This is a genomic window from Micromonospora sp. WMMD737, assembly GCF_049179055.1.
Lineage (GTDB): Bacteria > Actinomycetota > Actinomycetes > Mycobacteriales > Micromonosporaceae > Micromonospora > Micromonospora reichwaldensis.
The window spans coordinates 2,993,062-3,044,710 of the sequence record NZ_JBMHMH010000001.1 but is presented as its reverse complement, the minus strand read 5'-3'; the positions used below and the strand labels follow the sequence as shown (position 1 = coordinate 3,044,710).

At 71.0% G+C, this 51,649-nt stretch carries 70 protein-coding genes, 8 tRNA genes and 1 pseudogene (2 of these 79 running past the window's edge); 48 read left to right on the top strand and 31 right to left on the bottom strand.

Going from position 1 to position 51,649, the window contains the following annotated elements:
* From ACN27A_RS12760 to tgmA, 13 genes are all read right to left on the bottom strand, one after another.
* Positions 1–14, bottom strand: a tRNA-Leu gene (locus ACN27A_RS12760); it reaches 62 nt to the left of the window's first position.
* Between the two features lie 55 nt (positions 15–69).
* Positions 70–156: transfer RNA gene (locus tag ACN27A_RS12755), tRNA-Gln, on the bottom strand.
* Positions 142–1,035, bottom strand: a complete 894-nt coding sequence (locus ACN27A_RS12750; RefSeq protein WP_421452882.1) for an HNH endonuclease — start codon at positions 1,033–1,035, stop codon at positions 142–144. Before ACN27A_RS12750 ends, ACN27A_RS12755 begins: the two co-directional genes overlap by 15 nt.
* A gap of 207 nt (positions 1,036–1,242) precedes the next feature.
* A tRNA-Gly gene (locus tag ACN27A_RS12745) sits at positions 1,243–1,315 on the bottom strand.
* A gap of 10 nt (positions 1,316–1,325) precedes the next feature.
* Positions 1,326–1,400: transfer RNA gene (locus ACN27A_RS12740), tRNA-Glu, on the bottom strand.
* 4 nt (positions 1,401–1,404) lie between these two features.
* Positions 1,405–1,475 (bottom strand) — tRNA-Arg (locus ACN27A_RS12735).
* A 115-nt stretch (positions 1,476–1,590) separates the two neighbouring features.
* Positions 1,591–1,663, bottom strand: a tRNA-Phe gene (locus ACN27A_RS12730).
* 235 nt (positions 1,664–1,898) lie between these two features.
* Positions 1,899–1,971, bottom strand: a tRNA-Ala gene (locus tag ACN27A_RS12725).
* A gap of 123 nt (positions 1,972–2,094) precedes the next feature.
* Positions 2,095–2,166 (bottom strand) — tRNA-Trp (locus ACN27A_RS12720).
* A gap of 347 nt (positions 2,167–2,513) precedes the next feature.
* Positions 2,514–4,106: a TROVE domain-containing protein gene (locus tag ACN27A_RS12715; RefSeq protein ID WP_421452880.1), complete on the bottom strand. Its 1,593-nt coding sequence runs from the start codon at positions 4,104–4,106 to the stop codon at positions 2,514–2,516.
* Positions 4,107–4,456: 350 nt separating this feature from the next.
* Positions 4,457–5,602, bottom strand: coding sequence for an ATP-grasp peptide maturase system methyltransferase (gene tgmC / locus ACN27A_RS12710; RefSeq protein ID WP_421452877.1), 1,146 nt, complete (start codon positions 5,600–5,602; stop codon positions 4,457–4,459).
* Complete coding sequence (tgmB, locus tag ACN27A_RS12705; protein WP_421452874.1) at positions 5,599–6,555, bottom strand: ATP-grasp ribosomal peptide maturase; 957 nt, start codon at positions 6,553–6,555, stop codon at positions 5,599–5,601. Before tgmB ends, tgmC begins: the two co-directional genes overlap by 4 nt.
* A gap of 13 nt (positions 6,556–6,568) precedes the next feature.
* Positions 6,569–6,865 carry a putative ATP-grasp-modified RiPP gene (tgmA, locus tag ACN27A_RS12700; RefSeq protein WP_421452871.1) on the bottom strand — a complete coding sequence of 99 codons (297 nt, stop codon included), beginning with the start codon at positions 6,863–6,865 and terminating at the stop codon, positions 6,569–6,571.
* A 167-nt stretch (positions 6,866–7,032) separates the two neighbouring features.
* Here tgmA and ACN27A_RS12695 point away from each other — a divergent pair, with 167 nt between their 5' ends.
* Complete coding sequence (locus ACN27A_RS12695) at positions 7,033–7,611, top strand: hypothetical protein (protein WP_421452869.1); 579 nt, start codon at positions 7,033–7,035, stop codon at positions 7,609–7,611.
* A 59-nt stretch (positions 7,612–7,670) separates the two neighbouring features.
* Here ACN27A_RS12695 and ACN27A_RS12690 read toward each other — a convergent pair whose 3' ends face one another.
* The 7 genes from ACN27A_RS12690 to ACN27A_RS12660 all read right to left on the bottom strand — a co-directional run bounded on the left by ACN27A_RS12690 (position 7,671) and on the right by ACN27A_RS12660 (position 11,257).
* Entirely contained in the window at positions 7,671–8,048 is a 378-nt protein-coding gene (locus ACN27A_RS12690) for a hypothetical protein (protein WP_421452868.1), read from the bottom strand.
* On the bottom strand, positions 8,035–8,610 hold the full coding sequence (locus ACN27A_RS12685; protein ID WP_421452867.1) for a hypothetical protein: 576 nt from the start codon (positions 8,608–8,610) through the stop codon (positions 8,035–8,037). Before ACN27A_RS12685 ends, ACN27A_RS12690 begins: the two co-directional genes overlap by 14 nt.
* Positions 8,607–8,780 carry a hypothetical protein gene (locus ACN27A_RS12680; RefSeq protein WP_421452865.1) on the bottom strand — a complete coding sequence of 58 codons (174 nt, stop codon included), beginning with the start codon at positions 8,778–8,780 and terminating at the stop codon, positions 8,607–8,609. The genes ACN27A_RS12685 and ACN27A_RS12680 overlap by 4 nt, the downstream gene beginning before the upstream one ends.
* Positions 8,777–9,622 (bottom strand): HD domain-containing protein, encoded by an 846-nt coding sequence (locus tag ACN27A_RS12675; RefSeq protein WP_421452863.1) that lies wholly within the window; start codon positions 9,620–9,622, stop codon positions 8,777–8,779. The genes ACN27A_RS12680 and ACN27A_RS12675 overlap by 4 nt, the downstream gene beginning before the upstream one ends.
* A gap of 58 nt (positions 9,623–9,680) precedes the next feature.
* Entirely contained in the window at positions 9,681–9,890 is a 210-nt protein-coding gene (locus ACN27A_RS12670; protein WP_421452862.1) for a hypothetical protein, read from the bottom strand.
* Positions 9,887–10,828 carry a hypothetical protein gene (locus ACN27A_RS12665; protein ID WP_421452860.1) on the bottom strand — a complete coding sequence of 314 codons (942 nt, stop codon included), beginning with the start codon at positions 10,826–10,828 and terminating at the stop codon, positions 9,887–9,889. The genes ACN27A_RS12670 and ACN27A_RS12665 overlap by 4 nt, the downstream gene beginning before the upstream one ends.
* Before the next feature lie 189 nt (positions 10,829–11,017).
* Positions 11,018–11,257, bottom strand: a complete 240-nt coding sequence (locus ACN27A_RS12660; protein WP_421452859.1) for a hypothetical protein — start codon at positions 11,255–11,257, stop codon at positions 11,018–11,020.
* Between the two features lie 160 nt (positions 11,258–11,417).
* Between ACN27A_RS12660 and ACN27A_RS12655 the strand changes: the two genes are divergently transcribed.
* The 36 genes and pseudogenes from ACN27A_RS12655 (at position 11,418) to ACN27A_RS12480 (ending at position 31,198) form a co-directional block, all read left to right on the top strand.
* Positions 11,418–11,864: a hypothetical protein gene (locus ACN27A_RS12655; RefSeq protein WP_421452857.1), complete on the top strand. Its 447-nt coding sequence runs from the start codon at positions 11,418–11,420 to the stop codon at positions 11,862–11,864.
* Positions 11,865–11,959: 95 nt separating this feature from the next.
* Positions 11,960–12,151, top strand: coding sequence for a hypothetical protein (locus ACN27A_RS12650; RefSeq protein WP_421452854.1), 192 nt, complete (start codon positions 11,960–11,962; stop codon positions 12,149–12,151).
* A complete protein-coding gene (locus tag ACN27A_RS12645; RefSeq protein WP_421452851.1) occupies positions 12,151–12,621 on the top strand; it encodes a hypothetical protein in 471 nt (156 codons plus the stop codon). The genes ACN27A_RS12650 and ACN27A_RS12645 overlap by 1 nt, the downstream gene beginning before the upstream one ends.
* 16 nt (positions 12,622–12,637) lie before the next feature.
* The gene (locus tag ACN27A_RS12640; protein WP_421452848.1) at positions 12,638–12,853 is read left to right on the top strand and encodes a hypothetical protein; all 216 of its coding nucleotides are present in this window, start codon (positions 12,638–12,640) and stop codon (positions 12,851–12,853) included.
* A 20-nt stretch (positions 12,854–12,873) separates the two neighbouring features.
* Positions 12,874–13,280, top strand: a pseudogene (locus ACN27A_RS12635) (DUF3307 domain-containing protein).
* 66 nt (positions 13,281–13,346) lie between these two features.
* Entirely contained in the window at positions 13,347–13,697 is a 351-nt protein-coding gene (locus ACN27A_RS12630; protein ID WP_421452845.1) for a hypothetical protein, read from the top strand.
* 131 nt (positions 13,698–13,828) lie between these two features.
* Positions 13,829–13,969 (top strand): hypothetical protein, encoded by a 141-nt coding sequence (locus tag ACN27A_RS12625; RefSeq protein WP_421452843.1) that lies wholly within the window; start codon positions 13,829–13,831, stop codon positions 13,967–13,969.
* The gene (locus ACN27A_RS12620; RefSeq protein WP_421452841.1) at positions 13,966–14,475 is read left to right on the top strand and encodes a hypothetical protein; all 510 of its coding nucleotides are present in this window, start codon (positions 13,966–13,968) and stop codon (positions 14,473–14,475) included. Before ACN27A_RS12625 ends, ACN27A_RS12620 begins: the two co-directional genes overlap by 4 nt.
* Positions 14,475–14,699: a hypothetical protein gene (locus tag ACN27A_RS12615; protein ID WP_421452839.1), complete on the top strand. Its 225-nt coding sequence runs from the start codon at positions 14,475–14,477 to the stop codon at positions 14,697–14,699. The genes ACN27A_RS12620 and ACN27A_RS12615 overlap by 1 nt, the downstream gene beginning before the upstream one ends.
* Before the next feature lie 29 nt (positions 14,700–14,728).
* Positions 14,729–14,989 carry a hypothetical protein gene (locus ACN27A_RS12610; RefSeq protein WP_421452838.1) on the top strand — a complete coding sequence of 87 codons (261 nt, stop codon included), beginning with the start codon at positions 14,729–14,731 and terminating at the stop codon, positions 14,987–14,989.
* Between the two features lie 10 nt (positions 14,990–14,999).
* A complete protein-coding gene (locus ACN27A_RS12605; RefSeq protein ID WP_421452836.1) occupies positions 15,000–15,374 on the top strand; it encodes a hypothetical protein in 375 nt (124 codons plus the stop codon).
* Between the two features lie 45 nt (positions 15,375–15,419).
* Positions 15,420–15,734 carry a hypothetical protein gene (locus ACN27A_RS12600; RefSeq protein ID WP_421452834.1) on the top strand — a complete coding sequence of 105 codons (315 nt, stop codon included), beginning with the start codon at positions 15,420–15,422 and terminating at the stop codon, positions 15,732–15,734.
* 30 nt (positions 15,735–15,764) lie between these two features.
* Positions 15,765–16,184, top strand: coding sequence for a DUF6573 family protein (locus ACN27A_RS12595; RefSeq protein ID WP_421452832.1), 420 nt, complete (start codon positions 15,765–15,767; stop codon positions 16,182–16,184).
* Between the two features lie 157 nt (positions 16,185–16,341).
* Positions 16,342–17,061: a hypothetical protein gene (locus ACN27A_RS12590; protein WP_421452830.1), complete on the top strand. Its 720-nt coding sequence runs from the start codon at positions 16,342–16,344 to the stop codon at positions 17,059–17,061.
* Positions 17,061–17,351, top strand: coding sequence for a hypothetical protein (locus ACN27A_RS12585; protein WP_421452827.1), 291 nt, complete (start codon positions 17,061–17,063; stop codon positions 17,349–17,351). The genes ACN27A_RS12590 and ACN27A_RS12585 overlap by 1 nt, the downstream gene beginning before the upstream one ends.
* A 134-nt stretch (positions 17,352–17,485) precedes the next feature.
* Positions 17,486–18,130, top strand: coding sequence for a hypothetical protein (locus tag ACN27A_RS12580; RefSeq protein ID WP_421452824.1), 645 nt, complete (start codon positions 17,486–17,488; stop codon positions 18,128–18,130).
* Positions 18,127–18,705, top strand: coding sequence for a hypothetical protein (locus tag ACN27A_RS12575; RefSeq protein WP_421452821.1), 579 nt, complete (start codon positions 18,127–18,129; stop codon positions 18,703–18,705). Before ACN27A_RS12580 ends, ACN27A_RS12575 begins: the two co-directional genes overlap by 4 nt.
* A gap of 226 nt (positions 18,706–18,931) precedes the next feature.
* A complete protein-coding gene (locus ACN27A_RS12570) occupies positions 18,932–20,587 on the top strand; it encodes a UvrD-helicase domain-containing protein (RefSeq protein ID WP_421452820.1) in 1,656 nt (551 codons plus the stop codon).
* Between the two features lie 121 nt (positions 20,588–20,708).
* A complete protein-coding gene (locus ACN27A_RS12565) occupies positions 20,709–22,772 on the top strand; it encodes a hypothetical protein (RefSeq protein ID WP_421452817.1) in 2,064 nt (687 codons plus the stop codon).
* A gap of 77 nt (positions 22,773–22,849) precedes the next feature.
* Positions 22,850–23,245 (top strand): hypothetical protein, encoded by a 396-nt coding sequence (locus ACN27A_RS12560; protein WP_421452815.1) that lies wholly within the window; start codon positions 22,850–22,852, stop codon positions 23,243–23,245.
* 117 nt (positions 23,246–23,362) lie between these two features.
* Complete coding sequence (locus tag ACN27A_RS12555) at positions 23,363–23,731, top strand: hypothetical protein (protein WP_421452813.1); 369 nt, start codon at positions 23,363–23,365, stop codon at positions 23,729–23,731.
* 27 nt (positions 23,732–23,758) lie between these two features.
* Positions 23,759–24,004, top strand: a complete 246-nt coding sequence (locus ACN27A_RS12550) for a hypothetical protein (protein ID WP_421452811.1) — start codon at positions 23,759–23,761, stop codon at positions 24,002–24,004.
* A 91-nt stretch (positions 24,005–24,095) separates the two neighbouring features.
* The gene (locus ACN27A_RS12545) at positions 24,096–24,461 is read left to right on the top strand and encodes a hypothetical protein (protein WP_421452809.1); all 366 of its coding nucleotides are present in this window, start codon (positions 24,096–24,098) and stop codon (positions 24,459–24,461) included.
* Positions 24,462–24,603: 142 nt separating this feature from the next.
* On the top strand, positions 24,604–24,882 hold the full coding sequence (locus tag ACN27A_RS12540; protein ID WP_421452807.1) for a hypothetical protein: 279 nt from the start codon (positions 24,604–24,606) through the stop codon (positions 24,880–24,882).
* Positions 24,883–24,884: 2 nt separating this feature from the next.
* Positions 24,885–25,478, top strand: a complete 594-nt coding sequence (locus ACN27A_RS12535; RefSeq protein ID WP_421452806.1) for a DUF262 domain-containing protein — start codon at positions 24,885–24,887, stop codon at positions 25,476–25,478.
* A gap of 6 nt (positions 25,479–25,484) precedes the next feature.
* Positions 25,485–25,895 carry a hypothetical protein gene (locus ACN27A_RS12530; RefSeq protein WP_421452804.1) on the top strand — a complete coding sequence of 137 codons (411 nt, stop codon included), beginning with the start codon at positions 25,485–25,487 and terminating at the stop codon, positions 25,893–25,895.
* Positions 25,896–25,900: 5 nt separating this feature from the next.
* On the top strand, positions 25,901–26,413 hold the full coding sequence (locus ACN27A_RS12525; protein WP_421452803.1) for a hypothetical protein: 513 nt from the start codon (positions 25,901–25,903) through the stop codon (positions 26,411–26,413).
* A 3-nt stretch (positions 26,414–26,416) separates the two neighbouring features.
* Entirely contained in the window at positions 26,417–26,848 is a 432-nt protein-coding gene (locus ACN27A_RS12520; protein WP_421452801.1) for a hypothetical protein, read from the top strand.
* Positions 26,841–27,257, top strand: a complete 417-nt coding sequence (locus ACN27A_RS12515; protein ID WP_421452800.1) for a hypothetical protein — start codon at positions 26,841–26,843, stop codon at positions 27,255–27,257. The genes ACN27A_RS12520 and ACN27A_RS12515 overlap by 8 nt, the downstream gene beginning before the upstream one ends.
* Before the next feature lie 94 nt (positions 27,258–27,351).
* Entirely contained in the window at positions 27,352–27,822 is a 471-nt protein-coding gene (locus ACN27A_RS12510) for a hypothetical protein (RefSeq protein ID WP_421452799.1), read from the top strand.
* Between the two features lie 3 nt (positions 27,823–27,825).
* Positions 27,826–28,227, top strand: coding sequence for a hypothetical protein (locus tag ACN27A_RS12505; protein WP_421452798.1), 402 nt, complete (start codon positions 27,826–27,828; stop codon positions 28,225–28,227).
* A complete protein-coding gene (locus ACN27A_RS12500) occupies positions 28,224–28,793 on the top strand; it encodes a hypothetical protein (protein WP_421452797.1) in 570 nt (189 codons plus the stop codon). The genes ACN27A_RS12505 and ACN27A_RS12500 overlap by 4 nt, the downstream gene beginning before the upstream one ends.
* A gap of 3 nt (positions 28,794–28,796) precedes the next feature.
* Positions 28,797–29,102: a hypothetical protein gene (locus ACN27A_RS12495; RefSeq protein ID WP_421452796.1), complete on the top strand. Its 306-nt coding sequence runs from the start codon at positions 28,797–28,799 to the stop codon at positions 29,100–29,102.
* The gene (locus ACN27A_RS12490; RefSeq protein WP_421452794.1) at positions 29,099–29,686 is read left to right on the top strand and encodes a hypothetical protein; all 588 of its coding nucleotides are present in this window, start codon (positions 29,099–29,101) and stop codon (positions 29,684–29,686) included. Before ACN27A_RS12495 ends, ACN27A_RS12490 begins: the two co-directional genes overlap by 4 nt.
* Positions 29,687–29,876: 190 nt before the next feature.
* Positions 29,877–30,566, top strand: a complete 690-nt coding sequence (locus ACN27A_RS12485) for an NUDIX domain-containing protein (protein ID WP_421458448.1) — start codon at positions 29,877–29,879, stop codon at positions 30,564–30,566.
* Positions 30,563–31,198 (top strand): hypothetical protein, encoded by a 636-nt coding sequence (locus ACN27A_RS12480; RefSeq protein WP_421452792.1) that lies wholly within the window; start codon positions 30,563–30,565, stop codon positions 31,196–31,198. The genes ACN27A_RS12485 and ACN27A_RS12480 overlap by 4 nt, the downstream gene beginning before the upstream one ends.
* A gap of 54 nt (positions 31,199–31,252) precedes the next feature.
* Here the strand turns inward: ACN27A_RS12480 and ACN27A_RS12475 are convergent, their stop codons facing one another.
* From ACN27A_RS12475 to ACN27A_RS12465, 3 genes are all read right to left on the bottom strand, one after another.
* Positions 31,253–31,687 (bottom strand): hypothetical protein, encoded by a 435-nt coding sequence (locus ACN27A_RS12475; RefSeq protein WP_421452789.1) that lies wholly within the window; start codon positions 31,685–31,687, stop codon positions 31,253–31,255.
* Positions 31,688–31,805: 118 nt separating this feature from the next.
* A complete protein-coding gene (locus tag ACN27A_RS12470; protein WP_421452786.1) occupies positions 31,806–32,606 on the bottom strand; it encodes a helicase associated domain-containing protein in 801 nt (266 codons plus the stop codon).
* A 9-nt stretch (positions 32,607–32,615) separates the two neighbouring features.
* Positions 32,616–32,888, bottom strand: a complete 273-nt coding sequence (locus ACN27A_RS12465; protein ID WP_421452785.1) for a hypothetical protein — start codon at positions 32,886–32,888, stop codon at positions 32,616–32,618.
* Between the two features lie 235 nt (positions 32,889–33,123).
* On the opposite strand from ACN27A_RS12465, the gene ACN27A_RS12460 reads away from it, so the two are divergent.
* Genes ACN27A_RS12460 through ACN27A_RS12440 form a run of 5 tightly spaced genes read left to right on the top strand, consistent with a single transcriptional unit; the run spans position 33,124 to position 39,667 of the window.
* Complete coding sequence (locus ACN27A_RS12460) at positions 33,124–35,034, top strand: hypothetical protein (RefSeq protein ID WP_421452782.1); 1,911 nt, start codon at positions 33,124–33,126, stop codon at positions 35,032–35,034.
* 15 nt (positions 35,035–35,049) lie between these two features.
* On the top strand, positions 35,050–35,229 hold the full coding sequence (locus tag ACN27A_RS12455; RefSeq protein WP_421452780.1) for a hypothetical protein: 180 nt from the start codon (positions 35,050–35,052) through the stop codon (positions 35,227–35,229).
* On the top strand, positions 35,226–35,435 hold the full coding sequence (locus tag ACN27A_RS12450; RefSeq protein WP_421452777.1) for a hypothetical protein: 210 nt from the start codon (positions 35,226–35,228) through the stop codon (positions 35,433–35,435). The genes ACN27A_RS12455 and ACN27A_RS12450 overlap by 4 nt, the downstream gene beginning before the upstream one ends.
* A 27-nt stretch (positions 35,436–35,462) precedes the next feature.
* Positions 35,463–37,388, top strand: coding sequence for a hypothetical protein (locus tag ACN27A_RS12445; RefSeq protein WP_421452774.1), 1,926 nt, complete (start codon positions 35,463–35,465; stop codon positions 37,386–37,388).
* Positions 37,389–37,423: 35 nt separating this feature from the next.
* Positions 37,424–39,667, top strand: coding sequence for a hypothetical protein (locus ACN27A_RS12440; RefSeq protein WP_421452772.1), 2,244 nt, complete (start codon positions 37,424–37,426; stop codon positions 39,665–39,667).
* Here ACN27A_RS12440 and ACN27A_RS12435 read toward each other — a convergent pair.
* Positions 39,661–39,921 (bottom strand): hypothetical protein, encoded by a 261-nt coding sequence (locus ACN27A_RS12435; protein WP_421452769.1) that lies wholly within the window; start codon positions 39,919–39,921, stop codon positions 39,661–39,663. The genes ACN27A_RS12440 and ACN27A_RS12435 overlap by 7 nt on opposite strands.
* 63 nt (positions 39,922–39,984) lie before the next feature.
* Here ACN27A_RS12435 and ACN27A_RS12430 point away from each other — a divergent pair, with 63 nt between their 5' ends.
* The 5 genes from ACN27A_RS12430 (at position 39,985) to ACN27A_RS12410 (ending at position 43,120) form a co-directional block, all read left to right on the top strand.
* Entirely contained in the window at positions 39,985–40,725 is a 741-nt protein-coding gene (locus ACN27A_RS12430; RefSeq protein ID WP_421452767.1) for a metal-dependent hydrolase, read from the top strand.
* A 125-nt stretch (positions 40,726–40,850) separates the two neighbouring features.
* Positions 40,851–42,056 (top strand): helix-turn-helix domain-containing protein, encoded by a 1,206-nt coding sequence (locus ACN27A_RS12425; protein ID WP_421452764.1) that lies wholly within the window; start codon positions 40,851–40,853, stop codon positions 42,054–42,056.
* Between the two features lie 233 nt (positions 42,057–42,289).
* On the top strand, positions 42,290–42,472 hold the full coding sequence (locus ACN27A_RS12420; RefSeq protein WP_421452761.1) for a hypothetical protein: 183 nt from the start codon (positions 42,290–42,292) through the stop codon (positions 42,470–42,472).
* Complete coding sequence (locus tag ACN27A_RS12415) at positions 42,454–42,702, top strand: hypothetical protein (RefSeq protein WP_421452758.1); 249 nt, start codon at positions 42,454–42,456, stop codon at positions 42,700–42,702. Before ACN27A_RS12420 ends, ACN27A_RS12415 begins: the two co-directional genes overlap by 19 nt.
* A gap of 238 nt (positions 42,703–42,940) precedes the next feature.
* Positions 42,941–43,120: a hypothetical protein gene (locus ACN27A_RS12410; protein ID WP_421452756.1), complete on the top strand. Its 180-nt coding sequence runs from the start codon at positions 42,941–42,943 to the stop codon at positions 43,118–43,120.
* Positions 43,121–43,384: 264 nt separating this feature from the next.
* On the opposite strand, the gene ACN27A_RS12405 is transcribed toward ACN27A_RS12410, so the two are convergent.
* Positions 43,385–43,816: a hypothetical protein gene (locus tag ACN27A_RS12405; protein ID WP_421452753.1), complete on the bottom strand. Its 432-nt coding sequence runs from the start codon at positions 43,814–43,816 to the stop codon at positions 43,385–43,387.
* 90 nt (positions 43,817–43,906) lie between these two features.
* On the opposite strand from ACN27A_RS12405, the gene ACN27A_RS12400 reads away from it, so the two are divergent.
* Positions 43,907–44,284: a hypothetical protein gene (locus ACN27A_RS12400; protein WP_421452751.1), complete on the top strand. Its 378-nt coding sequence runs from the start codon at positions 43,907–43,909 to the stop codon at positions 44,282–44,284.
* On the opposite strand, the gene ACN27A_RS12395 is transcribed toward ACN27A_RS12400, so the two are convergent.
* The 6 genes in view from ACN27A_RS12395 to ACN27A_RS12370 are tightly spaced (at most 50 nt apart) and all read right to left on the bottom strand, a layout consistent with a single transcriptional unit that may run on beyond the window.
* Positions 44,281–44,685 (bottom strand): hypothetical protein, encoded by a 405-nt coding sequence (locus ACN27A_RS12395; RefSeq protein WP_421452748.1) that lies wholly within the window; start codon positions 44,683–44,685, stop codon positions 44,281–44,283. The genes ACN27A_RS12400 and ACN27A_RS12395 overlap by 4 nt on opposite strands.
* Before the next feature lie 41 nt (positions 44,686–44,726).
* Entirely contained in the window at positions 44,727–45,146 is a 420-nt protein-coding gene (locus ACN27A_RS12390) for a hypothetical protein (RefSeq protein ID WP_421452745.1), read from the bottom strand.
* A 50-nt stretch (positions 45,147–45,196) separates the two neighbouring features.
* Positions 45,197–46,147, bottom strand: a complete 951-nt coding sequence (locus tag ACN27A_RS12385; RefSeq protein ID WP_421452743.1) for a hypothetical protein — start codon at positions 46,145–46,147, stop codon at positions 45,197–45,199.
* Positions 46,144–46,617 carry a hypothetical protein gene (locus ACN27A_RS12380; protein ID WP_421452741.1) on the bottom strand — a complete coding sequence of 158 codons (474 nt, stop codon included), beginning with the start codon at positions 46,615–46,617 and terminating at the stop codon, positions 46,144–46,146. Before ACN27A_RS12380 ends, ACN27A_RS12385 begins: the two co-directional genes overlap by 4 nt.
* A 10-nt stretch (positions 46,618–46,627) precedes the next feature.
* The gene (locus ACN27A_RS12375) at positions 46,628–48,808 is read right to left on the bottom strand and encodes a hypothetical protein (RefSeq protein WP_421452738.1); all 2,181 of its coding nucleotides are present in this window, start codon (positions 48,806–48,808) and stop codon (positions 46,628–46,630) included.
* A gap of 13 nt (positions 48,809–48,821) precedes the next feature.
* On the bottom strand, positions 48,822–51,649 hold the 3' portion of the coding sequence (locus ACN27A_RS12370; RefSeq protein ID WP_421452736.1) for a phage tail protein. 568 nt of this gene lie beyond the right edge of the window; 2,828 of the gene's 3,396 nt are visible here — the last part of the coding sequence; its start codon lies off the right edge, out of view; its stop codon occupies positions 48,822–48,824.

Sequence of the window (51,649 nt, the reverse complement as noted above, 5' to 3'; positions counted from 1 at the left end):
TGGGCCACCGGGGCGTGGCTCCGGGTGCAGGAATCGAACCTGCGTCTGTACCGGGGGCCAGATGGTGAGCCGGGGAAGCAGGACTCGAACCTGCACGAGCGGGATCGCCGTCTCCCGGGCCAAAACCGGGCGTGTTGCCAGTTACACCATTCCCCGCGGCTTGAGGTTGCGGCCAGCGAACGTCTCCGTTTGGCTGTGGCAGTTCGGGCAGAGGAGACGTAGGTTCTCGCGGCGGTTGTCAGTCGGCACTCCGTTGATGTGGTCAAGCTGAAGGACCAGCGGTCGGCCGTTCCACATCGGCGGGCTGCCGCACCCCGAGCAGCGATCGTCCAGCATTCCCGCCGCCACTAGGTGAGCACGTAGACGCTGACCTGGAATGAAGCGCCCGTTCTCGACCAACTCGCCGAGCAGCGTCTCCCGGGCAATCTGACGACGCTTCTCAATGCCGGTACCCCGTGGGAGCGGAATACCGAACTGGGCGGCAGCGGCGCGAAGCTGGTAGGGCTTGGCCTGCGGGATCCCGAGCCGTTCTAGCACCTGCCGCGCGGAGGTGGCCCCATCTGCGGCCCTTCGGAGCGCGTCCTCATTCCAGATGACCGAGCGTCGCAGTCGGGGGAACGCCTCTTTTGTCTGCTTCGGTCCGGTTGGACGTACCTGTGGCAGCCGGAGGCCGTACTCCTCGGCCGCTGCTTCGAGCCGCCGGTAGTTGGAGCTGGCGAGCGCTACGCCGAGGCGTTGCAGGATCTCGCTGTAGGTCGTGGCTCCCTCGACCGCCTGCGCAACGCGCTCGCGTTCGGCGAAGGTTCCCCTGCGCGGCCGAGCCATCGGCACGAGGCCATTGATCGGGTCCTCGGTCGGCGCTTGCCGCCCCGCGTTGGGTAGCCGGTCGAAGCCGGCAGCTAGACAAGCGGCCTTAGCTCGGGCGATGTTCGCTCCGCGACGAGACAGACCTAGCCGGATGCAAAGGTCGCTGTAGGACGTCGCGACGGTCGCCGCCTTGGCTACGGCCTCGGCATCGCGGAAGATTGAGGACATAGTTCGATTGTAGTGCGTAAATATTGCAAACCCCGTCGAGCCTGCCAACAGCCCAACCCGGAAGGTGGTTGTGGTGGGCGGGGCAGGGACCAGGGGCGGTGACCTTCCGCGCTGACGCCGGGAGCGACCCGGCGCCGGCCGGCGGTCGGGCTGCGCAACCCGACCGCCGGTTTCGCGGCGTCCGCCGCCCCCTTCCCTGCCCCGTCGAGCGGTACCGGGGACTCGAACCCCGTGCCTCCACGGTGGAAGCGTGGCGCTCTACCAGGTGAGCTAGCACCGCGTGCCGTGCGTAGGCCATGTCGGGCTCGAACCGACGATCTCTCGACTGAGAACCGAGTGAGCTTTGCCGACAGCTCCAATGGCCCATGCCTGGCCGGACGGGACTCGAACCCGCAACCCCCGCCTCGACGGCGGTGCTCTCCCAATTGAGCTATCGACCGGGAGCATCCTCCAAGCTGGTCACCGGCGGAAGTCCGGCGTACCGAGCTGGCGCGTTGGGTCTCTCGGCCGGGGCTTCCGTCCCCGGCTTCGATCGCCTCTGCGCTCTCCCTTGCGTGCTCACCCGTGGATTCGAACCACGCGCCTTCCGGGCTTCAACCGGATGCTCCGCCGTCAGAGCTTGGTGAGCAGGGTGCGCCAGGTCATGGGCGTCCGCCGGGAGTCGAACCCGCTCACGAGACAGGACGGCCGTCCCGTTCCCGCTTCACCGGCCCCGAGTCAAACGGGGTCATGACCTGACGGCTTGCGCAGCCGTACGTCTGCGCCGTCTCTGGGATGTGCCGCCTGCCCCGCTTGCACGCGGGGGCGGTGACCAGCCGCCCGCCAGGTGGTCAGCCTGACGTATTCGCGGCACACCCTGTGCGTGGACCTGCCCGGGTTCGAACCGGGGACCTCCGCTCTGCCAGAGCGGCGCGCTACCAACTGCGCCACAAGCCCATTCCGACTTCCCCGGCCGGCGGCGGGCGTGTACTGCCGCCGGCCGGTTGTCGTTTGTATGCCATCCGCTGTGGAGTTCTCAATGATCTTCGCCGAGCCGGGCCCGAAGGTCCGGGGCGTGAGCAGGGGTGACAGGACTCGAACCTGCGCGTCACGACTTTGGAGATCGCTGCTCTGCCGCTGAGCTACACCCCTATGTCCAGTTGTCTCGCCGTACGAAAAAGCCGCCCGGTCCCTTGCGGGTGGGCGGCTTCCGTGTCCTGAGGACTCGCGGTCAGCCGCGCCACCTACCGAGCTTGAAGTTGTCGACGGAGCCTGCGGTGATGGCCGCGCACCATCCGCCGCGCAGCGACATGCGCTGCTGCGGTTCGGGGCTCGTGTGGCGCATCATGACCGGCTGCTCCTCAGTGGTGATCGGTTGGTGGAACCGTAGGCTCTCGGCGGGCCGACCGGCAACGGAGTTTCCGTCCCTCCGGGCGGCCTGCCGAGTAGCGCTGGCGTCACTGACGGTACGCCACCACGCGGAGTGGTGGCAATAACCTCTACCGAGTTTCCTGGGTCTGCTCCCACGGCCAGGCGCAGGAACGCTGAGCCTCCAGCAGCGGGATCATGCCGAAAGCCTGGTCGGTGAGGCCCCCGAAGGTGTGCCGGAACTGGCCGCCCGACGGGCCGTGCCCGTGCTGGTAGCCGGCGAGGTTCCAGGTGTAGAGCGGCGTGCGCGCCGGCACCTCGTCGGCCGGGTTGCCGCCGTACCAGCCGTGCCCGGCCTGTTCGTCGGTGATGATGACGACCCGGTCGTGCCCCTGGAGCCAGCGGCGCACCGCTTCGGTGGTCTCGGTGCCGCCATTCGGCTTCGGGATCGACTCCACCAGCCGCAGCAGCGACCCACCACGCGGCACCTGCACCTGCCCGCTGGTGTGGTTGAACCACACCAGGGTCGGGTCGGCCGCGCGCAGCGCCAGGGCGGCGCCGAACACGCCGGCCGCGTCCGCCCGGTTCAGCTCCGAGCGGCCCGACATGCAGTCCGCCATCGACCCCGACACGTCGACCAGGATCAGGGTGCGGCCCGGCAGCGCCGGCACGTTCGCCAGCGACGCGGTGAGCGCCTGGTCGAGAGCGTGGCCCCACCGCAGCGACGGCGCGGCCCGGTAGGCGGCCAGCCACCGGAACGGGAACATGCGCGACTTGGCGACCTCGGCCGGGTCGGCGAAGCGGGCCGCGACGGTGGCGGCGACCTTGTCGCTGACGCCGGCCTCGTCGAAGTTCCGCAGGTTCCGAGCGAGCGCCATGATGCCCATCGACGGGATCAGGGCCTCCCACAGGCGGGCCTTGTCGACGTGGCTGCCCGCGAGGGACAGGGCGTCCTCCCACGACATGCCCGCCGCACGTAGGTTGTCGGCATCGAGCAGCAGGTCGACGTGGCCGGCGGCGACCCGGTTGCGCAGCCCAGTGTTGCGGACGAGCACGCCCAGCTCCGCCGGCAGCACCGAGTCGCGGCCGTGCATCCGGTTGAGGGCGTGGGCGAACAGGTCGCCCTGCTCCGGTGAAGCGGCGATCGGGTGGACGAGGTCGAGGACTCGGCCGAACCGCAGGCCCTTGCTGGCGGTGTCGTACTTCAGCAGGGACCGCTGTGTGTAGAGCCGCACGACGGCGTCGCCGACGCCACGCTTGATCGGCTTCGGGATGCGCTCGCCGTAGCGGCCCATCCAGTACGCCAGCAGCTCGCCGGGCTCGTCAGCCCGCTGCATGGCGGCGGCGATGAGTTGCCGGTTGCGGACCGGCCCGTCGTCAGCGCCGGCTGCGAGCCGAGCCCGGACGGCCTCGACCGCGGCGACCAGCGACGCCGAGCGCATGTTCGCGTCGCCGCGTAGCCAGCCGATGAACCCGAGCATCCACGCCGGGTCGGCGACGGCGACCTGCTGGATCAGGGCCTCGTACCGGTCGTCGCGGGCGTCCGCCGACTCGTAAAAGGTCTTCTCGCTGACCATGTTCGCGACGGCGAGCAGGAACAGCTCCGACTTGGCGTCGCGGGCGAAACCTGGCCCGCCCTCGTGGGTGACGGCGGTCGGCGTGGTCGCGGTGGCGACCGGCGATGTTGCGGCGGGTCGTGTGGCGACACGGTTGAACTTGGACATGAAAAATGGCTCCTACCGTGGAATGGGGAGGAGCCAGAGAACATCCAGAGTGCGGGTGCCCGAGATCAAGGCGGCTACGGGGAACATTAGGCGCTCTGCCGATTGAGCTACCCCGGCATGAGCCGGGGGCGGGGCTTGAACCCGCACCTCCTCCTTTGACAGTGGAAGTATCCGGAGCCTAGGCACCGGGCACCCGCATCTGGAGTTGTGGCCTCCCGAGATCAAAGGCGTCCAGCGGTGTTTGTCTTATCCGAAAGAAGTAACCGTTGGACTGGGCACCGGGAGGTGCTGAGAAGGACCGTAGCAGCACGGTCGTCATCATGTCTACCGAGTTGGCGGCGTGTCGAGCGCTACGCCAGCGGCCACGAGTGCTGGCTGTCGTGGCGGTCCACCCACAGCGTGTGTCGGCCGTCGCGGTCTACCGTCAGGCCAAGCCGGTCGTGTCCCGGCTGACCGGCTCCCGCCCACCGGCGACACACCTCCGACAGGTCGTCCCACACCCTGCGCGGTCCACCTTGCACCACCGTCACGGTCGCGTCCCGGCACACCACCCGAGCCCACGAGCTGGTGCCGGCGTCAACGAGGCAGTGCACCGTCTCGCCGTCGGGTAGCAGCTCGCAGTGGTACACGCCAGGTTCCATGAGCCGCCAGAAGAACTCGCCCTGCGGGTCGGTGAACCGGGCGACGTCCTCGGCGCTGCCGATGCTGGTGTCGCCGGTGCCGCCCATGCACATCGCCACCATCTGGTCGGTGGTCGGTCCGAGAGGGCCGTCAGCAGGTCGGGCCTCGATGAACGCGGCGACCTGCGGCAGGAACCGGCCGTGCCCGTACCCGTCGGCGCAGATCCGCAGCGGCGCGACCCCGAACGACATGTTCGCCAGCACGATCCCGTCGCGGCGGGTCTGCCGGATCCACGCCGCCGGCACCCGACGCACCGAACAGGTGGCGATGATCCGGTCGTAGGGGGCGCGCTGCGGGTAGCCGGACAGCCCGTCGGCCGCGGCCACCCTCGGCCGGTAGCCGGCGGCGGCGAGGGCAATGGTGGCGTCGGTGACCAAACCCGGGTCGATGTCGACCGAGGTGACGAGGGCATCGCCGAGTAGCTGCGACAGCAGGGCCGCGTTGTAGCCGGTGCCGGTGCCGATCTCCAGCACCGACAGGCCCGGCCGCAGGTCCAGGGCCTCCAGCATCACGGCCATCACGCCGGGCTGTGTGGAGGAGCTGGTGGGCCGGCCGTCGGCGCTCATCTGGGTGACGATCGCGGTGTCGGAGTAGACGGCGTTCAGGTAGGCGTCGTGGTGCTCCGGGTTGTCGCCGTGCAGCACCTCGCCCGGGTTGCCGCGGTCGTCGACGGCGTACACGGCTGGCGCGAACAGGTGCCGCTCGACGGACGCGAACGCTGCGGCGACGGTCGGGCTGGTGAGGTGACCGGACGCATCGAGGGCGGCGACGAGCTGCTGCCGGAGAGTCCGGTAGTCGGTGACTGTGCGGGTCATGACTGCTCCAGGTGGTCGGCGATGGCGGCGGCGATAGGCAGTGCGGTTTCGGCTTCGATCCACGCCCACTGGCCGCCGGGGTTTACTTCCAAGAACACGTGGTCTCCGTCGGGGGTGACGATGAGGTCGACGGCGGCGAACACCAAACCCAGCGTCCGAGTCACGGCGAGCACCTGCGCAGCGACCGCCTCGGGTAGCTCCACCGGCCGGTACGTGAGGTTGTCGTAGTCGGTGCGCCAGTCGATGCGGGCGGCGTCGGAGTGGGCGTCGATGCGGGCAGCGAACAGCCGGCCGCCGACGACTGTGATGCGCAGCTCGTGGTCCTTCGGCACCTGGTGCTGGAAAAGGTGGGCGGTGCCGGCGACCGCGTCGGTGATCTGGTCAGCGGTAACCGGGGTGGTGGCGAGCGCGATCACCTGCTGGGTGTCGGTATCAACGTAGGGGCGGGCGTGGAACGGCTTGTAGACGGCCCCGGTCGGTGCATCGGCGACGAACTTGCGGGCGTGCTCGGGCCGGTTCGTGATGATCGTCGGCGGGATCGTCAGGCCGTGGTCGGCGGCGACGGTGAGCTGCCGGGGCTTGAAGTCGGCGGCGGCCATCGCGTGGGGGTGGTTCACCCACCGCGCCGGCAGGGCGGTGAGCAGGCCACCGAATCCGATGCGGGCTTCCTGTGCAGCCCAGCGTCGCTCGTAGGGGTCCAGGGTGGTCGGGAAGCGGAACGGGCCGGGCCGCCGGTAGTAGACGGCGGTGATGTCGTCGAGGCGGGTTTCTCGGTTCAGGTCGGTGAGGGTGCCCGGCCGTTGGCCGTGGCCGCCGAAGGGGGCGGCCACGGCCAGGGCGCTAGGGAAGTCGGCGGTGTCGACCCGGTGCACCCGCGCGCCGCGCTGGTTGAGTTCGGAGATGACCAGGTCGGCGGTCGCGTCGTGAGGTTCGGTGATCACCAGGATTGTCACCGTCGGCCCCCGGTCAGTCCTGGTAGGTGTCGGTGTTGGAGTCCTGCCACGACTGGTGGTCGTGGGTGGTCTTGACGTTCGTGGTGACCGTCTGGGTGGTCTGCTTGCCGGCCCAGATGTCGCCGGCCGCGCCGACGGCGGTCTGGGTGACCGGGTCGAGGCGAACGCCGGTGAGGTCGAGCACCGGCATCTGGCCGGCGGAGGGGGTGGCGAGGGTCAGACCGAACGGCCGGTCGTCGGTGGTGCGGCCCTGTTCGATGTCGGGCTGGTAGAGGGGGACGAGAGTGCGGGTGGGGGCGAGGGCGGTCACGATGCTCCGTTCCTACTCTGAAGGGTGGTATCCGGCTCGCGGTTTGCGTGCCGGTTCACCGACGGTAGGCGCTCGGTCACAGGGGCCCGCTACGTGGCGGGGGACCGCCCCGCAGCGGGGCACTCTGCCCGACACCTCATGAGGGTGTCGGTGACCCGACACTCTCCGTGGCCGTCGGTGTCTCCCGCGTGGGCTCGCCAGCCGGCACCATCGATCGGATGCGCACCCGACTCGTCACCGTGGCCCTTGCCGCCACCGTCGCCCTCGCTGCGGCCGGCTGCTCCGACACTGCTGGCAGCCCGACCGCTACACCGCCAGCCGGCGGAAGTCCGGCCGCCGCGCCCGCTCCGGCGCCCGCCGAACCGATGGACGCGAAAGCGGTCCTCGGCCGGCTCACGGCCGCGAAGGTCGGCGTCACCGATGGCATCGTGCAGACCGAGGACACCGACCCGAACAACCGGCTCGGGCGGCCCGGCGGATACACGTCGCGGGCCTCCGCGTATGTGCCGGGGGGCATGAAGTCGGAGAAGCACGCCATCGAGCAGGGCTTGGTAATCGAGGTGTTCCCGACCTTGAAGGAGGCGGACCGGCGGGCGAAGTACATCCAGGACACCTTGGCGGGGATGCCGATGTTGGGCACGGAGTACCACTACCGGGCCGATGAGGGCCGGGTGCTGGTGCGGGTGTACGGGAAGGTGAAGCCGTCGCAGGCGAAGAAGATCGAGGCTGCCGTGGCTGCTCTGTGACGGCCCGCTGGATGCCCCGGCCGCGTACGGGAGGCCGGGGCTCATGAGCTGCGGGTCTGTCACCGCCGCTTCGCCGCGTAGGCGGCGTGCATTCGTGACACCCGTGCCCGCCGTGCCGGCTCCCCGAGGAGGACGCCCAACGCCGCTGCTGTCGGGCCTGCGCCGGCAGCGAACCGCCGCATCACGTCATGGGCCTCATGGACTGACGCTGCGACCATCTCCACGCCCTGGACGGCGACCCGGTCAGCGGCCGAGCCGGTGAAGCCGTGCGGCACCCACACAATCCGCAGATGCCCCGCCTGGACGTGCCGGGACACCTCGACGTCTGCGCCGAGGCCGGCGGCGTGCGCCTTCAGTTCGGGCATCTCCGGCCAGTCGGGGGCGGCGACGATCACCGGCCGGTGCGTCGTCCACTTGATGTGGTCAGGAACGGTCATCGCGCGGGTCCTCCGGTCGGGTGGTGATGATGTCGATGACGGCGCGGGCGGCCTGGCCGTCGCGTTCGGCGTCTTCGAGCTGGGCGAGTAGCCCGGCGACCATCGTCGGGTACTCGGGGGCTGTGGTGTCGGTGCCCACGGCCAGGGACCGATCGTGTCGGCCGGCGGGCCAGCGGAAACGGACGTGGTAGCGGCCCTGTCCGGCGATGGTGAAGCCGGCGGTCCCCATCGCTGCAACCAGGGTGGCCGGGTCGGGCAGGTTGCCGTTCGCCGGCCGGCGGCAGCACGGGGTCATGTGGCGGACGCGGACGCCGGGCCGGTGGCAGCGGCAGTCGCAGCAAGCGTGTTTGCGGTAGCGGGGCGCACCGGCGGGAATCACCGTCCCCCACGGCATCTCTTCCCCGTCCGGGTCGACACTCCACAGGGCGGTCGGTTCGGCCGGGTCCCCGTAGATGACCACGTCCCCGTCAGGAACCGCTGTGGCGTCGAGACTGAGTTGGTGCCCGTCGATCTCGCGCGCATGGATGACCTGGTTACCGCAGGTCCGGCACGCGCTGCTCACTGGGTCACTCTGCCGCGCGCCTTGCGCAGGGCCAAACATGCCTCGGCGACTGCCTGGGCGGCCTCGTTCGCCTCGCCCATCGGGTCGGCAACGGCCTGCTCGTAGTCGGTAACCGCGTCCTCCAGTGCCTCGACCAGGGCGCGAACCTTGCCGGGTGTTGGCCGGCTCACGTCGTCGCCTGTTCGGGGGCGGTGAGCACGAGCCGGGCACGCAGGTACTTCCGCCGTAGCCGCTTCGCGTCGTCGGATGGCAGCAACGCCAACCGGGCCTCGTCGCTGTTGTCGGCGTTGTCGGCGAGCTTCACCAGCCGGCCCAGGGTGTCCTGCCGGGCGCGTTCGATCATTGCCCAGTACGACTCGCCGTCCTGTCGGGTGACCGCGTCCACGGCGGCGACGACCTCAGGCGGGTAGCCGGCGGCGAGTAGGTCCGCGCAGGTGACATCGCTGTCCTCGACGACGTCGTGGAGCCAGCCGGCCGTCGCCGCGTGGTCGCCGTTCTCGGCGAGCATCGCGGCGACCCGGGCGGGATGCTCGATGTACGGCCGTCCGGCCTTGTCGACGACGCCCCGGTGGGCGCCGGCCGCGAGCGCGGCGGCGTCGGCGACCGTGGGCGGGGTCGGCGGGCAGCCGTCGCCGGCTTGCGGGTGCGGGAGATCCTTCGCGTACGCCCACGTCTGCCCGTGCTCTGCGTCGTGCCAGCCGTGAACGGCGCCGTCGGACATGGCAGCGACGGTCGGCCAGTCGAACCCGTGGTCTTCGACGAGGTGCTGCCGGATGCTGCGGTGCGCGCGGCCGTACCGGCTGCCGTGGGTCCACGGCTCGTCGGCCGGGTCGGTCTCGGCTCGCACCAGCCGCCATCCGAGGGCGTCGAGATGGGACAGCAGGGAAGGGGCGAGGTTGTCGGCGGAGCGGATGTGCTCGCTGGCGTCGGCGACGCCGACGGCGTCGATCGCGGCGGCCAGGGCGGCTACCGCTGTAGTGGGCGTGCTGGTCACCTCGGCGGATTCGGTCACGGCGACTCCAATTTGATAGCTGTTATGACTACCAAGCTATCCGGCTTGCACGGGCGCGTCAACGAGCACCCGCCCGCGTCGCCTGTTCCGCGAGCTGTGCCATCAGGGCCGGCGAAGGCAGCAGCACCGACGTCAAGCACCGGTGGGCGGCGCAGTCGTACCAGGTGCCGCACCACCGCTGCTCCGCGCTCTGCCGGTCGGCGGGCCGTAGCGTCATCTGGCCGTGGGTGTTGCAGGTCGGCAGGGTCGCCAGGTCGGTTGTGGTCATGCTGCGGGCTCCCGTTCTCGGCTGGGTCCCTCAACCCAGCGCAGGTACGCGTCGTCGGGCTCGTTGCGGTACGGGCCGGCGGGGGCGAGGCGGGGCCGGCGGGCAGGGTCGGGGCGTTCGTGCGGTGCCGGCGGTGGGCCGAGCTTCCGCACCCGGCCGATCAGTCCTCGGCCCGGGTCGTCGAGGCCGGTGAGCGGCCGGTCGAGGACGGCGGCGACGTCGGAGGTGGTCCAGCCGCGCCGGAGGGCGGCGGCGATGGTGCGGGTCAGTTCGCGGGCGTCGGGCACGGTCAGGGTGTCGCGGTACGGGTCGACGAGGGCGACCGCCTGGGCGTTGGTCGGCTCGTCGGGTGCTGCTGCCTCCGCCGCCCCCACCTCCGGGGGGTTGGTGGTAGGGGTAGGGGTTGGGGAGGTAGTTGGTGGTAGGCCCCCGACTTTTCCGGGGGCTTTCTCGCCTATGCCCCCGGAAATCTCGGGGGCTTTCGGTGCCGAAGCCCCCGAGATTTCCGGGGCCTTTCGCTCGTCGGAAGCCCCCGACTTTTCCGGGGCCTTCTCATCGGAAGCCCCCGAGAAACCCGGGGGCTTTCCGGCCGACGCCTCCACCACGGCGGCGGCCGGCGACTCCACCCACGGCAGGCCCGTGGCCTTCTCGTACCGGGCGCGCAGCACCGCCACCGGCGGCACCCGGAATGTCGTCCGCTGCCCCCGATGCGCATAGACCGGCTTGCCGTTCCTGTCGGTGCCCAGGGCCACCCGCAGTTCCAGCCACTTCTTCGCGATCGACTTCAGCGTCTCCTCGACGCTGCGCTCCGGCCGGTCGACCAGCGCGGCGAGGACGTCGGCGCCGGGGTAGCCCTCGCGGGTGCTGTCCCAGCATTCGTCGGCGATCTCCAGGACCAGCAGCCGCTCCAGGGGCGTCAGCAGTCCCGGCGGGATCATTGCGCGCACTTCGCGGCGCAGCTCGTACCCCATGAGCTACTGCCCGCCCGTCGCGGTCGCGTCGGCGGTTCGCCTGGTTGGCGTGGTGGTGTTGCTACTCTCTTGCACAGCCCAGGGCCTCTCTGGGTGAGTCGGTCCGGGTAGCGGTGTTGGTAGCACCGTCCGGACCGCACCTGTTTCTGCTGCCGGTCACTCCGGCCGGTTGGTCGTCTGCCGCTGGACGTCCTTCAGGATCTTGTCGATCCAGGTGTCGGACCAGACGTGGCCCATCCAGCGCTGGATGACGGCCTTCTTCACGCCGTCGGCGTACGCGTCGCGCGCCGCCTGGACTAGTTCATCTCGGGGCTCGGCGATGATCCGCTCAGCCTCGTCGCGGGCTCGCTGATACGCCTCACCCCTCTCCCGTAGTCGGGCCTCGTGGTCGGTCATGCCCCGATCATCACACAGGCCCAACAAAGTTTCCAACACGTTGGGCAAGTCGGTTGACATGGGCAAACGCTGCGCATAACTTGGTAGATGTAAGCGCTAGCGGCTACCGGGCCGGTGCTACCAACACCCCCGGAAGCCCCAATCGGGAGAGGTCCCCGACATGGTCACCAAGCTCACCGAGGCCGGCACCGCCGACACCCAGATGTACGGCACTCTCAGGCTCGTTGCCAGCCTCACTGTCGACGGCGGCATCGCCCTCAACACCTTCACCCGCACCGGCACCGACCGCATCGACGCCCTCTCCGGCCTCCGGTTCTCCAACCGGCTCGACGCCGTCGAGGTCTACCGCGACATCCGCGACGGCGGCCTGGCCGGCATGAGCTTCGAGGACATCGCCGAGAAGGTCCGTGAGCGGCTGTGCGGCATCCGCGCCGGACTCCTCGGCCGCGCCGGGCAGGAGCCCCGCCTGGCCGAGGTCGACCGGGCCCTCGACACGGTCGAGCCCCTGGCCGACCGCGCCCTGTTCGGCGACCGCACCCTCGCCACCCTGCGCGACGAGTTCGCCGCCGGCCTCGCCGCCGACCGGGCCGCCCGCGCCGCCGCCTGAACCCCAGCACCACCCTGCCGGCCCCGCCAACCGGGGCGGGGCCGGCCGCGCCTGCACACACCCAGCCGTCCAGGAACCCACGTCAGGAGAACGTCATGGACCGCACCACCAGCCCCATCGCCCGTCGGGCCGCCCGGGTCGCCGACCGCGCCACCCGCCCGCCGCTGCTGGTCGAGATCCCCACGCCCGACGGCGAGCCGGCGCTGCGCAAGCAGAAGCGCCGCCGGCCGTCGCGCCACACCAGCGACCGCGCCGCGATCACAGCGTCCCTGCTGGGTGTCGGCTGATGGGCGGCGGAAAGACGGCCGCGGTCGCCCAGGTGATCGCCGAGGCGACCCGGCCCGCCGGGCACAGCGCCGGGGACCTGGAGGAACTGCTGATCGCCGTCCGCGCCGGCCGGGTCGTCGCCATCGGCTCCCGCTGGGTCATCGACGTGTCGTGGCTGGCCCGAGCCGCCATCGACGCCGGTCTCACCGCGAAGGTGGGCGTCGAGGACCAGGCCCGGCTGAAGCTCACCACGGCCGGCAGAGTCACCGTCAGCCGCCTCTGTGCGGATCGCGTGCTGGCCGAGGCGAAGCGGATCGCCCGCGCCCACCGGCGGGGCCGGGAACGCGCCGAGCAAGAGCACGCCGACCGGGTCGCCGCGCAGGGCCGGCAGTCCACGCGAAGCGCCGTCGGCGCCGCACTCTTCGGCCTCGGCATGTTCGCCGCCGGAGCCGCCACCACGTACCTCGCGCTGCGGCCCACCGGCCGCTGACCCGGAAGGAACCATCATGAGACGACGCGTGATGCGGTTGTGGGCACGCCTGACCGGTGACTCGATCGGTGCCCTCACCGACAACCAGCAGGCCCTCTACACCAGCGTGCTCGTGCACGACAGCGTTGTTGGTGTCGGTGTCGACGTGCTGCTGCCGAAGCTCGCCACCCAGCTCGACGCCACCCGCTCCGACCGGGTCGCCGTCGCCCGCGCGTTGGGCATCAAGCTGTGAGCGCCACCGTCGCTGCCAGCATGGGCGCTGCTGCGGCCGTGTTCGTCGCCCTGTTCGCTGCCCACCAGGTCGCCGACCACACTGGGTGCAGACCAAGTGGGAGGCCGACAACAAGGGTGAAGCCGGTTGGGTTGGACGGTTGGCGTGCGCGTCGCACGTCACCACCTACACCATCACCGCCCTGGTCACGTTGGCGGTGCTCGGCCTGGCGACCGGATGGCGACCTGATCCGGTGCCGCTGATCGCCGGTCTTGCGATCAGTGCGGTCAGCCACTACATCGCCGACCGGCGCACGCCGCTACGGTGGCTCGCCGACCAGATCGGCAAGGACGCGAACTGGTTGGAGCGCGGGGGTGGCCTGTACGCCCTCGACCAGTCCTGGCACTACGGGTGGCTGTTCATCTCCGCCCTTGTCATCACAGCATGAACGGCCTCGATTGGCACCCGCTGATCCGGATGCTGCGCGCTCTGGACCTCCCCCACCACTGATTACGTGGTGTTCGGGTCCGGGCCGCTGCTGGCCCACGGGTTACGCACCCAGCTCGGCGACCTGGACATTGTGGCGCGCGGCGCGGCCTGGCACCGGCTCGCCGCGATGTCCGAGCCCGTCCCCGCCCCGTCCGGACACGGGCAGATGGTGCGCCTGCAAATCGAAGCCACCGACCAGTGGCTACCCGGCTTCGACACCGCACACCTGATCGCCACCGCCGAGCACCACGGCGGTATCCCGTTCGCCTCGCTGGCCGAGGTCGCCCGTTCAAAGCGGCGCACCGGCCGGCCAAAGGATCACCGCGACCTGGCGCTTATTGACGCCGTCATCAACCAGGACCGCACGAACACATAGACGCAGCGCGGGGAGCGGCCCGGCCGTAGGAAGCAGGCCGCCCCCCGCTGTCCCCATCCACGAGGACCACCCCGCACATCGGCGACTGCAACGCCGCGCGGGGTGGGCGAACCATCCGAAGGAGGCCCACCATGGCCAAGTCCATCACACAGCTCGGCAAGGAGTGGAAGGCGGCGGACAACGTCGCGAAGACCGTCGGCGGACGGGAGGCGACCGCAGCCGCCGAGGCGGCGCGGCAGGCCCTCGCCAACGCGGCGAAGGGCAAGCGGTGACCGGCCTGCGCGGCTGGCTCGCCGCCCGCCGCCACCGGCACACCGACCGACGCCGGTACGGCTACCACCAGTCCCAGCAGCAGGCGATCGGTTCCCGGCTCGCCCGCACCAGCGACCCGCACGGCCGAGCCCGCCTGCTGCTCGCCCTCGGCACCTCCACCAGCCGACTCGCCGCCCTGCACAACCAGCTCCACGACGACAGGTGGATCGACGGCGAGGAACGCAGCGTCGGCATGTCGCTGATGCTGGAGTCCACCCTGTACCGGGCACTGTCCGACGTCGAGACCGCAGCCGCATACGGAACCGCCCGCCTCCCGACGATCGCCGCAATCGAGGCGGTCGCCGGCCCGGTGCTCGACAAAATGGCGGCCAGCCCGGTCCTGCGCGACCGGATGCGGCTGCTCGGCGACCTGGCCGACGCCGTCACCCCGGTCGTCGGCGACCGCGCGGCCGGGATGCTGGTCGCCCTGCCGTCGCCGGCCGGCACAGTGACGGCGGTGGCCTGATGCCCGGCCGACCCGGAGCCCTGCGCGTCACCGCGTACCTGGTGGGGCTGCTCGCCGTCCTCTGCATCCTGCTGGTCCTGGTCGAGCTGCTGGCAACCGGCGTGCTGCCGCGAATCACGGTGGGCACCTGGCGCATTCCGGCCGCCATCCCGGGGGCAGGTGTCGCCCTGGTCGTGTGTCACTGCCTGTACGCGGTAGCGAACCGGCGGGATGGTAGGGCGTGACGGCCGGCGAGGCGAACGACGACCGGGCCGTGGCTGACCATGTCGCGGCCAGTGTCGACGAGGACGACCCTCGGGTGGTCGCCGAGGTCGTCGCCTCTGTCGAGCTGGTCGACCGGGCCGTGGTCGAGCGGATCGTTGCCGCGATCGAAGTCTGCGACCCGCCGACGCTCACGGTCGCCGGCCGGGGCCGCGGCTGGTGGCCGGTGGCGTTCACCGACGACGAGGTGACGGTTCGCCGCCACGGCGAGGTGGAGACGGTCCCGTGGTCATCGGTCTCCCTCGACGGGTGAGGGCGTCTCGGTGACGATCCGTTCCCTGCCCGAGCCGTGCTGGATGCTCGCCGTCGACGACCAGGCCGACGACGGGGACTGGCACAGCTTGGGCGGGGACGGCTCGGACCTGCTTGTGGAGTGGGCAGGGCTGTGGACGGACGTCCCGGCGGCGGGGACGCCGGTGCCGTTGCCGGAGCTGGGTGCCGCGCCGTGCGTGCTGCTGGCCTGCTCCGGCTGCGGGGTGGCGCTGGGCGAGGGGGAGGGGGACCACTTCCCGTCGGAGGTGGAGGCGTTGTTGGCGGCGGCCGAGGACGGCTGGGCGGGGGAGTGGTGTCCGGCGTGCCGCGAACACGCCTGGGCTGATTTTCGAGATTTCCTGGCTGGGCCGGGCCCCACGCTGTAACTTGATAGTTGTAAGAGCTACTAAGAATCCAGCGTGGAGGTCCCAGTGGGAGCAAGCGAGTTTCAGCAGTACGTCGACGGGGTCGACCCGAGCGAAGCGTTCCGCGACGCCCGCGAGGATGCCCGCTACGAGTACGGCAACCGGGGATACACCGGCAGCCTCGCCGAGAAGGACGACTACGTCGTCATCGCCGACAAGCCCACATCGCGCGAACTCGCCGAGGCGCTGGCCTCGCGCCTCATGCGGGACGACGACCCCCGCATCAGCGACAAGTGGGGGCCGGCCGGAGCTATCGCCATCGCCGCCAACGGATCCGCCAGCACCACCGGATGGCTGTTCTTCGGCCTCGCGAGCTGCTGACCCACCTCACGCCGACGCCGAGGAGGCATCATGTCCACGACCGATTTCTGGGCCGACGCCGAGATCATTCACGCCTACACCCGCGCCCAGGCCCTCGCAGACGGCGCGCTCGTCGACGCCGGCCCGGCGGCCCGCGAAGCCGGATTCCGCTTCCCGGTCGCGCTGACCCGGGCCGTCTGGATCGACTGCGTCGCCTGGACCGACGCCGACAACGCCCGCAAGGGCACCTTGCAGGACGAGTCGGGCCGGCTGTGGGACGTCCTGTGGATGGCGATGGTCGCCGTTCGTCGCCTCCAGGGCCGCGACTGCGACCGGGTCCTGTTCCAGCTCCTCCGGGTGCCGGTCGAGGGCCGGGGCATCCGGCCGCGACTGGTCACGCTGGAGCTGGTGGTCGGCCCCGGCGATGCTGGCGAGCCGGTCATGACCATCCAGCAGCGCGGCGAGGACTGACCGTCGGCGCCAGCGGCCCCGGGGAATGCCCTCCCTCGGGGGTTGCGCCGTGTTCGGGGAACACGCCGGGCCAATTCGGTAGATGTCGTGGACAGGGGCCTCCCCTTGCCGTAACTTGATAGTTGTAACCACTACTGAGTAACGGAGGCTTCGGGACATGGACATCACCACCGCCACCCCCGCCCAGATCGACACCCGGCTCGCAGGCATCTACCGCCGCGCCATGCAGGCGCACCAGCAGGTTCTAGCGGCGGCCGTGAGTGTCCACCACGCCCTCGGCGAGAAGCCCCGGTACCTCAACCGCAAGGGCGACAAGGCGTGGCCCACCACCGACGCCCAGGCCATTGACGCCGCCCGCACACGCGGCGACGAGTACAACATCTCGTACGGCAAGACCTTCGCCGACATGGTCGCCCGCTACGACAGCGCCGTGGACGTCCTCACCGCGATCGAGGCCGAAGCCGACATCCTCGACGCCGAGTTCGCCCGCCGGGGCGGCTGGTCCCGATTCTTCACCGTCAAGCAGCACAACGGCCACATCCACAGCTCGATGTCCTGCTCCACCTGCAACCGGGGCCGCTACCGCACCGAGTTCGGCTGGAACCCTGAGCTGTCCGGCATGAGCATGGCCGAGGCCATCACCCACTTCGACCGGTACGCCTACCGGCTCTGCACCGTCTGCTTCCCCGCCGCCCCCGTCGAGTGGACCGTCCGGCCCGCCGCCGACGGCAAGTGCGTCGGGGTGCCCTACCGGCCGGGATCGGGGACGCGGGTCGGCATGCGGACCTACGCCGACTGCCCGGACTGCGGAAGCCGGGAGCTCGTCAACGTCACCGCAGGCACCATGCGCGCCCACAAGACGAGGGAGCACGCCTGATGGCCAGAAACGCGGGACGCAGCATCGGCAGCCTCCCCGCCAGCGAACGGCCCGCCGCGGTCGTCTCGTACATCGACCACCGAGTCACCCTCACCGCCGACTACGCCAACAACCGCGACCTCCGCGAGACATTCACGGGGCTGGCCGTCGCGCTCGCCCCTACCTGGAGCCCCACCGGCACCCACGTCCTGGTTCTCGTCACCGATGACGACCGCGTCATCGCCTTCCCGCTCACCGTCGTCAAGACGATCGCCCACGCCGAGGAGGCCACCGATGCCGATCAGAAGTGAGAACCGCGAGTGCGACCGCTGCAAGCTCACCTTGTGGTGCCGATGGATCGGTCGAATCGGCGGCTGGCTGTGCAAGGAGTGCGCCGCCCACGAACGCCGGTCCTGACCCACCCATCCAGCCCGAGGAGCAGAACATGGGTGCCCGCCTCAACCACAAGCCCGACATCCGCCAGCTACAGGACCAGCTCAACGCCGAGCACGCCGACCACCTGTGCTATATCGGCCACTGCCCGCACAACACTCCGCCGCCCGCCCTTCCGGCTGGCGTCACCGCCCACGTCGGCTTCGACCCCGACGCCAACCTCGCCCGCCCGGACGTGGTGCTGCTGGTCCGCTTCACCCGCCGGAAGTGGGGCGGCTGGTACGTCGTCCGCGCCGACAACGGCCGCGATCTCGGCTGGGCCGACAGGGTGACGGCCGGCGAGCACGCCGGCCTGTGGTCGGCGCGCGTGTGCAGCTCGGCGTTCAGGGGCCGCGGGCCGGACGACACGGGCGACCTGCTCGACCGGGTGGAGCCACGACTGCATCGCGGCGAGCATGGCCGGCCGTTCGTCAGCCGGGCAATCGACTACGCCGACACTCGGGCGCAGGCCGCCTGGTCTATCGTGGCCCACCTGGTCCGCGAGCACGCGCCGGCTGCCGGCTATCCCCGGCACTACGGCGTAGAGCTGTACCGCACCCGCCTGGACCAGCATTTCGAGATGGATGGCCGCTGCGTGTGCGGTGAGCCCGTCGACTGCCCGGAGCGCGCCCGGCTACAGGCGGGGGCGCGACGGTGACCGCCCCGGCACCGGCCGCCGCCGGCTACCTCGACAGCTACACCGGCCCGCTCTACGACGAGGACGGCCGCCGCTGCGGGTTCGTCCAGAACGCCGACATCACCGACCGGGTCCGCGACGCCTACCTGGAACACTTCACCGTCCGGTCCGGCTACGGCGTGTGGCACCTGACCCGCGTCGCCGAGGAGCCGCCGGCGCCTCTGGTGATCGAGGCGCGCGGTGCCCGGCATGAGGTGAGGGCGGTCAGCGTCGCCCGTAGTCGGTCGTTCGGCGCGCGGGGCGGCTACGAGGTGGGCTACTACACCGGCGACCAGGTGATCGCCCGTGTCGATACCCCCGGCATGACGTCGGTCTACCACGTCTACCGGCGCTACGATCCCCGCCCCGACTGGCGGAGGGCGACGCCGGAGATGACCGCCGAGGAGTACGCGGCGTGGAACGGCGAGACCATCACGCTCGGCTCGACCGAGAAGATCCCTGCGCTGATCGCCTGGCTGGCCGCCGTGCCGGCCCCGCCGAACAGCCTGTGCCTGCTGCCCGAGGGTCACCCGCTGCGGCGTTCGCCCGGGTTCTGACCGTCTCGACGTGAGGAGAACCGTCATGACTGACACGACCACCACCCGTTACGCGCTGGGTGAGCAGATCGCTGCCGACCGGGTCGAGGTGCGCGTGTGACCGGCTGCGCGTGGTGATTGACGTGCCCGGACACGCCGGGCAGTAATTCGGTAGAAGTCGTGGACACCGATGCTGCCGTGACCTATCTTGATAGTTGTAATCGCTACCGAGATTCAGGAGACGGACATGACCGGCTTCGCACCCACCGGCGAGCAGCAGGACATCGTTGACGCCGCCGGCACCGGCGCCAATCTGACCATCGAAGCCGGCGCCGGAACCGGCAAGACCTCCACCCTCCAGTTCCTCGCCGACCGACTCACCGGCAAGCGCGGCCTCTACATCGCCTACAACAAGGCCATCCAGCGGGAAGCCGAGCGGAAGTTCCCCAGCTCCGTCACCTGCAAGACCGCCCACGGCCTCGCCTTCGGCCCCGTCGGCCGCAACTTCCGCCACCGCCTCGACGCCCCCCGCGTCCCCGCCTACCGCGCAGCCCAACTCCTGCGCATCACCGAGCCCGTCAAGCTCGGCGGCGTCGTCGCCGACCAGGACGTCACCCTGACCGAAAAGCAGCTCGCCCGGCTCGTCATGGAGACCATCCAGAAGTTCTGCTACAGCAACGACGCCGAGATCACCCCCTGGCACGTCCCCTACGTCACCGGCGTCGCCCGCGACGCGCAGCGGGAGCTGGCCCGCTACCTCGCCCCGATCGCCCAGCGGGCCTGGGACGAGGACATCACGCAGAAGAACGGCAACCTGCGGTTCACACACGACGCCTACCTGAAGATGTTCTGCCTCACCAACCCGCAGCTCCCCTTCGACTACGTCCTCCTCGACGAGGCCCAGGACTCCAACGGCTCCGTCGCCGGCCTGGTCGAGCGGCAGCGCCACCAGAAGATCCTCGTCGGCGACCGCTGCCAGTCGATCTACCAGTGGCGCGGCGCCACCGACGCCATGGAGAAGTTCGAGGGCCAGCGGTTCTACCTCACCCAGTCGTTCCGGTTCGGCCCGGCTATCGCCGACGAGGCCAACAAGTGGCTGTCGCTCATCGACGGCGCGGTCCTGCGGCTCACCGGCTTCGACCAGATCCCGTCCCGCCTCGCCGAACTGGACGCCCCCGACGCGGTGCTGTGCCGCTCCAACGGCGGCGCGATCTCCCGCGTCATCGCCGAGCTGGACAAGGGCCGCCGGGCGGCGCTGGTCGGCGGCGGCGCCGACATCAAGCGCTTCGCCGAGGCCGCCGAACAGTTGGAGGCGGGCCGGCCGACGGACCACCCGGAGCTGATGGCGTTCTCGGCCTGGGCCGAGGTGCAGGAGTACGTGCAGTCGGGGGAGGGCTCGGACATGAAGGTGCTCGTGAACCTCGTCGACCGGCACGGCTCCCGCGAGCTGGCCGGCCTGGTGGACCGGCTCACCGACGAGCGGTACGCCGACGTGACGATCTCGACCGCCCACAAGGCGAAGGGCCGCGAGTGGCACAAGGTGCAGATCGCGTCGGACTTCCCGCCGCCGAAGGGTGACGAGGACAAGGGCATCGAGCCGCGGGTGGCCCGGGAGGACGCGATGTTGGCGTACGTGGCGGTAACCCGTGCGCAGCACGTCCTCGACCGTGAGGGCCTGGCGTGGGTGGACGAGTTCGCCGCCGCCACGCCGGCTGCGCCGACCGTCTCGGCGATCCCGGCTCCGGCCGCGCCGGTGGTCATCGCCGCCCCGGCCCCGGTGGTGGACGACGAGCCGGACCCGTGCGACGGCTACGACCCGTACTGCCGCCGCTGCAAGCGCTACTTCCGCAAGTGCACCTGCGCGGTGATGCCGGACCGCCGGCCGCTGGTGGCGGCCCGCTGAGGCGGGCCCCCGGGGGCTGGGTGAGTCGACGCGCCGAAACTCGGTAGAAGTCGTTGACCGCCCAGCTCTCGTGCCGTAGCTTGATAGACGTAATCACTACCGAGAAATGCCGGAGGGTGTCGTGACCACCACCGCCAAGCCCAGCCCCGCCCAGGCCGCCGCCATCGCCTACTTCCACGACGGCACCCCGTCGAGCGTCCGCCACAACCAGGCCAGCTACACCGCCTGCCGGCGAGAGGGCTGGATCAGGGAGATCGAGGTGTTCCCGTTCCATGCGGCCACCGACGCCGGCATCCGAGCCATCGACCGTGAGGCTCCCGTTCACCTGCACACCGGGTTCGCTGTCGACGGCCAGGCCACCTGCGGTGAGCAGATCACCGACACCACCCAGACCACGACCGACGTCACCGAGGCCACCTGCCGCACCTGCCGCGTCGCCTACCGCACCGCCGAGCAGCCCGTGACCACGCGGTGCAGCGACCTGTCCTGCCGCGACCGGGCCGTCAAAGTCGTCACCTGGACGCCGCCCGGCAGCCAGTGCGGCAACGCCTTCTGCCAGAAGCACGTCGACGAGCGCATCCACCTCGTTGCCAGCTACAGCCCGCAGACGGTGCCGGTCGCCGAGGGCGCCTACGCGCTCATCGCCGACGGCGACGGAACCCAGGTCGGCATCTGCCGCCACTGCGGCCACAACATCTACCTCTACTTCGCGGTCGCCGGCCGCGAGGGCAACTGGTGGCGTGAGGGCCGATTCGACGAGACAGGCCGGTGCGGGAACGGTGAGCAGCGCACCGGGACCGTCGTGCACCACGAGCCGGTGCTGACCGTTGCCGAGTTCGACGCCGCACTCGGCGCCACCGCCTGCGGGCGTACCCATCCGCACCCGATGAGTGACTGCCGTGAGGCCCGGATGCCGACGGACACCGGCGGAATGGCCGCCGACGCCGAGAGGGGGCAGCTCATCATCCTCGCCGAGGAGGCGTCCGGCCTGACTCCGCAGCCCACCGACGCCATGCAGGCAATGCAGCGGCTCGTCGACGACGAGGCCACCGCGCGAGCCGCCTACGAGCAGGCGTGCGCGGCTGCGCGTACCGCTGTCGCCGCGCGCAACGCCGCCGGCCGGGCGCTCCTGGATGCCACGATCGCCCGCCGGAGAGCCGGTGAGCGGGCCGCGGTGGAGGCGGTTGCCGCCACCGGCCCCATTGCCGCCGAGTGGGCGCAGGCGCAGACCGGACCGGAGCCGGTGGGGGAGTTCGCCGACGACATCGACCCGGACGCCGAGCGCGCTCGCTGCGTCTACGACGGCCGGCCGATCGCCCGCCGCAAGGGCCGGGAGAACTGGGTGCACGCTGACGAGCGTGGCGGTCGCTCCTGCTACCGGGACGCGATCCTGGGCGACCGGCGGGCGGCGACGCCGGCCGAGGTGACCGCCGAGGTCATCGCGGTCGTCGACGAGCCCGTACCGGCCGTGCCGGTCACGCACATCCGCTCCATCGGCGCGCACCGCCACAACCTGTGCCCGGTCCTCGGCGGCCAGGCCACCTACCCGGGCGCCGCGACCTGCGAGACGTGCGTTCGCGTGTACGTCGAAGCCGAGTACCCGGGCGACACCGCCCTGGACTACGCAACCCGGCTGGCGAAGGCAGCCGAGCTGCTGCTGAAGGCATGGGAGGCTGCCGGCCAGGTGCTCTGCGACTACGGCTACCCCCTCGGCGGGATGGTGGAGCGGATCGACTGGTGCCGCCTGCCGGCGGGGCACGAGGGCGGGCACGTGAGCACGGAGGAGCCGAAGCGGTCGTACGGGAACGCGGGCCTCGTCCGCCGCTCCCGGGTGGTCCCGGAGAGCGGCCCGGACAGCGTCGAGCAGGCGGCCCAGTGGGTCGCAGCCTCCGGCATCCCGGTCTACCCGTACGAGGCCGTCCGGGCGTGGCTCGACGGGCTCGGTGTGCCGGTGCCGGTCGGCGTCCACCACCTGATGGCGGAGATCCGGCGGGCCGTCATTGCCGCCGGGGACGCCGGCTACCAGGCCGGGCGGGACTCCCTGGCCGCCGAGCTGGAGCAGACGCAGGTTGCACTGGTCGACTCTCGCAGGCTGTCCGCCACCTACGCCAACGAGGCCGGTGCCCTGAAAGCCGCGTTGGAGCACCGCCGCGCCGAGGCCGCCGGCCCGGTGCCGGCGACCTGAACCACCCCGACGCGCCGGCCGGGCGTATCCCGGCTGGTACGTGACGACCATCAACACGACCAGGAGGTGACCCACCGATGGGCCACGCAGTGACATATGGTTCCCCGGACATCGAGTTCGACTTTCCACCGGGAGCCGAGATGCCGGACCGGCCGTTCTTCACCGTCGCCGACCTCGCGGTGATCGGTGCGCGAGTGCACGGCGTCGCGGAGCCGCTGAAGAAGACGACCATCAGCCAGTACCTGTTCGAGTCGGGCGAGGAGATCCCGCTGAAGGCGGGCGGTACGCGGCCGGGCAAGTACGCGGACGACCCGTTCCCGAAGCCGGACGACCGGCTCGGGAAGGCCCCGTGGTGGGACAAGGCGCGGGAGCCGGAGATCGTGGCGTGGTTCGAGCGGCATCCGCGTCGGCAGGTGGGTGACGGGATCGGCGGCCGGAAGCCGTCGAAGGCGCAGGGGTCGACGCGGGGCTGATCGCCGGCGGTCACCCGTTCGGGTGACACCTTGGGAAACTTGGTAGAAGTCCCTTCGTTGGGTGCCGTCTTGCCGTAACTTAGTAGTTGTAAGAGCTACTGAGTTACGGAGGACGAGATGACCACCACCAAGGCCCCCAGCCCCGCCGCCCAGGTCGCCACCGCCGCCCGCGCCGCCATCAAGCAGGCCCGCAAGGACGGCACCCTCACCCTCCCCGACGGTGCGAAGCACAGCGTTTGCAGCAGCTACTTCGCCGGAGGCTGCTCGGTCGACATCAGCATCACCGGCATCGAGCAGGACTGGGTCCTCGGCCCCGACGAGGGCCCCTATGGGCCCCAGAAGACGGACGCGGCGAAGGAGCTGGGCGCCGCCCTCAAAGCGATCCTCACCGCCGCCACCGATGGTCACTGCTGGGGAGAGATCAGGGTTGGCGGCATCGTCGTCGACAGCATCACCCCCCACGGCTGGCGTCCGGGCCGGGACTGAGCCGGACCGGCACCGGAGGGGGTCGCGGTGGACCGCATTGACATCAGCGCCGTTCCCGGCCCAGTCCTGAGGGCCGCCAGGGCGCGCATCGTCCGGGCCTGGCGCGACGGGATGAGTCTGGACCGAGCTATCGACCTGGCCGCAGCTGACGCCTACGCGACCGCCCGCGAGGCCGGCTACGACGACGACCGAGGGCTGCGGTTCGCCGACTTCACTCGGGCGGTGGGGGCGGAGATGCGGGCGGCCGTCGAGGACGTGCTGCGGCCTGCCTGACGCGCCGCAGGTAATCGGTAGATGTCGTGGACATGGGGGCCTTCGCGGTCTATCTTGATAGATGTAATCACTACCAAGTAGGGAGCCGACGATGACCAAGCACCTCACCGCCGACCCGGTCGTCAACTACCACGGCACCCTCACCGCCTGGCACGGCATGTGGCGCGTTGCCGAGAACTACGGCACCCGTCTCAAGCTCCGCGACGCCTGGGGCAACAGCATCACCTGCCGCACCGGCAGCGTCACCGTCGTCCCCATGCCCCGACTCACCGGCAAGCGGGCCGACACCCTCACCCACCTGTGGCACAGCAGCGCCGGCCGGATCGCCGACACCCGTACCCGCAACTGGCTCCTCGCCAACAAGCTGATCGAGGCCGCCGACGACCGGAGCGGCTGGTACCGCCTGACCCGCCTCGGCGTCATCGCCATGGACTCCGTGTCCCGCTGGTACCGCTGACAACGACCGGCCTGCGTCCGCTCCGACCAGGAGCGCCGCCGCTCCAGCGCCGCAAGCCCGCAGGACTCCCGACCCCGCCGGCAGCGCACCCGCGCCACAACCCGTACCGCCGCCATCCGCGACCACCAGTGAGGACGCGACCATGACCGACACCGGCCAGCCCCGTACCGCCGAGGAGTACGCCGCCCAGCGGATGCGCCAGCGCATCGAGTCCATCGCCCGCGACCTCATCGACCTCGCCGACACCGTCCGCCGCCAGGGCCCGGAGACCATGCTGGTGGGCGGCCCCGGTCGGGAGTCCTACGGGGACATCGCCAGCCGCGTCCAGCGGGAAGTCATGAACGCACTGCCCAACCTGGGCCTCGACGCCCTCACCGGCATTGCCGCGAACGCCGACATCGCCCGCGCGAAGGGAGAGTGACCGTGACCCGGCAGACCAACGCCCCGCTCACCCGGCTCCCCATCAACGCCTCATCCATGCCGCTCACCAGCCTCGTCGCCTACGTCGAGAACGGCCGCATCGACCTCAACCCGCCCTACCAGCGCGGCGACGTGTGGACCGACGACCAGCGCATCGCGCTCGTCTACTCATGGCTCACCGGCGCCACCGTCCCCTCCATCACCATCAACGACCGCAGCAGCACCATCTGGACCGACACCGACGTGTACGACATCGCCACCACCGACCAGGGGATCTGGGCTGTCATCGACGGCCGGCAGCGCCTCACCACGGCCGTCATGTGGATGCGCGGCGAGTTCGCCGTACCCGCGTCCTGGTTCCCGGCCGAGATGGTCGAAACGACCGAGGACACCGACGACGGCCCGTACGTCCGTCACACCGGCCTGAGCCTGCTCGGCCAGAACCGGGGCACCAACCGAACGATCGTCCCGGTCGGCATCGGCGAGTTCGCATCCCTGCGCGCCGAAGCCGAGATCTACCTGCTGCTCAACGGTGGCGGGACCCCGCAGACCGACGCCGACATGGCTAACGCGGCACGCGTAGCCGAAGGGAAGTGAACCAGGATGTCCGTTGACGACTACGACCGCGAGCCGACCCGCGGCGACGTCTCCGTCCAGCTCTCATACCCGCACAACAGCCACACCGGCCGCCGAGGACAGCTCACCGTCACCGACCGCATGTCCGGCCTCGTGCTGGTCGACGTCGAGCTGACCGCCGAACAGGTCATGGACCTCATGGCACACACCCCGGTCCGGGTATCGGGCGCGACGCTGCCGGTCCGGCCCGACCGGATCGGGAAGCGGATGCACGTCGACAGCACCGCCATCGGCCACAACGACCCGCGTGACCCGGAGCAGGTCCGCGCCGACTACCTCGCCGCCGGCTGGGACGCCGCCAGCGTGCGGCGCACCAACGCCGGTCAGCAGGTCGTCGCCTACCGGTGGGCCGCCGACGACGCCAGCGCAGGGGAGTGAGGATCGTGGCGAGGCTCAAGACGTACACGGCCGGCATCAACACCCACGTCCACCGCGACATCTTCAACCTGCTGGAGCAGCCCGACCACATCCGGCAGGCCCGCGTCCTCATCGTCGCCACCACGAAGGCCGCCGCGATAGCCTTCCCCGCCAGCATCGGGAGCCGATGGGTTGGCACCCCGTACGCATCAGAGGTGCGGGTCGCCTCGGGCAGCGACGTGGACGCGCTCGCTGCCGCCGGCCTGCTCGACGCCCCCGCCGTGTTCGTCATGCCGAACGGCGGGTTTCCCGGCACGGGCGTTGTTCGGGTCGACGCGGACGGCTTCGTGAAGCGGGTTGGGCGGATGGTCCGCACCAACGGCGTCGCCGAGTTCGAGCCGGAGGGCACCGTCACGGTGCGGGTCACTCCGGCAGCCCGGGAACGTCTCGCCGCACATCTGCACATGCAGTCCACCGCACCGATGGACGAGTGCCGCCGCCACGCCGCCGCCATCCTGGCCGTGCTGGAAGGGAACTGACCAATGTCCACCGAAGATCGGGATTGGCTCGTCAAGGGTGCGCGGGTCGCCGCTCTCACCATCAGCTCGGGCAAGCCTGCCTCCTTCCAGGTCCGCACCGTGGCCCGGTTCACCGAGACCCAGGTGATCCTCGACGACGACGGCCGGTGGCGGCTGAAAGATCTCCGCCCGGTCGGTGACTCCAACCGCAGCGAGTGGGCGACGTACCGGCACGAGCTGGCGCCGCTCGACGATCCGCTTGTGGTCACAGTTCGGGTGGCGGCTCGCCTGCGCAATCTCGGGCGGGTGGTGGAGCCGTGGCTGGGAGGGGGCCGCGTCTACACGGACGTGGCGGGCGGGCTGGAGCTGCTTGACCAGGTCGCCCAGGCGGTCGCGGAGACCCGGGCGCGGGTCGCTGCGCTGGAGCCATCGGGCGGGGGTGCCGGCCGTGCCTGACCACTGCACCGACGAAGGCGTTGAGCCCACAGCCCGCGCAGCAGCCGAACGGGTCACCTTCCAGCTCACCTACGACCGCACCCCCACGCCCCGCCGGTTCGAGCCCGGCGAGCTGACCGGCCCGGACATCCCGTGCGCCTACGGCAGCCCGATCACGCAGTCCGGCGGCTGGGAGGTCCCGGACGACTACGACCACAGCGGCCTCACTGAGGCCGAGTGGATCGACCGGTTCGCGGCGTACGCGGTCGCTGAGGCGGTGCACGAGGCGTTGGAGTGGTTCAGGGTCGACGGGCGTCCGTGGCTGGATCCGCACGGCCGGGCGGAGCAGCAGGTCCACCAAGCGGTGGACGAGTTGTGCGTGAGGTTGGCGGGGATCCGTGCCGGCCTGCCGTCGAGGGGCGAGGACTGAACTCGCCGCAGGTAATTCGGTAGATGTCGTGGCCTGAGGCCCGTCCGTGCCATATCTTAGTAGTTGTAAGAACTACTGACGTGGAGGGTTCGGCATGACCATCACCATCAGCCTCAACGACCGGCAGATCGGAATGCTCGACCTCGCCGCCGACAACGGCGGCACCATCCACGCCGTCCCCACCATGAGCCCCGCCGACCGCACGGCCATCGACTCGCTCGTCCGCTGCGGCCTCCTGTCCCGCCCCGGCGCCCACGGCAGCACCCTCCGCGACCTCACCGACCACGGCCACCGCACCCACGCCAACCTCGTCGTCGGCCGCGCCGCCGCCAACATCGCCACCCACCTCGACGGGGACCGCCGCAAGGACCGCGCGTTCGCCGCCGCCGACGACCTGCACCAGGCCGGCTACCTCACCGGCGGCAACCGCGCCGGCCACCCCGACCTCATCACCGGAACGGCCGCGATCCTCGCCTGCCGCCACGACGCGCCGACCGCCGACCGGATGGCCCGCCAGCTCGCCGACGCCGGCCTCCTCGCCGGCCAGAACCGCACGGAGGACTAACCCATGACCACTCTCGATTACCTGAGCATCGACGACCCGGCCGTAGAAGCCCTCGCCGCCAACGGATGGGCCGACGACTACCTGAGCATCAACAACCTGGCTCACATCACCGAGATCGTCCGCGACGCCGACCGCCAGGCGGCCCTCGTCATCCGCACCGAGTACGCCGCGACCACGATCATGACCAACGGCAAGCGGGACCGGGCCGAGACCGGCACCGACCGCCGGCAGGCCGAAGCGTGGGTGCGGGCGTCCCGGCGTGCCGCGAACACCATGCGGCCGGACACCCTGGCCGCGCTCGGCGTCACCGGTCACGCCGTCGAGTACCGCGAGGTGCGGCAGCTCCCCGACGGCTACGAGCTGATCGGCCCGTGGCGCGAGGCCACCACGGAGGCGGGCCAGTGACCGCCACCGTCGACACGCAGGCCAACCGAAACCTCGTCGGCCGGGTCAAGGCCGCCCACTGTGAACCCGGCGGCAGCAACGACGCCTATCAGCTCGCCGTCCTGGCCGAGACGATGCTGCGGGAGATAGGCCGCGCCCGCGACGCCCTGCGCCGCTCCGGCTGCCTCATCGACGAGGTCGGCGACGACCTGGCCGCCCTCATCGACCGCAACGACACCGAAGCCCGGGACGCGATCCGGACGCTCGCCCTGGAGAACGCGCGGCTGCGCGCCGGCACCGACCGGCTCACCCTCGGCGACCACCGCGAGGAGTGGGCCGCCGAGGTCACCTACCTCGACGGCCGCAAGCAGCGTCAGCAGCTCGCCGACGCCGAACACGCGGCCCTCGTCGCGGACTCGATCACCACCCACGTCGCTTCACTGAACGAGCCGACCAGGAAGGCGCACGGCGTCAAGTCGGCCGCGATCGTCACCCGCACCGTCACCGCCTACGGGCCCACCGACCTGCCCACCCTCGTCATCAGCCCGTGGCAGCACCACCGCGACGGCCGCGAACTGAAGGACTGACCGATGAAGCTGGAGATTCACTACGCACAGGGCTGGGCTGCTCTCTACGTCGACGGCCAACTCGACCCGAACACCGTCGGCGACAGCTACCACGCCGAGGAGAAGGCGTTCGAGCTGCTGGGCGTCAAGCAGGTCCAGGACGACGCGTTCATGCGCGGCCAAATCCACCGCGACGGCGTCGCCCCGACACTGGACGAGGTAGCCGCGTACCGGCAGGCGCGTCTGGACCGGCTACGAACAGCGGCCGAGAAGCGGCGCGACGCCGAGCGGCTGCTGGCGGAGGCCGCCGAGCTGGAGGGCCAGAAATGACCCACAACCCGGGCCGGATCCTCACCCACCACACCGTGACCGCGATGGCTGGCACCGACACCATCGCCCACATCGTCGAGCGGGTAAAGAACCTGCTCGCCGCCGGCCGCCGCATCACGCTCGTCGAGCGCTACACCCACACCGACGGCACCCCCGAGGTGTTCTCCGGCCTCACCGTCGAGGAGGTCCGCCCCGGCCGGGAGGGTGGCATCGGCGTCCACCTGAAGCCCGGTCGCCGCGGATTCGGCATCCACGCGTACGGGGAGACGGAGCCGGAGGCGTGGGCCCGCTACCACCGGGAGTACCGCGAGCGCCTGACCCTCGTCGACATCACCGGTGGACTCCCCGGCAACCATCCGACCCTCGGCGACCGGCTCGTCATCCGCCACTGGATCAGCGACCGGGTGTGCCGGGAGTGGGTGGTCGTGTTCGACGATGCCCCCGACATCCGCCAGGAGGTCGAGAACCTGAGCTACTGGCTCGACGGGATCCGCGAAGCCCTCGACCGGCAGGCCGACGTCTCCGTGGCCGTCGAGCGGATCCGCGCCATCCTCCGCCAGGCGGGGAGGTTGGGCCGTGCCTGATCCCGCCGACGGTGACCGGCAGCCGATCGAGCTGCTGAACGACGACGCCGCGTGGGCCGCCGAACCGGTCCGCCTCGCTCGTGAGCGCGGCCACACACCGGTCGAGGACACCACCAACACAGAGCGGTACACCTGCACGGTCTGCGGTCGTGCTGTGCTCCGCTGCGGCGCCAACATCTACGGCTCCGCCGTGGAGGAGGACTGCCCGAACCGCACCTACACCGACCCGAGCGTGCTCGCCGCCATCGCCAACCGCGAGCCCTGGGCCGACCAGGAGATGGACCCCACCCGGATCAACTGGGCCGAGCGCCAGGCCGCCGCCCTCATCTGGTTCGAGGTCGTCGACGGCCGCCCGGTCAACCCGCGCGAGCGGACCGGCATCCGCTACGGCCGCAACCTGCTCGGCCACTGGGGCGAGCAGGTCTGCGCCGACGCCCTGGTCACCCTCACCGACGCCGCCGGCCACCGCTGGCTGCTCATGGTCGAACGCGGCGACGGGCTCGGGTGGGCACTGCCCGGCGGCAAAGTCGACCCGGGCGAGACACCACGCGAAGGCGCGATCCGTGAACTGGCCGAAGAGACCGGCCTGCACCTGCCCCACGCCCACTGGAAGGCCGGTAGCGCCCGGTACGTGCCCGACCCTCGCGCCTCCGACGAGGCGTGGATGGTCACCGTGCCTCTGCGCACGCACCTCGGCGTCTACTTCACCCGCCCCTGGCCCCTGGTACAGGGCAGCGACGACGCCCGCCGCGCGGCCTGGGTGCGCGCCAACACGTACGCAGACCTCGTCGACTACCTGGCCGACACCGACGGGGGCCGGTTGTTCGCAGCCCACCACGACCTGCTTCGCGAAGCACTCGACACGAAGGAGACGCCATGACGGACCCGGCCAGCACCATCGACGGCATCGTCACCACCACCTCGAAGTGGGGCGTGGAGATCACCGCCCCCGACGGCACGACCGCCGTCGACGAGTGCACCGGCATCGTCTACGCCATCAACAAGGCCGCCTGCATCAACCGGACATGCCCCGGCACCGCTCACGTCGTCTACTGGCAGGTCCAGCACGGCCCTTGGTCGGACGACCTGTCCGGCAACGCCTTCGGCATCCGCACGGAGTGGCCGGACGGGCGGATCGAGTACGAGCCGGCGGACAGCCGCTACTCCGCCGAGTCCAGCACCTATCTTCGGAACTCGTGTCGGAGGGCGGGGGAGCGGGCGGTGACGGTGTCCCGGACCGAGGTGACCACGAAGCCGCACCGGTGGCCCACTCCGGCCCCTGTCCCGAAGCCCACCGGATTCCTCACCTCGACGGCCCGCCCGACTCCGGCCCGGTTACGGTGGTGGCCGGTCGACGGTTGGCTGTTCTGGTGCGCCCTCGGAATGCTGCTGCTCGGGTTCGTGCCGACGCCGCTGCCGCCGGCCGTGGAGGCCACCGCTGGAGCCGCTGGCATCCTGGCCCTGTTCTGGCATGTCTGGCGGAAGCTGTGGGCGTACATCGAGGGCCGCTGACCCAGCGCACGCGACGATGCCGGCCATCCCGAGGGGGTGGCCGGCATCGTCGTGTCAGCGGCGTGGATGCATCCGGTCGATGTACCGCAGCCACGCCACGATCAAACCCCAGGCCGGAGCGACCGCCAGGAACGCCCCGAACGCCACCCGATCCCCGCCGTCATCGAACTGCACACCCGCAGCCTCCGCCCACGACGTGACCTTGGCCGCCCACACCCACACCATGATCAGAGTGAGCGCGATCGTCGACCCGACGCACACGTAGTAGTCCCAGCCGATGTACCTCGCCCAGGGCAACCCCAAGGCCACGAGTAGCCCGTACGGTGCCGTCACCGCCGCGACGAGCAGAACGATGAGCCACCAGTCATCGAAGGTGGACTTCGGCGCCCACAGGAGGGTCCCCCCGACAGTGAGGGGAATCGACAGGGCGATGACGGCGTTGCCGGCGAGGTTGGCGATGCGCCGCAGGTTCCGGACGCGCTCGCGCACAGAGTGATCCACAGGCTGTGTGTCCATGGTGGCAGAGCGTAGAACGTCGAAGCGACACGATGCACCACGCGCGCGGCAACCATCCGTGCTGGCCGGCGAAGCCCCCACACTTCAGGGGCTACTCCTCCATGACCGGCGGCAACAGTTCCACCGCGCCGGCCGGCAGCACCCCCGCCTTGCCGTGCTGCTCGGCCACCCACCGGCGAACAGCTTCCACCCGCGACGGCCGGTGCTTCTCTGGGTGCGCGAGAACGGCCATGAAACGCCGGTAGCGGCTCATCCACTCTGACGTCGGCAACCGATTCCACTCGGCCAGCACCGCCGCCAACTGCCGCTGCTGCTCATCGTCTAGATCCCGCCTCGCCTGCTGGTTGCGAAGCCAGATTGCAAGCCGATGCTTCAGCGGAAGTCGACAGCCTTGCTCGGCGAGTGCCGTCTTCAACTCCTTCAACGTGACCTGCCAGCGGCCCGCCGCGCTCGGCGGCCACCCGGGCGCCTCCGTGAGTTGCTTCGCGAGGTGTGCTGGCATGGTGCCGTCAACGACCGCTCGTTCGAGTTCTTCGGCTATCCGCCGCAGTTGCTGATCTTCACTGAACTTAGGCATTCGCCCGTGTTCGGCCGCGAACCGGATCACGAGGTCATAGGCGCGGCGTAGCCGGTCGCCTTCGCCTTCGCGTCCGAGGACCCGCTGAGCCCAGGGCGGCGGCTCAAACTTCCACCGCCAACCCGGCACGGATTCGAGCTGGGCGATGCGCTCTGGCGACAGCTCGCCGCGTTTGCGGGCGGCCCGAACGAGAGCCACCCAGATAGCGAGGTCCCGGCCGTCCGGCATGTGAAAGCCAACGGGCGGCTCGGAGTGGTTGTGTTCCTCGGCGTAAGCGCGTAGCGCGGCGAGGGCGCGATCCCAGTCGGATGCCATCGCGGGAGCCTACGAATCGCGCTCGGCAGTGCCGCCCGCCTGCCCGAGGTTCTTCCGAATCAAAGCCTCGCGCGCCGCCTGCTTCTCCGGGCCAGGCCGCATGGCGATCCACGCGTTCAAATCGTCGATCGAGGCGCGTTCGATTCGGCGATGCCCGCCGGCCGTGTAGGCGACACGCAGCATCCCGGCGTCGGCGAACGCGCGGATGCTCGTGGCTCCGTGGCGGGGACGGACCAGTTTCGTCGCCTCCGTCGGCGACACGTACTCGCCCTCGTCTGCCACCCGTGTCGCCCCCGTCTTCCGCGTGTTCCGGAACCTCCAGATGGCGCCCAGTGTGGCAGACCGCCGGGCCGGAACGCGAGATCGACGCGATGGCGGCGTAAGGGCCATCACCACGACTTCCACATACTTTGCCTCTTCCGTAAACTTCGAAAACTCCGGAACTTGTGCCATCATAGTGCCACGACCAGCCAGATCAGGTCGAGAAGCGAACAGCCAAACCTGAGGAGGAGTGCCGGTGACTCAGACCGCGAACCGCGACGCGATGCCCGGTGGAGTGCCGGGCGGACAGCCCCCGCGCACCGCCACCTGGGCGGCCGACGCCTGGCACGCGGTCACCGGCTGGCTCGACGCCGTCCCCGGCTGGGCATGGCTCGCCCTCGCCGGCCTGCTCTTCGTCTGCCTGGTCGTCCTGCGGCACCGGCTCGACAAGGCAGTGAGCGTCACCCCACCGAAGACCGGCGACCGGCTCGGTGGACTGTTTGTCACCGCCGTCGCCCTCGCCGCCGGCCTGTGGGGCTGCATCCTCGCCGCATCCGGAACCAACCTGCTCAACTTCGGCCGTCACACGCTCGGATGGCACGGCGGGCACGAGTGGCTGATGATCGGCGGCGTTGACGGTATCGCTGTGGTGTTCGCGGTCCTGATGTTCGCCGCGGCCCGCGCCGGCCGCCCCACGCACCGCGCCTACCGAATCGTCTGGTCGTCCACCCTCCTGTCGGCCGGCATCGGCGTGTGGCAGGGATGGGACTCTGCCCACTCGCTCGCCGCCGCACTGGTGCTCGGCTACTTCGCAGTCGCCAGCATGGGCGTCCTGCACGAACTGCTCGACCTGTTCCGCGCCACCACCGAGCGCCAGGCGCCCCGCGTTCGGCCGCCGTTCGGTCTGCGCTGGGTCACCTACTTCCCCCACACCCTCTGCGCGGCGTTGGCGTGGGAGAACCACCCGCCCCGACCCCTGCCCGCTGATGCGACCGATGAGCAGGTCGCCTGGTACGGATCCATCCGGCACGCGTGCGCCCACCTGGAGACCGTCCGCCGCGCGAAGCGGGTCGCCCGCTACCGCATCGACGCCCCCGCCGGAGCCGCGCCGGCCGCCGGCTGGGCGCGGGTGTGGCCGTGGCTGCGCCTCCGGCAGCTCGACACCGCCATCGCCGACCAGCAGGTCAAGACCGCCGCTGTGCTCGCCGAGCACCAGGCCGACGCCGCCGCCAAACTCGACGCCGTCCGGGCCGAGGCGACCCGCCAGCTCGACGCCGCACACGCCAAGGTCGCTGACCTGACCCGCCAGCTCGCCGAAGCGAACGGCCTGTTCGAGACCGCGTCGGCGGAGCTGGACCAGGCGACCGCCGGACGGCAGGCCGCCGAGGCGCGGGCCGATGCCGCCGACCGTGCACGGGCCACCGCCGAAACCGCGGCTGACCGGACGCGACTCGACGCCGCAGGCCGGGTCGCCGCCGCCGAGCAGACCGCCGCCGACCGGGCCGCCCAGGTCGACCGCCTCACCCGGGAGCTGAACATTGCCCGGCAGGAGATTGGTCGGATCGGTCAGCAGCTCGCCGACGCCCGCGCCGCCACGGAGCGTGCCATCGCCGACGGGCGCCGCCAGCTCGCCGAGCAGGCCGACCGCCATGCCGCAGACCTGGCCGCTGTGGCGGACCGCCGCGCGCAGGAGTTGACCGCCACGACGCGGCGGCTCGTGGCGGAGAAGGACGCCGCCGTGGCGGATGCCCGCGCCGCCGCCGTGGCGGTCGTGCCAGTCCGCCACGAGCCCGCCACGGCGACCGCCCGTGGCGGTAGTACGGAAACCGCCACGCCGCCGGCCCCGGCCGCTCGTGGCGGTGACCCGGGGACCGCCACGCCGCCGGCCGACGCCGGCCGTGGCGGGTCGCAGGATCGGTCGCCGCGCGTCCCGCCGTGGAGCGCCCGGCAGGAGCAGGCGTTCAAGCTGCGCGACGCCAATCCGAAGAAGTGGACCTTCGCGGCAATCGCCGGGGAGGTCGGGCAAGCCGAGAGCAGCGTGCGCCGCTGGTTCAAGGACCGCGAGAAGTACGCCGCGAGTCCGGCCGCCGTCCCCACGACTCCCATCAAGGCCCCGAAGGAACCGGTCACCGCCGGCACCAACGGCACACCCATCCACACCCGCTGACCAGGAGGTACGACCATGGCAACCACTGACATCACCCCGCCGGGGCACCTGAGCCGGACCGAGATCCGCCGGGGGGTCCAGGCGCGGCTTCGGGCGAAGGCCCGCGCCCGACTGATCTCCGCGCTGACATCGTGGCCGGTGGGCATCGCCCTCGCGGTCGCCGCCGGCCTGGCCGCCGCGCAGGTGCTGCGATGAGCCTGCCGCTGTTCGGAGCAATCCTGCTCGTCGTCGTCGTCTTCCGTACCTGGGCGACCGGCGCGAAGTGGTACGACGCGCTGATCGCGATCCTGCTGGGCGTGGTCATCGCCAACGCCGGAGACGGCTTCCTGTCCACGTCGTTCGAATGGCTCGCCGACGCCATCCGCAACGGCTTCGGGTTCCTCGCGAAGCTGCTCAAGTAAGGAGTCACTGTGCGTATCGTCAAGCCCTTGACCCTGCTGCGCCGTCAACCCCTTGACGCGGGGGCTGACGAGGCCGCACAGCGCTCAGAGGGGGCTTCCCCTTCTTCGGTCAACCCCTTGACCAGTCAAGGGGTTGACCCGTCGCAGAGCGTGACACCGGCGGTAGTTGCGCCGGCGCCGACCACCCCCGTCGGGCCGCCCCCGGCCCCCGCCCCGGACGCCTCAGCTGTCCCCGCCGTCGAAACACCGAAGGCCAAGACCAGCACCGCCGGGCAGCCCCGCACCAAGCCCGTACACCCCCTCGTCGCGAAGGCGATGACCAAGCTGATGACGCCGCCGGTGCTCGTCACCGCCGGCCTGGTCGTCCTCGGCGCCGAGGTGCTGTTGCTGCTCGCCGCCGGCTGGCTGATCTGGCTGGTCGTCAACGTCGCCGTCGCGGGGTTCCTGTTCGGGGCGGCACTGAAGTGGCGGAAGGCGATCGTCGCCCGGCGGGCCGCAGCCCGGTCGGGTGGCCGCCAGGACCGGGCACGCGACGGCGGCCGTGGCGGACTGTTCGGGTGGCTGCGTGGCGGTCGGGCCGGCAGCCGTGGCGGTACCGGTGACGGTCGTGGCGGTGCTGGCGACGGCGCCCACGGCGGGTCGCGTGGTGGCCGTGGCGGTCTGCTCGGGCGGCTGCGTGGACTCGTCCCCGGCAGTCGTGGCGGTGCGCGCGGCGGCGGTGGCGACGCTCACGGTGGAGGCACCGGCGGCACGACCGGCGGCCGTGGCGGTCTCCTCGGCCGGCTCCGCAACCGCTTCGGCCGCCGCAAGGGCACAGCCGGCGGCAGCCACGGCGGCGGCGGCCATGGCGGCGGCGGGGCCGGCAGCCCCACCAGCGGCGCTCACCCCGGCGGACACGGCCGTCCGAGTGGCGGCGGAAACGGTGCTGGCGGCCGGCGTGGGTTCCGCATCCCAGGCTTGTCGCGCCTGTTCCGCCGCAACGGCGGGGCCGGTGGGGCAGGGCGCGGATCCGGCGGCGGGGGCGGGGGCGGGCCGAACACCCACGCGGCGCGCAGCGAGGGGCACAAGCCCACCCGGCGGGGGCGGCGTGGTGGTAAGGGCCGCAACGGCGACCCCAAGCAGCAGGGCGACAACAGCAGGAAGACGAAGCGGGACGGCGGCTTCTGGCAAAGCACGGCCAACAGCTTCAAACGGGGTCTGTACGGGCCCGACAAGCCCGACCCGGACCCGAACCCGGACCCGGCGGAGCGAAAGCCACGGCCACAACAGAAGCGACCGCCGCGGACCAAGCCGAGCAGCACCTTCGATGGGGCTGTCGATCTCTTGGAGCCCGGGAGATGTGCCAAGTGCGGCGGCCCGATCCTCGTGGGCGAGTTCGCCTACCCGACGAAAAGCGGTGGGCTGATCTGCCCCGGCTGCGGCCTGCAACCCGGGTTTCCCCGACCCTCGGCGCCGTCGCCGAAAGCCGCACCGACCGGCACCAACAACCGCAACGACAAGACCAACGCTCCGACCACCGGGGCGCAGCACGAAGGGAACACCACCATGGGCATCCGCCACGACGAGGACGGCAGCCTCTTCCGATTCGGCCAGAACCTCACCACCGTCGGCCCCGCGATCGGCGAGATCGCCAGCCAGCAGGGCCGCCACAAGACGATGATCGACGCCCTCGCGGAGGGCATCAAGAAGTTGGCCACCCACGGCGACACCGAGCAGCCCGCCAGCAAGGCGCTTGTGTCGTCGGTCGAGGTGCTGGCCCGCAAGATGGCCGCGTTCGCTCAGGAAGAGGAGGAGCGAATCGGCACGCTGCGGCAGTTGGAGGCCGAGGCCGACTTGCTGCGCGGTGAGTTCGACCGGGAGCACGAGGTCGACCAGGCCCGCCGGCATGGAGCCCGCGGCGGCGTGCACCGGGAGATGAAGGCCGACGTCGGTCGCGGCGTCCAGGACACCTGAGTCGACCGGTGAGTAGCAGCGGAAGGGGACAGAGCATGGAAAAGGAGCTGGTCCGGCGGGGAGGGGCACCATGGGTCGCCGCGTGGACGCTCGTCGTTCTCATCTTCGCCGGCTTGCTCCGTGAGGGCGTCGTGACCGGCGCTGTGGTGTGGGGATGGCTGATCGCCATCGTCGCCGGTGTACTGGCCGGCGGCGGTGCGGCGCTCATCGCACACGCCACCGGTCGCACGAAGACGATCATCCACCGAGGGGTGTCCGCTGTCCTGGCGGGCACGTGGACGGCGTACGTTGCGGCGGCCGGCTGGTCGTGGACAGCGGTGATCGTCCTCGCGTTCGGCGCAGGGGGCGCGCTGATCTGTGAATGGCTGTGGGCCCCACCCATCTACCGGCTCCTCGGCAAGCAGCAGGCGCAGGTCGAGCAGTCCCACGACGGCGACCAACGGCCCGCCCGGGTGCGGTCCTGGGAGGCAGTGCTTCGTGCCACGTTCAAGCAGCCGGTCGTCGTGCACGACGTGCGGCCGTGGAACAACGCGGGCGACGGTGAGCAGGTCGTCGTGGAGTTGGCCGGGGAGCTGACAATCGATTCGGTGATCGGGGCGTGCCGGACGATCGCGACGAAGGCGAAGCTGCCGCCGAACTGTGCGGTGGAGGTTGTCGGGTTCGGCGACCACCAGGGCATCGTCGTCTTGGACGCGATGCTGCGTGACTGCCTCGCCGGCTACCGGGAGGCTGTGGAGGACGTCACCCCGTCGTCCATCTACGATCCCATGCCGCTGTCCCGTACGGCGCGCGGCGAGGACGTGGAGGTGACGCTGCGGGAGAAGTCGATGCTGCTCGGCGGCATGCCGGGTGCGGGTAAGACCACGCTCCTGCACCGGATGATCATGCGGATGGCCCGGTGGGTGGACGCACTGATCTGGGTGGTCGACCTCAACGGCGGCGGCGTGGCGTGGCCGTGGGTCGAGGCGTGGGCGCGCGGCGACGCGCCGAAGCCGACGATCGACTGGGTCGCCACGGACGAGGAATCGGCGGCGGTGATGCTGGCCGTCGCGCGGGCCATCGCGAAAGACCGGAAGATCAACCCTGAGGCGCGGAGGCGCCGCAAGGCGAAGAACACCACCGTCCTGCCGGTCGATAAGGACCTGCCTGCGATCGTCATCGTCACCGATGAGGGCGCGGAAGTCGCACAGGCCGCTGGGCTGCTCGGACTGCTCGTGAAGCAGGGCGTGACCCGCATCGCGCAGATCGCCCGCGCCGAGGGCATCCGCGTGGTCATGTCGATCCTGCGGGGCACCGCCGACACCGTCGACCGGTCGCTGAAGGTCGCCGTCGCGGTGATGTGCTGCATGCGGATGATCCTGCCGGAGGAGTACGGGCACGTCCTCGGCGTCGACCCCAAGATCAAGGGCGCGATGCCCAACGGGTACATGTTCGTACACAGGCCGGAGCAGGACCCGGCGCCGATCCGCACGAAGACCGACGACGTGACCCTCGCGACGATCGACGCGCACTCAATCGCCACCGCGCACCTTCGCCCCGACCTCGACGAGCGGGCAAAGAAGGTCGCCGCGCGCATCACCATCAGCGACGTCCTCGACGGCCGGGACCCCCGGGACTTCCCCGACCTCGCCCGGCATCCGATCATGCAGGACGTGGACGCAGGCCGGGCGTACTCGGGCCGCTGGGACCGCCAAGCGCACCAGCTCGCCGAGCTGCGCGGCGAGGACGTGCCGGAGTTCGAGGACGAGCCGCAGCGGGTGACCGTCGCGGCGCAGCCGACGGTCGCCCCGCCCGGGTCGGTGTTGGAGAAGTTCCTGGTTGGCACGAACGTCCGCACCGACCGCGAGCAGGTGAAGCCGGCCGAACCGGCGCCCGTGGCCGCGCCGGTGGCGGACGGGCCGGTGGCGGTGCCGGCGCAGCGGCCGAGCGGCGACGACGACGCGTTCACCGCGCTCACCGCCCCGGCGCACTTCGCCGTCGATGCCGACGATCCGGTCCGGCCCTCCACGGACGCACCGCAGGCCGGCGCTGACCTGGTGCCGCTGGCGACGGCCGAGGGCCACGCCACCAGCGCACGAGAGCTGATCCGGCTGGCGCTGCGGCAGGAGGGCACCTGGCTCACCGCCGCCGACATTCGCAAGCGCATCCGCGCGGCGACCGGCATCGAGGTTACGAAGCAGCGCGCCGACCAAGTCCTTGACCGGCTGGTCGAGCTGGGTGAGGTGGCAAAGGACGACAGCGCCGCGAAGGGCCCCTACTACCGGCTCACCGGTCAGTAGGAGGCGGTCGCGTTGAGCAGCGCAGCGAGGGCGCTACCCGGCTCCGGCTTCACGGCCGGGCGGGTGGCGTCCTCCGCGTTTCGCGGCGAGGGCACGGTGCCGGCACGGAGCGCGTTGATACGCCGCCCCTCGGCCAGGCCCTCATCGAACGCATTGCCGAGGTCGACGGGGTCGACGCCGCAGGTGACAGCCTGGATCACGGCGTCACGCAGACGCCGGAGCCGCATGTCGCGGTCGTTCTCGCCGAAGCTCATATCGACAGAATGCCAGATGGGTGTGACATTCCGTAGTAGCAGGCTTCCGTTCGGGGTGTTGTCGTGCTAGGGCGCACCCACGTTCTCAGTGCGGTGACCGGCTGGGTGGCGGGCTGCGCGACCGCGACCGCCGCCGGCTGGCCCTCGGATCCGACCGTCATTGCGGTCGGCGGGGTGGTGGCCGCTGGCTGCGCACTGCTACCCGACATCGACCACCCGGAGGCCACGATCTCGACCAGCCTTGGCCCTATCACCGGCGCCCTGGCGGCGGGGATCGGCTGGCTGGCGGGACGGACGCGCGGCTGGACGTGCCGGCACTGCGCCGCCGGGCCGGCGCGCGGCGGGCACCGGGCGGTCACCCACACCGGCCTGTTCGCGGTGCTGGCTGGCGTGGTGCTCTCGGTGGCGGCCTGGCGGTGGCCGGCGGTCGGCCCGGTGGTCGTGTGGCTGGCGACCGCCCTCACCGGTCGAGCGATGCTGCCGCGCCGTCGGCGCCGCAACCTGGCGGTCGCCGGCTACGCCACCCTGGTCACCGCCCTCGCGGCGACCACAGCCGGGCCGGGATGGTGGTGGATCGGCCTGCCGATGGCGTGGGGCACCCTCGCGCACAGCCTCGGCGATGCGGCCACCCTGTCCGGTTCGCCACTGCTGTGGCCGATCCGGGTGCGGGGCTGCCGGTGGACACCCGTGGGCACACCGCGGTGGCTGCGGTTCCGTACCGGCCGGGTGGGGGAGCGGCGGGTGTGGTGGGCGCTGCTGGCCGTGTGCGCCGGTGCGGGGGCGTACCTGCTCGCGGCGACGTGACAGCGGCAGCGATAAGGGGGAGTCGGGCGTGCGGGCCCGGCTCCCCCTTCGGCGTCTAGCGTACCGGCGTCCACGATGGCGAGTACCGTCGACAGTGGCAGTCGAGCCTCGTGCGGGAGGTCACCATGGACCCTGTCACCGACCCCATGCCCCCCGGTGCCCGGATCAAGCTGTACCGAAAGCGCCGAGGGCTCACCCAGGACGTCTGCGCCCAACTGAAAGGGTGCTCGATCGGGGCGTGGCGGAAGTGGGAGAGCGGCGAACGATCAGTCAACTCCCTCGCCGACTGGATCGAGATCGCCCGGATCCTCAACGTCCGGGACCTGCACCGGCTCACCGGGCAGCCCCTCGGCGTGATGCCCGACGACCCCGCCGAGCACGAGTCGGTGCGCCCGCTACGGGCGGCGATCACCGCGTACGCGCCGGCCGTCGACCAGGCCCCGCAACTCGACGAGTTGCGGGCGGCCGTCCGCTTGGCCTGGACCGGCTGGTACCAGTCGCGACAGCGGTACACGTACACGGCGCCCGTACTGCCCGACCTGGTGCACGCCGCTCGTGCCACGGTCGCCACCCTCGACGGCAACGAGCGGCGCGACGCGCAGCGCGCCACCGCCGACTTGTACCTGCTCGTGCGGGCCTACGCCAAGCGGCTCGGCGCGAACGACATTGCGGTCATCGCCGCCGACCGGGCACTCAACGCCTCCTACGAGGCCGACGACCCGGCGTACCGGGCCGCCAGCGCGTGGAACATGGGGCAGGTGCTTTCCAACCGGGGTCACACCGAGGAGTCGGTGGACCTGTGCCAGCAGGCCATCGCCGACCTGCAACGCACCGCCGGCACCGACCCGGTGCGCTTGTCGGTGCTCGGTGGCCTGCACCTGCTCCTGTCGATCCAGTACGCGCGGCTACGCGACGAACGGCGCACCCTCGACATCCTCGACCGGGCCGACGAGCTGGCCCGCCGCACCGGCGAGACTGAGCACCACTTCATCTTCTTCGGGCCGACGAACGTGCAGATCCACCGCGCCGCTGCCGTGCTGGAGCTCTCCCGCCCCGCCGAGGCGCTGCGAATCGGCGAGCGCGTCGACGTGGACCGGTCGCCGTCGATCGAGCGCCGGCACTCCCACCTCACCCACCTGGCGCGGGCGTACGCGACGAAGCGGGAAGACCTTGCGGCGATCACGATGCTGCTGCGCGCTGACCGGGAGTCGCCGGAGGAGTCCGCGCTGAACCTGCTGATGCGTTCGACGGTGCGGGAGCTGCTGACTCGGGAGACGCCGACGACCCGGCCGGATCTGCGGGTGTTGGCGGACCGAGTCGGCGTCGTCTGAGAGTGCCCCGCTGCGGGGTAGTGGCCCGCAGCGTCGCGGGTTCGTGGTAGTTGCGCGCTTACGGTCGGTGCCTGGCCGGTTGGTGCTGTTCCCCCGTGTGGCACCTGCCGGTCTGGGACGGCGGCGAGTCGGCGTGTTCCCCCGACGACGCGGCGAGCCGGCATCGCCGTCGTCCCACCCCCCAGCTCAGGGCGTGGGCCCGGCGCTCTCGCCGACATCGGAGGCGACAGCGTATGCCCTGGCCCTTCAGGCGCCGGCCACAGCCGCACGACGAGCCGATTGACGCCACCGGCCCCGCTACGCAGTACCCGACCCGCTCGGGCGGGCTGGACGCGTCCACCACCGACCAGGGCCAGGATCCCGAGCAGGAGCGTGAGGTCAACCGGCTCATCGACCCGTGGACCGGCGACCGATGAGCGCCGCCGCCGTCCTCGACGAGCACCAGCTCGCACCGTCGTGGGACTGCCATACCTGCGGTCAGCCGTGGCCATGCCCGCCGGCACAGACCCGCCTCGCCGAGGACTACCAGAACAACCGCGTCGGGTTGCGGGTGTACGGCGCGGGTCTGTACGCAGCGGCGCTTGCCGCCCGCCCCGAGGACGATGCAGGTGAGCTGTACGAACGGATCCTCGGGTGGATGCCGTAGCGGGTGCCCTTGCCGTGTCGCGGTGCCTCGGCTGCGCCGACACGGTGCTGCCGACCTCCAAGCACCTGTGCGGCGGGGTCGCCATCGAGCAGCACGGCTGGCGGTGTGGGTGCCCGTTGCCGGAGTGCGTCTCCGCACAACGCGGCACCAGCCCGGGAGACCAGCCGGCCAGGAAACCGGCGACTGTGAAGCCCCGGAAGCGGAAGGCACCCAGACCGTGACGGTGGAGCAAGGGGTCGTGCAAGTCCGCGCGAGACTGACCCTGTCCGCGAAGTTCATCATCGACGACCACTGGCCGGCCCCGGACCGCTGCCCGATCTGCCAGGTGGCGTTCTGCACGGCGCGGGCGAACGCCGTCGCCTACCTGGAAATCGTCGGCGAACCGCCGTACGTGCCGCCGGTCAGGGCGGCGGCATGAGCGCCTGGTGTGCGAGCTGCGCCGAAGCCGCCGGGGTGGGCCTCCCACATGACTGTGCCGGCATGACCGGTGGCGGCCTGCCGGAGACGCCGCCCGAGCGGTGCGTCTGCCCTGCCGTGCACCTGGCCGCCCCCATCGCCTCGCCACCGCCGCCGCGTCGGCCCCACCGGCGGCGTTCCTCCGGGCCCCAGTAGGAACGACGAAAGCGCCCGCCCTCCACTCGGGAGGGCGGGCGCTTCGGCTGGGTCGGGCAGTGGGAGTTGGTCAGGCGAGACGGGTCGTCGGCCGGACGTCGGCCTCGCGGATGTCGCCGGCCACCACGACACCGTCGATGGTGCGCGGGTCGGACTTCGGCGTCGACTGCGGGCGGATCACCAGCAGCGTCATCAGCGCCACCGACGCGGCCGTGATCGAGCCGACCTGCTCCTGGTTCAGCTCGAACCCGAACGCGGCGGCCAGGGTGGCGGAGGTGCTGATCAGGCCCACGAACACGGTCGGGGCGATCGGGCGAACCTTGAACGCCACCCACGTTGCGGCGGCAGCGGCCAGAACCGCTTCGACCGCGCCGGCCTGCTTGGCGTTCAGGAAGTCGGCGCCGAACGCGACGAACAGGGCCAGCAGCGTAGCGGCGGCGCCGATGATCGTGGCCGGTTCGCGGCCGAGGATGAGGCCCTTCGCGGGCAGGTTGTTGGACATGACCCCTCCTGGGGGTGTGCGGGACTCAGGAAGAAGCCCGGCCCCGTGAGCAGCGGCCGGGCTGGTTGAGGGGCGGGTACGCTGCCCGGCATGGCGGAGGCGGGGCAGGTCAACTGGGGGCGCATCCGGGCGCGGCCCGGCCAGTACGCCTGCCCGGTGCACGGGATCGTCAGCCCGTGGCAGCAGGTGGTGCCGGCGTGCCGGGACTGTGGCCGGGCCGCCCACCGGGCGGTCGCCGGCCCCAACGGCACGGTCGTGTGGCAGGAGGCCATCCCGGCGACGTGCGCCGGGCCCGACCGGCATCCCCTGAAGGCGGGGGCGGTATCTCTCGGGTCGCAGGCGTGCTCGTGCACCCCGGCCGGCGTGCACCGCACCTGGACGTGCAGGCAGTGCGGGGACGCGCAGATGTGGCCCCCGCACCAGGAAGCCGACGCCGACCCGTACTTTGGGCCCGGCTCCCGGGGTTAGCCCGGGTGCCGGCCGTTGGTGTGATGTTCGGCGGACACCATCAGCCGTAGCCGCGCCAGCGCGGCCTCCGGGTCAGGGGTGCCCGACGTGGCGAGCACCGCATTGCGCCACTGCCACAGCAGCGACGTCAACTCCCGGAACGCGGTACGCAGGTCACCGAGTTCGGCGTTCGCCGCCTCGGCCTGCTGCCGGGCACCGGCGATCTCCCTGCGCGCTCCCGCCACCTCCGCCTCCAACTCGTTGACTCGGCCGCGTAGGGGCTCGACGAGGGTGAGGGCGGTGTCGGTGATGACGTCCGCCGCATCCGCCCGGATCTTGCGGCGCTGCAAGAGGGTCGCGGCGAGCGCCGCGATGCCCCCGGCTCCGCCGAGTAGCCCGATGACGGTGATGAGGGTTTGCACCCAGGAGCCTCCGGCTGCCGGCGGCGCGTCGGCAGCCCAGATCATCGGTTGTCCCCCTCCATGAGCAGCGGCACATCGGCTGTGCGGCCGTTTTGGGCGGCGCGGCCGACCCGGCGTAGGTCACGGAGCACCTGGACGGCACGCGCCCAGGACGCGACCGCGACGGCGACCACGAACGCCCCTGCGGCGATCGCGGCCATGCCGGAGACGACGTACAGGGCGACGCCGTACATGGCGGTGACGGTGCCAAGGAGAATCATGCCGATCAGCTCGACACCCATCGACGTCGACAGAGTCCCGGACCAGCAGATACCCACCAGCCCGACGACCCCTGCCACGACCAGTCCCACCTCCCACAGCGTTTGCACGGTGGCGGGCATCGCGGCGGTGACGGAGGCGGGACGCCGGTCGGTGGCGACGAGGGCAACACCGCAGGCGACCGCGGCGACCAGGACGGCCACCTCGAACGGGTGCCGACCGGACGCGATCTGCACCGGCCGGAACGGACACATCAGGCGGCCAGTCGGCGGGCCAGCTCGTCAACGAGCAGGCGGGCCTGCTCGGCGGGCAGCGCGGCAGCGATCCGCTCGGCCATCGTTGCCGGGTCCAGGCCGGCGAGGACCCCGGCGATGATGGCCGGCTCGTCGACGAAGTCTCGGCCGGCGAGCTGCGTCAGGCTCGCGGCGAGGGCCGGTGAGGTCTGCGCGGCGGCAACGAGCAGCGCCAGCGGCGACCCGGCGGCCGGCGGCGCGATGAGACCTCGCGTGCCGACGGGCGAGATCAGCCAGTTCCGCAGGTTCTCCAGGTCGGCGAGAATGTCGTCCACGGTGCGGTTCGGGTTGCCGGTGTCCCGCTTGATCTTGTCGGTGAGTTCCATCGTCGGTTCCTTCGGCGGTACGGGGTCGGGTGCGGGCGCGGTCGCGGGCGGGGCGATCAGCCCGATGGACGTGAGGTAGCGGCGGAACAGCGGCGTCTGGTCCCGGTTCGCCTTGATCGAGTCGCGGAAGAAACTGATGTGGGTGTGCCACAGGTGTGAGTTGTCCCCGCTGGTCCGCTTGCGCAGGCGGTCCCACCGCCGGACGACCTTGCCGTCCGGGGAGTAGATGATCTCCCGGATGTCGCGGCTGTCCGGGGTGCCCGCGACGCACTGCGCGACGCACCAGGTGGAGAAGCTGCGCAGGTCGTGCGTACGACCACCGGAACGCACCTTGAACTGCCCGACGTCCAGGGCGGAGGCATCGAGGGTCAAGCCAACCGAGTCCCGAGGCGACTCGATCACCGAGTAGTCGCGGGCCACCACACGGTTGGAGCCGCAGTGGTAGCCGCCCCGGTGGGCGGCGTCGCCGACGATGCCGACTTCGGCGGGTTCGAGATCCTGGTCGCGGACGGTGTCGGAGTCGACGTTGAGGTGGTCGAGCAGCAGGCGGCGGACGGCCATCAGGTTGGCCGGGGCGCGAGTCACCACGCCACCCGGTACGTGCCGTTGAACGAGACGCTGTGTCCGGCGGCGAACGTCACCGGCGCCGTCGGGCTCCAAGCCGTCAGGTTCTCGCTGGTCGAGTTGTCCCGGTACAGGGTGACGAACGACGCCGGAGTGCTGGACGTGTTCGCCCAGCCCACGAACCGGTAGAGAGCCCCGCCGAACAGGCCCACTCCCTGAATCAGCGGGTCGGGTCCGCCGGCAACCGCATCCACCGGCAGATTCAGCCGGTACGTGCCCGACCCGAAACTGGTCGTGGTGCCGGGACGGATCACGACAGCGATCTCCACCACGCTCGGATCGAGGTAGCGCCACCGACCCGCCACGGATCCGTTGCCGATGCTTGGGTTCGTGGTCGTTGCCGACCACCCCGGCCCGTAGCTACTCCACGGCGGCGGGTTCAGCTTGGCGGGTGGGAGCCGGGAACCGGCGGCGATGATCGGGTACGTCACGAATCCTCCTTCACAATGCGGCCACCGCGGGCAGGGCCACGTCGATGCTGGTGCCGGCCGGCCACGCCCGTTGGGCACCGTGCAGGCCGCGGGCGGCGACGGCGGCTACCCACGGGCTGCTGGTGCCGGTGATCGCGGATAGGCGTACGTGTTCGCCGCCGACCACAACGTCCAGCGGGAAGTCGGCCGGGTCAGTGGTCCACGGCTCGTCCGATGGGCTCGCAATGATCAGCGTGGTTGCGGTGGCGCTGATCGGGGAGGCGAGTGTGGACGAGTCCGCTGGGGCTCGCCGGGTGCCGCCGGCCACCGCGACATCCCATGGCGTGGCCGGCGCCTGGACGATCTGCACCGACCAGGACCGAGGGCTGATCGTCTCGGTCCATCCCTCAACCAGGCGGTCGATGGGGCCTGGCGGGTGTTGCGCTGGTGGGTTGGTCCACACGATGCGCGACCCGATGCCGCACGTCAGCCAGCCGGCCGCCAGCCCGGGGTTGGCCGTCAGGTCGAGCGGCATCGCCGCCTCGCGGAGCTCCATCCGCGAATCCAGGTGGACCCGCCAACTGGCCTGGTCGGGTAGCTGCTCGTCGGAGGCAACGTTCAGCTCGATGCTGTCGTCGTATACGCCGCGCCGCTGGCTGGCTGGGTCGGAGGCGACGGCGAAGGAGCCATCTTTGCGTTCGGCGGTCCACTCGTTGCGGAGCTGCTGGTCGTCGTAGGTGGGTGTCAGCACGTCTCGGTTGTTGGCGGACACCCGGTAGGTCGCCAAGTCGACGGTGAGGGCGACAGGAGCGTTGTAGCGTGCCGACCTTGGCAGGTAGCCCAGCCCGAACCCGGACTCGTGCAGGACGCCTCCGTCGACGTCTTCGCATTCCCGGTACAGGTCGAGGCGGTTGCCGGGTCCCTGCCAGCCCATGCGGGACAGACTGTCTGCGTCGACCGGCGCCATGTCGAGGGTGATGCCGTCCTCGGCTACCAGCCGCGCCAGGCGGCCGGTAGCCGACTCCAGGTTGAACGAGCGGCGCGCTTCCGCGACGAACGTGCCGTCGCTCTCCTGCACGCTGATGGTGCGGATCGGAATCGGTGCGACCGCCCACACGGCAATGTGCCCGGCAGGCATCTCGGCGTTCGACCTCGTAGAGGTGGCGTTGATGGTCACAGCGGTGACCCCGCCGAGCGACCCCGCGAACGAGGTCGTGAGGGGGGCGAGGAGCCCGATGTCGAGCCACAGGGTGACGATGCCGCCGGACCGCGACGCAGCGACGGCATAGTGGCTGAACGCTGCCGTCGCCGACCCGTGATCGATGAGCGTGGTAGCGGCGCCGTTCGGCGTGTACGCCACGACCTGTGTGCGGGACGTGGTCGTGACCCGGATCTGCCATCGGGTGTAGGTGCCGGCGGTGGTGGTCCATTCGGCAACTACTACGTCGCCGGACAGCGTCGACAGGATGGCAGTGTCCATCGCGACGTGCACAGTCCAGGACCCGGCAGAGGTAGCGGACACGGCCGCGTCAGGCAGCCGCGCGGAGAGTTGACCACCAGCACCCAGATCGGCGAGGGCCGTCGTGCCGAACCGGATCGTGTTCCCGGCGAACGTGACGTAATCCTCGACTGGCTTGAACTCGACGGAACCGGTCACCCTCAGCGGCGATGAGCCGGTGACGCTGGCCCCGGCCTGCGACGCAGCCCGGCCATCCTCGGCAGGCCAGTACGCCACCGGCCCGGACGCCTCAATGGCGCGGCGCATCGCCGACTTCGCCGGCTGTGCGCCCTGCTGAAAGCGACGCAGAATCCCGGACGCGGTGACCCTCACCGTCGACGTCATCTGCTTGACCCCGCTGACCGGCAGGTAGGTGGGCTCCCACTGGTCGGCGTACCCGCCGAACCGTTCGTGCCATACGCCGGCCCACTGCACACTCACCCGCAGCGGCGTGCCCATCTCCACGTCAGGCCAGTACGGAGACAGCGGATGCCGCGGGGTGAGGGCCGCGTCGTCGTTGGCGAGTGCCACCGCGCACGACCCCGGAGACGTCTGTCGTGAGCCAGCGGCCTTGCCGGTTCTCATCGTGATCGGGGAGGCAAGCAGCCGCCCCGACAGGTCGGTCCACACCCACGTTGCGGGGTTGGCAGTCAGGTCCGCACCGAACGCTGCTTCGACCTTGACCGGCAGTTCACCATCGTCAGGCCATGCCACAGGTCACACCTCCTTACCTTGCGAGGACGGGGGTGGGGGCGCGGCCGAAGGCGGCGTTGGCGTCCCCGCCGAAGTCGACGCGGATGTTGTCGCGCACCCACGCGAAGAAGCTGCCGGGGGCGTCGCCGTCGAAGCGGAGGGTCACGTCCGTCCGGCCAGCCGGCGGGGTACTCAACGTGGCCGCGCCGACACCCGCGTACGGGTCCACCACGGGGGCGATCTTCAGGGCGTACTGGTCGGAGGTGTCCGGCACGGCGGCGGCGATCATCCGGTCTCGGGCGGCTTCGACTGTGCCGATCGCGGAGTCCATGCCGACGGCGATGCCGGGTGGCAGCCAGCGGCCCACCTCGCGGGCCATCAGCTTCGACGGCGACCGAACCTCAAAGCCGATCTTGAATGCTTTGACCGCTTCCCACGCGAAGTTGCGGATGTGAGCCCGGAACCAGCCGCCGAGGGCGGTGATGCCGTCCCACAGTCCGTACACCACATTCAGGCCGATTTGATACATCTGCCCACGTAGGCCGGACAGCGTCGACCGGATGCGCCCGGCGAGCCCGGCGACTGCTGCCGCGCCCCGGGCGGGCAGCGTCGCCAGTGATGTCACGCCACGACCGACGCTGGTGTTCATCAACGCGGCGACGACGCCGGGGACGGACTGTAGGGCCTGCTGCACACGTCCCCGCAGCCCGGCGTAGCGCTGCTGGATGTTGTCCAGCCCGACGGTCACGATCTCGCTGGCGCGGCGGTGCGCCTCCGAGAAGAACCCGGACACCTGCACGGGAATGTCCCGCAGCGCCGAGTCGATCCGGCCAGTCAGGGACTCCAGCCGACCGGTCGTCCCGTCAACGAACCCCGTGACGGCGTCGCGGACGCGCGAAAGAGCCGTCCGGACCGTCTCGGCGGCGCCGTCGATGCGCTCCTTCGTGGTCATGAACCAGAAGCCGACCGCAGCGATCCGGGGGATCACCTCCGTCAGGAGGAAGCGGCTGAACTCCTTCAGCATGTCGACGTACTCGGACAGCTTCCGCTGGTTCTCCGGGTCGTTCAGGAACTCGGCCAGCGACTCCATGGTTTCGAGGAACCCGGAGCCCTTGCCGTTGTTGTCGGCGCCGAAGAGGATCTGCGTGATGCTCTTGAAGATCGATCCGACTGCCCGGCCGAGGCGGAACGTGTCCCGCAGGAACCCGGACGCCTTCTCGAAGAACGCCTCCAGCTTGCCCGACTCGTCGGCCGACTTGATCCACGCACCGAAGTCGTCGATCAGCCCGCCCAGTTCCTCACCGATGGCATCGGTGAACGGCTTCGCGGCGCGCGACAGCCGGCCGAACGCGTCGACGAGCGGCCCCGACACGGACTTGCCGATCCGCTCGATCATCTGGCGGGCGTTCTCGGCCCCGGCCGAGAAGTCCGCCATGAACTTCGGCTGGGTGATGTTCTTGCCGAGATCCTTGAAGAATCCGTTGAAGGTGTCGGCGTAGCTGCCCAGCGTCGTCTTCAGTTGGGGCAGCCACTTTGACCCGACCCGGCGGACTGTGTCGTCGAGGCCAGCGAAGAGACGCTGCTGCACGTCGAGGCGTAGATCCTCGAACGCGGGCTTCATCGACTTCAGCGCATCCACGAACTCCTGTGCCGCCGGCGCAAGCTTGATCATTTCCTTGGCGACGCCACCCGCCGAACTGCCGGTCTTCTCCTGAGCCGCCGCAAGCTGCTCATTCGCGGCAGTCAGCGACTCCTGCGCCGACTTGAGCCCGTCAGCGGCGGCAAGGAGCTGGTCGTTGGCGGCCCGCTGCCGCTCCATGGCGGCAACAACCTCGTCGGACCCCTCGATGCCCTTCTTGTCCGCCTCGATCTTGGCCTCGGCGGCGTCCTTCGCCGCCTGGGTCGCCTCCTCCGCCGCAAGCTGCGCCTGCTCCAGCTCCAACTGGGCGCGCTCGTACTCCAGCGGGTCCCGGGACCGGAACGCCTCCCGAAGGGCCTGCTCCGCCTCCCGAATCCGCAGAGCCGCATCCCGCTCGTCGAGCGCAGCCCCACGGGCCGCCCGCGCCACGTCCTGTAGCCGGCGAGTAGCCGCCCTGCGGGCATCGTTGATGGCGTTCTGAGCCCGCAACGACTCCCGCAGGGCGTTCTGGTAGGTCCGTTCGGCAGCCGCCAGGCCCCGCTGAGCCTGGGCGATGCTGCGCTCAGCGGCGGCGATCTGCCGGGCACCAGCCGCCGCGGACTGACCGGCACCACCAGCGGACGCCCCAGTCTTTTTGAACGCGTCGCCGAGGCCACGTAGACCGAGCGCGAGGGTGCCGATGATGCCGGCCCCACCGGTCAGCAGGGTTGGCAGGGACGCCAGAGCACCGGCGACAACGCCGATTGCGCCGGCAGCGGCGGCGGCAGCCGGGCCGGCCAGCAGCAGCGCGGCGACGGTGCCGCCAACGGCGACGGCAGCCGCAGTCGCCGGGTTGACGACGGAGAACAGGGCGTTGGCGGAAGCCGCCATGGTGGACATGACGGCCGAGCCGGCGGCGTTGACAGTGTTGGCGAGCTGCTGGAATCCAGCACCCACACCGGCCGGCAGTCGCGTCGCCAGGCCGGCGACGGCCCGCTGGAACCGGTTGTAGTCGACGTCGACCGGGATCGACACCTTGACCGAGCGGGACGCCGCGGCGACCATCGCCCGCAACCGCGCCTCGTAGGCGAGCCGACCTGCGGGCTCGGTGGGGATCTCCGCCTTCATCGTCCGCTCGATGGCGGCGAGCTGGGCGGCGATGTCCTGCCGGACGCGGGTCGTGTCGGCGCGGACCGGAATGCGAGTGTTGGCTTCGCGGCTGATGGCGGTGATCTGCCGCTGGA

Excerpts from the sequence above, each read along its gene's own strand:
- ACN27A_RS12435 (WP_421452769.1), bottom strand. The coding sequence starts at position 39,921 with ATGAGCTTCGGCGAGAACGACCGCGACATGCGGCTCCGGCGTCTGCGT.
- ACN27A_RS12450 (WP_421452777.1), top strand. The coding sequence starts at position 35,226 with ATGAGCCTGCCGCTGTTCGGAGCAATCCTGCTCGTCGTCGTCGTCTTC.
- ACN27A_RS12540 (WP_421452807.1), top strand. The coding sequence starts at position 24,604 with ATGACCGACACCGGCCAGCCCCGTACCGCCGAGGAGTACGCCGCCCAG.
- ACN27A_RS12530 (WP_421452804.1), top strand. The coding sequence starts at position 25,485 with ATGTCCGTTGACGACTACGACCGCGAGCCGACCCGCGGCGACGTCTCC.
- ACN27A_RS12615 (WP_421452839.1), top strand. The coding sequence starts at position 14,475 with ATGCCCGGCCGACCCGGAGCCCTGCGCGTCACCGCGTACCTGGTGGGG.
- ACN27A_RS12570 (WP_421452820.1), top strand. The coding sequence starts at position 18,932 with ATGACCGGCTTCGCACCCACCGGCGAGCAGCAGGACATCGTTGACGCC.
- ACN27A_RS12640 (WP_421452848.1), top strand. The coding sequence starts at position 12,638 with ATGAGACGACGCGTGATGCGGTTGTGGGCACGCCTGACCGGTGACTCG.
- ACN27A_RS12545 (WP_421452809.1), top strand. The coding sequence starts at position 24,096 with ATGACCAAGCACCTCACCGCCGACCCGGTCGTCAACTACCACGGCACC.
- ACN27A_RS12555 (WP_421452813.1), top strand. The coding sequence starts at position 23,363 with ATGACCACCACCAAGGCCCCCAGCCCCGCCGCCCAGGTCGCCACCGCC.
- ACN27A_RS12595 (WP_421452832.1), top strand. The coding sequence starts at position 15,765 with ATGTCCACGACCGATTTCTGGGCCGACGCCGAGATCATTCACGCCTAC.
- ACN27A_RS12750 (WP_421452882.1), bottom strand. The coding sequence starts at position 1,035 with ATGTCCTCAATCTTCCGCGATGCCGAGGCCGTAGCCAAGGCGGCGACC.
- ACN27A_RS12480 (WP_421452792.1), top strand. The coding sequence starts at position 30,563 with ATGACGGACCCGGCCAGCACCATCGACGGCATCGTCACCACCACCTCG.
- ACN27A_RS12420 (WP_421452761.1), top strand. The coding sequence starts at position 42,290 with ATGCCCTGGCCCTTCAGGCGCCGGCCACAGCCGCACGACGAGCCGATT.
- ACN27A_RS12405 (WP_421452753.1), bottom strand. The coding sequence starts at position 43,816 with ATGTCCAACAACCTGCCCGCGAAGGGCCTCATCCTCGGCCGCGAACCG.
- ACN27A_RS12670 (WP_421452862.1), bottom strand. The coding sequence starts at position 9,890 with ATGACCACAACCGACCTGGCGACCCTGCCGACCTGCAACACCCACGGC.
- ACN27A_RS12665 (WP_421452860.1), bottom strand. The coding sequence starts at position 10,828 with ATGATCCCGCCGGGACTGCTGACGCCCCTGGAGCGGCTGCTGGTCCTG.
- ACN27A_RS12490 (WP_421452794.1), top strand. The coding sequence starts at position 29,099 with ATGACCCACAACCCGGGCCGGATCCTCACCCACCACACCGTGACCGCG.
- ACN27A_RS12660 (WP_421452859.1), bottom strand. The coding sequence starts at position 11,257 with ATGACCGACCACGAGGCCCGACTACGGGAGAGGGGTGAGGCGTATCAG.
- ACN27A_RS12560 (WP_421452815.1), top strand. The coding sequence starts at position 22,850 with ATGGGCCACGCAGTGACATATGGTTCCCCGGACATCGAGTTCGACTTT.
- ACN27A_RS12400 (WP_421452751.1), top strand. The coding sequence starts at position 43,907 with ATGGCGGAGGCGGGGCAGGTCAACTGGGGGCGCATCCGGGCGCGGCCC.
- ACN27A_RS12625 (WP_421452843.1), top strand. The coding sequence starts at position 13,829 with ATGGCCAAGTCCATCACACAGCTCGGCAAGGAGTGGAAGGCGGCGGAC.
- ACN27A_RS12655 (WP_421452857.1), top strand. The coding sequence starts at position 11,418 with ATGGTCACCAAGCTCACCGAGGCCGGCACCGCCGACACCCAGATGTAC.
- ACN27A_RS12520 (WP_421452801.1), top strand. The coding sequence starts at position 26,417 with ATGTCCACCGAAGATCGGGATTGGCTCGTCAAGGGTGCGCGGGTCGCC.
- ACN27A_RS12580 (WP_421452824.1), top strand. The coding sequence starts at position 17,486 with ATGGGTGCCCGCCTCAACCACAAGCCCGACATCCGCCAGCTACAGGAC.
- ACN27A_RS12505 (WP_421452798.1), top strand. The coding sequence starts at position 27,826 with ATGACCACTCTCGATTACCTGAGCATCGACGACCCGGCCGTAGAAGCC.
- ACN27A_RS12585 (WP_421452827.1), top strand. The coding sequence starts at position 17,061 with ATGGCCAGAAACGCGGGACGCAGCATCGGCAGCCTCCCCGCCAGCGAA.
- ACN27A_RS12455 (WP_421452780.1), top strand. The coding sequence starts at position 35,050 with ATGGCAACCACTGACATCACCCCGCCGGGGCACCTGAGCCGGACCGAG.
- ACN27A_RS12590 (WP_421452830.1), top strand. The coding sequence starts at position 16,342 with ATGGACATCACCACCGCCACCCCCGCCCAGATCGACACCCGGCTCGCA.
- ACN27A_RS12715 (WP_421452880.1), bottom strand. The coding sequence starts at position 4,106 with ATGTCCAAGTTCAACCGTGTCGCCACACGACCCGCCGCAACATCGCCG.
- ACN27A_RS12425 (WP_421452764.1), top strand. The coding sequence starts at position 40,851 with ATGGACCCTGTCACCGACCCCATGCCCCCCGGTGCCCGGATCAAGCTG.
- ACN27A_RS12470 (WP_421452786.1), bottom strand. The coding sequence starts at position 32,606 with ATGGCATCCGACTGGGATCGCGCCCTCGCCGCGCTACGCGCTTACGCC.
- ACN27A_RS12495 (WP_421452796.1), top strand. The coding sequence starts at position 28,797 with ATGAAGCTGGAGATTCACTACGCACAGGGCTGGGCTGCTCTCTACGTC.
- ACN27A_RS12440 (WP_421452772.1), top strand. The coding sequence starts at position 37,424 with ATGGAAAAGGAGCTGGTCCGGCGGGGAGGGGCACCATGGGTCGCCGCG.
- tgmC (WP_421452877.1), bottom strand. The coding sequence starts at position 5,602 with ATGACCCGCACAGTCACCGACTACCGGACTCTCCGGCAGCAGCTCGTC.
- ACN27A_RS12690 (WP_421452868.1), bottom strand. The coding sequence starts at position 8,048 with ATGACCGTTCCTGACCACATCAAGTGGACGACGCACCGGCCGGTGATC.
- ACN27A_RS12510 (WP_421452799.1), top strand. The coding sequence starts at position 27,352 with ATGACCATCACCATCAGCCTCAACGACCGGCAGATCGGAATGCTCGAC.
- ACN27A_RS12650 (WP_421452854.1), top strand. The coding sequence starts at position 11,960 with ATGGACCGCACCACCAGCCCCATCGCCCGTCGGGCCGCCCGGGTCGCC.
- ACN27A_RS12645 (WP_421452851.1), top strand. The coding sequence starts at position 12,151 with ATGGGCGGCGGAAAGACGGCCGCGGTCGCCCAGGTGATCGCCGAGGCG.